Origin of the sequence: Collinsella sp. AF15-51 (assembly GCF_003462845.1) — a bacterium.
In the GTDB taxonomy this organism is placed as follows: domain Bacteria; phylum Actinomycetota; class Coriobacteriia; order Coriobacteriales; family Coriobacteriaceae; genus Collinsella.
This window is the reverse complement of record NZ_QRYG01000006.1, coordinates 1-57,671: the sequence shown is the minus strand read 5'-3', so window position 1 is coordinate 57,671 and position 57,671 is coordinate 1. Positions and strand designations below refer to the sequence as shown.

The following is a 57,671-nucleotide window of genomic DNA, read 5'->3' as shown; positions in this document are numbered from 1 at the left end:
GTTCCCTCGCTCAAACAACAGCTCCGCAGCACCGCCAACGCCGCACGCACGCAGTGCAAACGCCACGCCGGCGGCGCAAGCCTCAACCGCCGCAAACCAATCGTTACGCGCTCGTCATATGCCTGCGGTATCATATTGCGCCGTGTATCGTTTCCAAACACACGTCTCTATAACGTAACAGGAGATCACATGGACGCAACCGCAATTATCCTCGCTGCCGGCGAGGGCACCCGCATGAAGTCGAACCACTGCAAGGTTTCGCACAAGATCCTGGGTAAGCCCATGGTCCAGTGGATCGTCGACGCTACCATCAAGGCCGGCTGCAGCCGCGTCGTGGTCGTCATCGGCAGCCACGCCGACGAGATGCGCGCCCTCATCGACGGCGCCTACGCCAACAGCGCCACCAAGGTCGAGTGCGTCGAGCAGACCGAGCGCCTGGGCACCGGCCACGCCGTAAAGGTCGCGCTCGAGGCCTGCGGCATCACGCAAGGCCCCGTCGTCGTGCTCAACGGCGACCTGCCGCTCATCACCGCCGACACCGTCGCCAAGTTCGCGCAAACCGTCGCCACCGGCGAGCTCGCCTGCACCGTCATGACCATGACCCCGCCCGATCCTTTCGGCTACGGCCGCATCAAGCTGGGCGCCGATGGTCAGATCGAGCGCATCATCGAGCAGAAGGACTGCACGCCCGAGCAGGCCGCCACGCTGCTGGAGTGCAACGCCGGCTGCTACGCCTTTGACGGCGCGCAGCTCGCCGCCCACATTAACGAGATCGGCAACGACAACGCGCAGTCCGAGTACTATCTGCCCGACATGCTCGAGATCCTCAAGGGCCACGGCCAGGCTGTCTCCATCTTCCACTGCGACGACTACCGCGACGGCCTGGGCGTCAACAGCCGCATCCAGCTCGCACAGCTCACCGCCATCGCGCGCGACCGCATCAACGAGCACTGGATGGCCGAGGGCGTTACCTTCATCGACCCCACGCAGGCCTGGATCGGCCCCGATGCCGTTATCGGCCGCGATACCGTCGTGTGGCCGCAGACGCACCTGATCGGCCACGTCACCGTGGGCGAGGAGTGCCAGCTCGGCCCCAACAGCCGCCTCACCGACACCACCGTCGGCAGCGGCTGCGTCATCGACGAGACCATCGCCATCGAGGCCGTCATCGAGAACGGCGTCGACTGCGGCCCGCGCGCCTACCTGCGCCCGGGCACCCACATGCTCGACGGATCCAAGGCCGGCACGCACGTGGAGATCAAGAAGTCCACGATCGGCGAGGGCTCAAAGGTGCCGCACCTGTCCTACATCGGCGACACCACCATGGGCTCCGGCGTCAACGTGGGCGCGGGCTCCATCACCTGCAACTACGATGGCGTGCACAAGCACAAGACCGTCATCGGCAAGGACGCCTTCATTGGCTCCGACACCATGATGGTCGCGCCCGCCCAGATCGGCGACGGCGCGCTCGTGGCCGCTGGCTCCGTCATCACCGAGCCGGTCCCGGCAGACGCGCTCGGTCTGGGCCGCGCCCGTCAGGTAAATATTGAGGGCTGGGCCGCCGATTACCGCCGCCGCCTGCACGAGGACGACGAGGTATAACGTTTTACCAAGCACAAAAGGAGCTGCTCCATGGGGGCGGCTCCTTTTTCTATCGTGACCTGCGCAACCGGATGAGTGGTCGGTTCGTGTCCGTTGGCGGTAAAGACGTTATCAGGACCCGATAAACCCCGCCGCGCGGTTACAATGCAACAAGGCATCTATATGGCATTCGATGTATAAAGGAGAAGGGTAATGCCGATTAATGATCCCGAGAAGTCGGAGAATATGCGCAAGTCCATCCGCGTGTATTCCGGTTCCTCCAACCGTCCCCTCGCTCAGAAGATTGCTGAGTACCTTGGGGTCGAGCTTTCGGGCCTTACGCTAAAGCAGTTCGCCAATGGTGAGATTTACGCCCGCTACGACGAGACCGTCCGCGGCGCCGACGTCTTCCTGATTCAGTCCGTGGCCGGCGGCAACGTCAACGACATGCTCATGGAGCTGCTCATCGCCACCGACGCTGCCAAGCGCGCATCCGCCCGCTCCATCACCGCCGTTATCACCCACTACGGCTATGCCCGCCAGGACCGCAAGGCCGGCCCGCGCGAGCCCATCACCGCCCGCCTCGTCGCCAACCTGCTCGAGCGCGCCGGCGTCAACCGCATTATCACCCTCGACCTGCACCAGGGCCAGATCCAGGGCTTCTTCGATATCCCGGTTAACCACCTGTCCGCACTGCCGCTGTTTGGCCAGTACTACAACGACATGCACTTCGACACCGACAACCTGGTTGTCGTCTCCCCCGACGTGGGTCGCGCCAAGGCCGCCAAGAAGCTGTCCGACATGCTCGGCTGCGACCTGGCCATCGCCCACAAGGGCCGTCCGCGCCACAACGCCGCCGAGGTCATGGGCATCATCGGTGACATCAAGGGCAAGACCTGCATCATCAACGACGACATGATCGACACCGCTGGCACCCTGTGCGCCAACGTCAAGGAGCTCAAGGCTATGGGCGCCGGTGACATCTACGTCTGCGCCACCCACGGCATCTTCTCCGGTCCGGCCATCGAGCGCCTGAACGATGCCCCCATCGTCGAGTGCGTCGTCACCGACGCCATCCCCGTCGAGGTCGGCGGCAAGATCAAGACTATCTCGGTCGCCGAGGAGTTCGCTCAGGCCATCTCCGCCGTTTACCACGAGGAGCCCGTCTCCACGCTCGTCGGCGGCGACTTCGCGCTGTAGCCCGCCACGCATCGCATCATCTTTGATGCTTTTAAAGGGTCGGAAGCTCGCTTCCGACCCTTTTTCTATCCCTCGCCAACCTTCCCTGGACAATTAGTTCAAATTTGTATTTTCTTGGGCGCCCACATGGACCACTTGATGCGCCAAAGGTTCACCTGCCGGCATAATCTCGGCCAATCTCTCCTCTTATGGACGTCTTCACTATGCCATTCACTCTATTTTGCCCACCGAACCCTTCGACAATGGCGGAACGCTTCAGTCGTCTCATACAAATCTGAACTAACTGTCCAACACCTATCTCGATCCATGCCTCCAAGGTCAAACAAGCGCCCTGAGCCCCGCTTTTCAAGGCCCCTCGCACGATCTGCTACCGTCTGCGGCGCACGACGCCCCTTTGAGCGAAAAGAACGCCACGGCTGCATCATTTCGCCGACGGCTTAGCACTTTATAGCTATGACCACTGTGATCTCACATTTCTCCGCCCTCCGCGCAATTCGCCGCGCTCGACGGGCGTACTCTGCGCTTCCGTGGGGCATCATCGATGACAGGCAACAGGCACAAGCCCTTGCAAGTTGTGTTCCCAACAAGGACGCCATAGACTTTGTAGCTCTTGCGATGCTTGACGCCTGGAGCGAAGACGACTCCGAGCGCCTAGATCTCCTTGTTGCCGGCGGCAACAACAGACGGCCCGACGGACGTCTTCTCCAGCACAGCATCACCGCCCCGCTTCCCGCGGAAGCAATCATGCACATCGAAGCCGACATCTACGCAACGTCTCCCGCCATGACAGCCATGTTGTGCTCTAGGAATGAGCCTGTAGCCAAAGTCCTGATGCTTCTCATGGAGCTGTTGGGGTCCTACTCCCTTCCGCCCGAGATAACCTACCCCATCGCCCACGACGACACGTGGCCCAAGGCCGGTAGCTCCGAAGCGATGGACGATCTTGATTGTCATGGCGGCCAGCCGGCACCCGGAAAGCAAGACGAAACCCGCTACGAACAGGCGCACTACAAATGCGAGCCTGCCACAACCATAAATGAGCTCGAGGCAGTCGCACAGTTTGCCAAAAGTAGCTCCTACGCCTCGTTTCGCACGGCCGTCAGACTCGCCCGAGCAGGATCCGCATCCCCAGCGGAGTCCTTAATGTTCGCCGTCCTGGGCGCGCCCATGCGCTTTGGCGGATTCGGATGCTGCAGCCTGCCCATGGGAGGCCTGCTACTCAACCATCGAATCGACTTCGACACTCTTGCGGTCAACATGTCCTCGGGCATCCCCTATGCCATCTGCGACTTATATTGCCCAGCTGCAGGAGTCGACAACGAATACAACGGAATTGGGCATGAGCTTCAAAACGCTCGCATCCACGATGGCAATCGAAATAATGGACTCAAGGCAATGGGCATCCACGTCCTGGTTATCAATCGCGACCAAATGAAAGACCTTGTTGCGCTCGAAGCCTTCGCACAAATGATGCATCGACTCGCTGGGGTTCGGTTCCGCTATCGCATCAAGGGTTATCGCAAACGTCAAGCCGCATGGCTCAACGCCCTGCGGGCCGGGGTCGGTCTCGCGCCCGTCTAAACGGCGAATCACCCGTGCGCCGTCGAGCAGGGCTGGGCAGTTAGTTCAAATACGTATAAATGGACGCATTGAATTAGACTGTTTTGCAGCTATCTCTATACCATTCGCCCTATTTGAAGGCAGGGTAGACTTCAAAACAGCGCCATATGGACTAACTAAAGCTCCAAAACAACGTATCGGCATTGAATTGAGTAATTCGAGTCCTCAGAACTTATACGTATCTGAACTAACTGTCCACCTCGGATTTCGACGGCCGTCCAAACGCCCCCAAACGCCCTCAATTACCCTCCATTTGACAGCGGCAACAGGGTCGCTCACCATAGCAGGCGACAAATCAACGAAAGGATGAACATGGCAGCTGCACAGCCGCTTAAGATTCGCATGGTTGCCGGGCTTGGCAACCCGGGCGAGGAATATGCCGAGACCCGCCACAACGCCGGCTTTAAGGCGATTGACGAGCTGGCCCGTCAGGCCGGCGTCACGTACTGGAAAAACCAGGCCGGCGCCGAGGTCGCACTCATCAACATCAACGATCCCGAGGAAGAGGGTGGCAAGCGCCAGATCGTGCTGGTCAAGCCGCAGTCGTATATGAATACCTCGGGTGGCCCCATCTCCAAGCTCTGCCGCGAGTACAAGATCAAGGCCGAGGAGCTGCTCGTCATCCACGACGAGCTCGACATCCCCGCCGGTGACGTGCGCGTCAAGGTGGGCGGTGGCCACGCCGGCCACAACGGCCTGCGCTCCATCATCGACAAGATGGGCAGCCGCGACTTTAGCCGTATCCGCACCGGCATCGGCAACCCTCCCGGCAAGATGGCCGTGGCAGACTATGTGCTCAAGCAGCTGCGCGCCCGCGAGGCCGAGGCCTTCCAGGACACCTGCGCCCGCGCCGCCGACGCCGCCGGTCTGGCCATCGTGCACGGCGTAATCTACGCCCGCGACCACGTCAACGGCGCCGCCTCCGCCAACGGCAAGCACTAAAACCTACCGTTTAGGGATGTTTATTTTGGCAGGTTTTATCTGCGGAAACGCCCCGGTGGCCGCATCGCAATAAACCCCGCGCCGCCATACACGCATAACACCCCAAAGGGGGCCGGCCTCATCACAACCCGAGGCCGGCCCCCTTTGCCGTTTTGCCTGATAAAACCGACCAAAATAAACCTATCCCTATTTGGTAGGTCGAAGTGGATAAACCCTTTTCCCAACCGCCGAAGACACACGTAAACAGCATGTCCATGAGGGTATAATTTGCACCGTATGTCTGCACATCGCCTGTGCGCGTACGGTTCTAATCGGGCTGCCGTCTATTTCCGTGGAGGCACGGTTCGGTCGCCCTAACAAGAGAGGGGTTCTATGTATAAGATCCTGGAGAAGACGCAGTTCTCTGAGAAGGTGTTCAAGTTCCGCATCGAGGCGCCCGCAATCGCCAAGCATGCGCACGCTGGACAGTTCCTCATGGTTCGCGCCAACGAGACGGGCGAGCGCGTCCCGTTTACCCTGGCCGGCTGGAACGGTGACGAGGGCTGGGTCGAGTTCATCTTCATGGTGATCGGCAAGACTACCGAGATGCTTTCCACCTACGAGGCCGGCGAGTCGCTGCGCGACGTCGTGGGCCCGCTGGGCGTTCCCACCGAGATGGCCGAGGGCCCCTGCGCCGTCATTGGCGGCGGCGTCGGCCTGGCAATTGCCTTCCCGGTCGCCAAGCACCTGGTCGAGACCGGTCACGAGGTGCACGCCATCATGGGCGCCCGCACCAAGGACCTCCTGCTCATGGAGGACCAGTTCCGCGAGCTGCTCGACGAGGACCACATCCACATCACCACTGACGACGGCTCCTACGGCGAGCAGGGCGTTGTCACCGCTCCACTGGAGCGCCTGCTGCAGGACAAGGCCGTGAGCCAGGTCTTCTGCGTCGGCCCCGTTCCGATGATGAAGTTCTCGACCCTCACCGCCCAGAAGTACGACACCCCCATCACCGCGTCGCTTAACCCCATCATGGTTGACGGCACCGGTATGTGCGGCTGCTGCCGCGTCGAGGTGGGCGGCGTGACCAAGTTCGCTTGCGTCGACGGCCCCGACTTCGATGCCACCCTGGTCGACTGGGATGACCTTCGTGCCCGCCAGGCCGCTTACCGTTCCGAAGAGGGCGAGTCCCTCAAGGCCTATGAGGAAAAGAGCTGCGCATGCCACTAGTTAACGGTCGTTTCGTTGCCGATATGAAGTCGCCCCGCACCCCCGATAACGAGGAGCCGGCTGCCGAGCGCGCCTGCGACTTCCGCCCCGTCGACAAGGGCTTCACCGAGGAGATGGCGCTGGCTGAGGCCGAGCGCTGCCTCAACTGCAAGAAGCCGTTCTGTGTTGAGGGCTGCCCCGTCAACATCAACATCCCCCGCTTTATCGAGCAGATCCGCGCGAAGGACTTCGGCGGCGCTCTCGATACCATCCGCGAGGACTCCATGCTTCCCGCCATCTGCGGCCGCGTCTGCCCGCAGGAGAACCAGTGCGAGGGCAAGTGCATCCGTGGCAAGAAGACCGAGCCCGTGGCCATCGGCCAGCTCGAGCGCTTCCTGGGCGACCGCCCCGAGCTCGCCTCCACGCCCAAGATGGCTCCCAAGAACGGCAAGAAGGTCGCCGTCGTCGGCTCTGGCCCGTCCGGCATCACCTGCGCCGGCGAGCTCGCCCGCAACGGCTTTGACGTCACCGTCTTCGAGGCCTTCTTCACCGGCGGCGGCGTGCTGGTCTACGGCATCCCCGAGTTCCGTCTGCCCAAGGCAGTCGTCAAGCGCGAGATTGACGGCCTGGAGGACATGGGCGTCAAGTTTGAGTACAACTCCGTCGTGGGCAACATGGCCACGGCCGAGGAGCTGTTCGAGCAGGGCTTCGACGCCATCTACGTGGCGACCGGCGCCGGCCTGCCCAAGTTCCTCAACGTCCCCGGCGAGAACCTGCCCAACGTCTTCTTCGCTAACGAGTACCTCACCCGCGTGAACCTGATGAAGGCCAACAAGTTCCCCGAGTACGACACCCCCACCAAGCACGGCAAGAACGTCGTCGTCTTTGGTGGCGGCAACGTGGCTATGGACGCCGTCCGTACCGCCAAGCGCCTGGGCGCCGAGCACGCCATCATCGCCTACCGTCGTACCGAGGACGAGATGCCCTGCCGTCGCGCCGAGCTGCACCACGCCAAGGCCGAGGGCGTCGAGGTGCTGCCGCTCGTCTCCCCGCTCGAGTTTGTCGCTGGCGAGGACGGCTCCGTGTGCGCCGTCAAGGTCCAGAAGATGGAGCTCGGCGAGCCTGACGAGTCCGGCCGTCGTCGCCCGGTGCCCATCGAGGGCGCCATCGAGGAGATCCCCTGCGACGTCGCGATCTCGGCTATCGGCACCAACGCCAACCCCTTCGCTGCCAAGATCGGCGGCAAGATGGAGCTCAACAAGTGGGGCTACATCGTCGCCGACGAGGAGACCGGCCAGACCACCGACCCCCGCATCTGGGCCGGCGGCGACATCGTCACCGGTGCCGCTACGGTCATTCTGGCGATGGGCGCCGGCAAGAAGGCCGCCGCTTCCATCACCAAGAGCCTGCTGGGCGAGTAATCACCTACAGCGCTAGCCATCAAACGGCAAAGTCCCCGTCGAGCACACGCCCGGCGGGGACTTTTTTCTATGCCGGCCGCCCCAACCACCACGATGGGGCAGGCACCTTTGTGGTGGTTGGGGACTTGCCCGGTCGTTTTGTCTCAATCTGTAACAGCTGGAGTCCGTTGAGCCCTGCAGTTGTTACAGATCGAGATATTGTGCCGGCCGCCCACGCCGCATCTCAATCTGTAACAGTTAGAGACCAAATATGCCGCCTGGTGTTACAGATCAAGACGTTGGGCTGACGGCCGAACGGTTCATCTAAATCTGTAACAGTTAGAGCCATTTTCGCTGGCTTGGTGTTACAGATCGAGATTTTGCAAAAGCCGAGGATAGGCACTGCCGCCAAGGCCTTTCCCTCGGCCTAAAACAAAACCCCCACAAAGGTGCCTGTCCCCTTTGTGGTGGTTTTGGTCGGTTAGTCTTCGAGCTGGGCGACTTTGTAGCGGTAGGCAGCGGCGATAACGTCTTTGCAGCCCTCGCGGCCCAGCTTGGCGCGGTTGACGACGATGTCCTTACCGCTCGTCATCTTCCACTTGCCGGCGCTGTAGCGCTTGTAAAAAGCCTCACGCGCCTTCTGCTGTTGCTTGACCAGCTTGGCGCCCTTCTTTTTATTAAGGCCACGCTTCTTGCGCACAATCTCGACGCGATCCTCAAAGGGAGCGGTCACCAGCACGGCAATGTGGTTGGGGTTGTTGCGAAGCAGGTAATCGGACAGACGGCCTTCGATAATGCAGCTCTCGGTCTCGCCCAGGTCCAAAATCACCTGGCTCATCTTCTGGAACAACTTGTCCGAGTACGAACGCGCATCGTAGCGGTCGGGCAGAAACGCCATGTTCTCCACGGCCAGACGCTCGTCGTAGGCGGCCATCTTATCGAGCGACTCGCCCGCGCGCAGCGACGCACGCACCAGCAGCTCGTTGTCATACAGCGGAATCCCCAACTCGTCGGCAAGCATGCGACCAATCTCGTGGCCCTCGGCGCCAAAGTCGCGCGCGATGGTAATGACCACAGGATTCTTCTTATTCTCCAGATCGCTCATCGCGATTCCTTTCTCTATGTGACAAAGGGGCTGTCCCTTTGCCACATTCTACGCTGCCACCATTCGCCTCTGATATGCGCGAACCAGCAGCGAGATACCAAAGTTGAGCACAAAGTACATCGCAAACACCAGGCCGTAGAGCATAAGCACCTGCGACAGGTCGATCGCATGGGCCATCACGACGTTTGCCGTGTACATGAGCTCGGCCACGTTAATCCCCGAAAGATACGAGCTGTCCTTGATGACGGTCGTGCACTGGCTAAACAGCGCCGGAATGATCGTCTTAAACGTCTGCGGCAGAATGATGTAGCGCATGGTGGCAAAGAAGCCAAAGCCCTGGCTCTGCGCTGCCTCAAACTGGCCGCGCGGAATCGAGTTGAGACCGCCGCGCACAATCTCGGCCATAACGGCGCTGGTAAACAGCGTAAAGGCAATGGTCGAAATCACAATGTCCAAACCCTGCACCGTAAAGTAGATAAACAGGATCCACAGCAGGTTCGGCGTGCAGCGGAACAGCTCGATATAGGCGCTCACCAGAATACGGAATGGGCGGGGCGCATAGCTTTTAACGAGCGCCAGCACCGTGCCAAAGATGAGCGAGAAAAAGATCGACAGCGCCGAGATCTCTATGGTCTTAACAAAGCCGCCCCAAATGTAGAGCAGGTTGGTCGCGTTGAAGATTTCCATGCGCTAGGCCTCCTCTACGTTGTCGAGCCCCAGCTCGGCCAGGCTCACACCGCGCGGACGCTCCTTGGAGCGGCGCTCGAGCCACTGCACCAGCATGGCGAGCGGAAAGCAGATAATGAAGTACATAAGGCAGCAGACGATGTACCCCTGCAGGTAACCGTACAGACTCACAAAGTTGTCGGAACGGTACATAAGGTCGCCGCCGGCCACAAGCGCCAGCACCGACGTATTTTTGACCAGGTTGAGCGCCTGGTTACACAGCGGCGGCAGAATGATCTTGAATGTCTGGGGCAGCACGATGTACCAGTACGCCTGCGCACGGGTGAAGCCCTGGCTCTGGGCCGCCTCCATCTGACCGCGCGGAACCGCCTCGATACCAGTGCGGATGACCTCCGAAATGTAGGCCGCGTGATACAGGCCCACGCCCAAGAAGCCCAGCACGAACGGCGCGATGCGCACCGGCTGGTCGGCACCGGTTATGGCCTGCAAAAACTGCGGACCAGCCATGTACATAAAGAGCACCTGCACGGGCAACGGGGTGTTCTGGTAAAACTCCACGTACACGCGGCTTATGGCGCGCAGCACGCGCGAACGGGTGGTAGAGAACACACCCAGCAGCGTGCCCAGCACCAGCGACAGCAGCAGACCGGCAACGACCACCTGTAGCGTCACGCCAAAGCCCTCCCAGAAGGGCCCCATGTTTTGAAATGTCGTCGACCAACGGTCGGCGTCAAATAATCCTTCGAGCATTTGATTCCTTCCTTGGACGATGCGCCTATACAAGACCCCAGGTCTTGACCTCTTGGTCGAGCCAGCCGTCGGCCAGACGATCGCAAATCACCTGATCGACCACGGCCGAAAGGTCGCAGCCCTTCTTGGTCGCCACGCCGTAGCCCTGCTCGCCAAACTTGACCTCGGGCTGCAGCAGCTCAACGGTCTCGTTCATGTAACCGGCCAGCGTGGAGCGGTCCATGGCAAAGACGTCGATATTGCCGGCGTCGAGCGAGCTCTTGATGATGGGGTAGCCGCTAAAGGCCCTAAACTCGGGCTTGCAGCTAAAGCCGTTGTCCTTGATCATCTGCTCGATCAGGCCCTGCGTGGTGGCACCCTGGCTCACGCCGATGACCTTGCCGTCCAGGTCCTCAATCGAGGTAAAGCCCGAACGCTTCTTGACCATGAGTCCAACGTAGTCGGTGCGGTACGGCGTCGAGAAATCCCAGCTCTTCTTGCGCTCGTCGGTGATGGTGTAGGTCGCCGCGACCACGTCGAGTTGGCCGTTATCGATCAGCGGGCCGCGCGTCTTGGGCGTTACATCGGTGAACTCGACAAGCTCCTGGGCGCGGGCCTCCTTGTAGCTCACGCCAAAGACGGCAGCGGCGATCTGGTAGCACAAATCGACTTCCATGCCCTCAAAGCGGCCCTTGGCGGTGTCGTAATAGCCGTAACCGGGAACATCCTTCTTAACGCCGGCATTCAGATGGCCGCGCGACTTAATGGCCGCAAGCTTAGACCCCTTGTCGGAGCCCTCGCCGCTGGCGGAGTTACCGCAACCGGTAAGCGCGGTCCCCGTCAGCGCAAGCATGCCGGCGCCAACCAGCTGCAAAAAGTGACGGCGCGACACGGCCGCCCTCGTCATATCCGTCATGTCCATCACCGCGCCTAGTGCAGAATCTTGGACAGGAACTCGCGGCAGCGCGGGTTCTCGGGGTTATCGAAGAAGTGCTCGGGCGTGCCCTCCTCCAGAATGCGGCCGTCCTCCATAAAGATGACGCGGTCGGCCACCTGGCGCGCAAAGCCCATCTCGTGCGTCACGCAGATCATGGTGATATCCTCCTGCGCGAGCTCAATCATAACGTCCAGAACCTCCTGGACCATCTCGGGGTCGAGCGCCGAAGTCGGCTCGTCAAACAGGATGATGGGCTGCTTGGTGCACAGGGCACGGGCGATGGCGATGCGCTGCTGCTGACCACCCGAGAGATTCTGCGGATACTCGCCGGCCTTATGCGCCATGCCGACGCGCTTGAGTGCGGCGATGGCGATCTCGGTCGCCTCCTCCTTGCTCTTCTTTTGCAGCTTGATGGGCGCGAGCGTCAGGTTGCCGAGCACCGTCATGTTGGGATACAGGTTGAACTGCTGAAACACCATGGAACTATACTTGCGAGCCATCTCCAGGTGGTTCTTTTTGGTAAGCGGCGTACCGTCGATGATGACCTCGCCCGACGTGGGCTCCTCCAGATAATCGACGCAACGGATGAGCGTCGACTTACCCGAGCCGGAAGGCCCGATCATTACGAGCTTCTCGCCGCGCTTGACGGTGAGGTTGATATCTTTGAGCACATGCAGGTCGCCAAAGTACTTGTTGAGATGCTTGATCTCGATCATGTCTGCCATGAATGTCCCTTCCCTGCGTTTACACGAGTTGAACTATTGTACGGAAAGAACCACGTTTCCGCAGCCCACACTACATTCCCGTAAAGAACCCGCAATCTTCCACCCACTCATTAGGCACTCATTGGGGACAGACTTAAATGAGCACCCAATGAGCGGGCACTCATTTAAGTCTGTCCCCAATGAGTGGTTGAGCATAAGTCAGCGAAAACCCGTACACGCGAGCAAGGTGACGTGAAATGAAAGGGCGCAGACCTTATGGTCGCGCCCTTGAAATTGAACGTCAGATTGCCGCGTGTACGGGTTTGCAGCGTCGAGCCGTTACGCGGTTTGGTAAAACCGCGTAACAAATTACGCGAGTTTGGCTCCGACGATCTTGGCCGCGGCAGGCTTGTCGAAGTTGCCGCCAGTGGCCTTACCCAGAGCGCCCATGACCTGGCCCATCTGCTTCTTGGACGTGGCGCCCAGCTCGGCGATGACCTGCTCGATCAGGGCCTCGAGCTCCTCGCCCGAAACCTGCGCGGGCAGAAGGCTCTCCAGAATCTTGACCTGCTCGGTCAGGTTGTCGGTACGCTCTTGGTCGGTGCCGGCCTTGATGGACATCTCCAGCGTCTCGCTCGTCTGCTTAATCAGACGCTTGATCATGCTGTTGACGTCTTCCTCGGTCACATCGCGGCGCTCATTGACCTCGATATTCTTCACCTCGGCCTTGACCTGGCGAATGATGGACAGGCGAACCTTGTCCTTAGCCTTCATGGCCGCGATCATTTCCTTCTGCAGCTCTTCGTTGGTCATCTGCAAATCCTCTCTAATAGCGTGGGCGGCACTCGCGCGAGCACCGCCCCATGATTACTCAGTCGTCGACGAATCGTCGGTCGAGCTCTTGGTGACGCCCTTCAGGCTCACGTTGTAGGGCACATCCTTGGGCATGGGGTTGACGGTAATGTCGGCGTCTTTCTTGTACTGCTCCAGCCAATCGCTGTACGCGGCGCTTGCTGCCTGCGTCTTCACCACGTTGGAGACATACTTCTTGATTTCCTTGGGCACCTGTTTAATGTCATCGACCTGGCTATCGACATGGAAGTAGTCGGTGCACTTGATGATGTGGTAACCATACGTCGACTCGACGACGTCGCTCACGTCGCCCTTGTTAAGGCCTTCGAGCGCCGCCTGATAGCTGTCGACGAAGGTGGTGAGCTTGTCCCAGCCCACATCGCCCTTCTTATCCTTGGAGCCGGTATCGTCGGAGTACTGCTTTACGGCGTCCTCAAAGCTCAGCTCGCCGGAGTTAATCTTGTCCAGGCACTCCTGCGCCTTGGCCTTGGCGGCGGCCTTGTCCTCGTCGGAAGCGTCAGAATCGACCTTGATCAGGATATTCGACGAACGACGGGCGTCATTGTAGTTGGACAGGTTCTCATTGATGTAATCGACAATCTCGCTGTCCTTGGGCTTGCTGGTGGGTGCCACGGCATCCTTGAGCTTCTGCTGCGCCAGACTCTCCTTGAGCGAATCCTTGTAGGTGTCCTCGGTGTAGCCGTAGGTCTTAAGCGTCTTCTTAAAGGTCTTGGCGCCGCCCGCGCTCTTGCACGCGTCCTTCCAAGCCTTCTCGACCTCCTTGTCCGACACCGTCACGCCGTTTTCCTTCTGCGCCTGCTGAAGCAGGATCTGCTGCGCGTAGGAATCGATGAGCTGTTTGCGGTACTTCTTGGGCGTCAGGTCGTTGTCGACCAGGTACTGTGCCCAGTCCTTGTCCTTGGTGTAGCCATAGGACGTGCGCATGCTCATGATCTGCTTGGTCACGGTGTCCTCGGTGAGGTTGGTGCCGTTGATAGTGGCAGCCACGCCACCGGTGAGCTTATAGCCCGAGCTGGCGCTTTCGGTCTGCGACATCAGGCCGGAGCACGCCATGGCCGAGACGGAGAGCAGCATCGCCAGCACGCCGATGACCACCAGGACAATCTTGACGGTCTTGGACACATAGGTCTTGCGCTGCTTCTTGCGAGAGCTGGAGGCGGCGCGGGACCGTTGCTCGGGCGTCGGCGCGACCTCGGGGTTCTTTTTCTTATTTGCCATGTTTGGCCTTTCGCATCACGAATCGAACAAACGCCATTGTGTCACAACGCAGCCCCCGCGACACACCTGGTGCATGGGAGACGGGTTAATCTGCACCATTTTGGTGCAAAGGGGACAGGTCTGGCAGTTGACAGTTAGGGACATTCCTTTTCTGCCGGCGGTTAGGGACAGTCCCCCAGTGCCGGCCTTAAAAGTGGCGGCGGATGGCGTCGACCATGCCCTGGGGCGTGGTCTGGCCGAGTACATCGGCTGCAGCGTCGGCATCCATAAAGATATTCATAAGCGCTTGCAGGGCCTCGACCTGGCCGCCCGGCTCGGCGATGCCCAGATTGATGACGATCTGCGCCGGCACCGGGGCGCCCATGCCCGCCATCGCGTTGAACGTCACAGGTGCGGCGGGCTTTACCACCGCGATATAGGGCTTGGCCACAAATCCCGGATCGGTATGCGGAATGGCGATGTTTGCCGCCGGCATAGCGAGGCCCGTAGGATAGGCGTCCTCGCGTGTGCGGACGGCGTTGAGCCAACCCTCGGCAATGTAGCCGCGCGGAGCAAGCTCACCCTCGAGGCGCGCAAACACCTCATCCGGCGTCGCACACTCCCAATCAAAAAACACCAGCTCAGGCGTAAACAGAGCTTCGTTATCCGCCATGCGCTCACCTCTCTCGCCTAGTCACCTGCGGCGTTCTTAAACGACTAGTCATTCAAGAACGTCGCAGGTGACTACCAAAAATAAAAGGTGGTCACACGCGCCTTGGCGCCAATGACCACCCTGACCACTCAACTAAAATTGTACTGTGCACCGCTAGCCGCGGGGCGCGTCAATTGCGACCTTGCCGCTCTCCAGCACGTGGACGCGACCGTCGGCGAGCATTTGTACGACCTCGGGATACAGCACATGCTCGATCGCATGGATGTGCTCCTCGAGCGTGTCGACGTCCCAGCCCTCCTCAACAGCCAGCGCACGCTGGGCGATGATGGGGCCGTTGTCGTAGATCTCGTTGGCAAAGTGCACGGTCACGCCGGTCACCTTGACACCGCGAGCAAACGCATCGTCAATCGCATGGGCACCGGTAAAGCTCGGCAGCAGCGCCGGATGCAGGTTGACCACGCGATTGGGGAACGCCGCCAGCAGCGGCGTGTGCACCATGCGCATATAGCCGGCCATCACCACGTACTCGCAGCCGCGCTCGAGCAGCTCATGCGCGATGATCTCGTCAGCCGCGATGGGGTCGGCATAGATATCCTTGGACAGCGTGAGCGTCTGGATGCCCGCACGCTCGGCGCGCTGCAAGCCTTTGGCCGAAGGACGGCTCGACACTACAAGCTCAATCGAGGCGTTGAGCTTGCCGGCGGCGATTAGGTCGATCAGCGCCTGCAGGTTGGTACCCGAACCGCTGATGAGCACACCGATCTTGAGCGGCTCAGCCGTATCGGTGCCAGTCGGACGGGTATAGGGCACAAAGTCCAGGCCCTCGGCAGCAGCCATCTGCTCGTTAGCGCTCATCGGAGTACACGACCTTACCGGAACCCTCGACGCACTCGCCCACGCGGAACGGCTTCTCGCCCAGCGCGACCAGTGCCTCGGTCACGGCGGCCTCGTCCTCGGGGGCGACGATCAGACACAGGCCGACGCCCATGTTGAAGGTCTTGCATGCCTCGTTGGGCGCAAGCTCGGCCTGGCGCGACACGTAGGTGATGACGGGCGGAACGTCCCAACCCATCTCGGCACCGTTGCGGGTGACCACGGCGTCGACGTCATCGGCGAGCGCACGGTTGAGGTTCTCGGTAATACCGCCGCCAGTGATGTGGGCGATGGCGTGCACGTTGGCGCCGCCGCGCAGCAGCTCCAGGATCGGCTTGACGTAGATGCGCGTGGGGGCCAACAGAGCGTCTGCCAGCGATGCACCGCCGAGCTCCTCGAGCGGACGGCTCAGCTCCTCGGCCTTAGCGACGGCCTCGGGCGTGCCCGGCTTAACGCCGTCGACGCCAATGACCTTACGCACGAGCGAGTAGCCGTTGGAGTGCACGCCGGTGGAAGGCAGGCCCAGGATCACATCGCCCGGGCGGACGTTTGCGGGGTCGAGCATCTTGGGACGGTCGACGACGCCCACGGTAAATCCGGCAAGGTCGTAGTCGGCAGGAGCCATGACGCCCGGGTGCTCGGCCATCTCACCGCCCACGAGCGCGCAGCCCGCGAGCTTGCAGCCGTCGGCCACACCCTTGATAATCTTTGCCATGTGCTCGGCCTCGATGTGACCGATGGCAACGTAGTCCAGGAAGAACAGCGGCTCGGCGCCCGAAGCCAGAATATCGTTGACGCACATAGCGACCAGGTCCTGGCCAACCGTCTCGTGACGGTCCATGATCTGGGCGAGCACGAGCTTGGTGCCCACACCGTCGGTACCGCTAATCAGGATCGGGTCTTCCATATCCTTGAGCGCAGCGGCCGAGAACAGGCCGCCAAAGCCACCGATGCCACCGATAACCTCGGAACGGTTAGTGTCCTTGACCATCTGCTTAATCGCGTCGACGGCGCGGCCGCCCTCGGCGGTGTCGACGCCGGCGTCCTCGTACGTCACATGCTTGCTGTCGCTCATCTGAGCCTTCCTCTCCCACTACCGTGGCGCCGCACGGGCGCCAAACGGTGCTCATAGTTGCGTTCATTTCGGCGCGCGCCATAACAGCACGCGCCGTCATATCAACAAAACAGCAGGTAAAACCTACCAAAATAAACCTGTCCCCATATGGCAGGTTTTATGCCTCGCCGTGCTCCTCTTCCCAGCTGCGGTCGTCGTATTTCTCGATCACGGCGTCGTCGTCAAAGTGCAGCGGCTTGTCCAGGTTGCGGGGCTTAAAGCCCTCCATAAACTTGTCGCGGCCAAAGCTCTCGGGAATCGCCACGGGGTAGCGGCCGGTAAAGCACGCATCGCAGTAACCGCCCTTGGGCATGACCTTAAGCAGGCCCTCGACCGAAAGGAAGGCCAGCGAATCGGCGCCGATATACTCGCAAATCTCGTCGACCGTCTTGTTGGCGCTGATAAGCTGCGACTGCACGTCGGTATCGATACCGTAGAAGCACGGCCAGATGACCTCGGGCGAGTTGATGCGGATATGAATCTCCTTGGCGCCGGCGTTGCGCAGCATCTTGACGAGCTGCACCATGGTGGTGCCGCGCACGATGGAGTCGTCGATGACGACCAGGCGCTTGCCCTCGATGTTGTCGCGCAGCGGGTTGAGTTTCATACGCACGCCCATGGCGCGCAACTCCTGCGTAGGCTCGATAAACGTACGGCCCACGTAGCGGTTCTTGATAAGGCCCTCGCCAAAGGGAATACCGCTCTCGTGCGAATACCCCTCCGCAGGCGGCAGGCCGGAGTCGGGCACGCCGATGACCAGGTCGGCCTCGACAGGCTCCTCATGTGCCAGCTGACGACCCATGTCGTAACGGCAGGCATAGACGCTCTTGCCGTTCATGATGGAGTCGGGGCGGGCAAAGTAGACCTGCTCAAAAATGCAGTTGGCGGGCTCTTCGGCTGCAGGCACGCCCTGCTCGGATACCAGACCCTCGGCGCTGATGCGCAAGATCTCGCCGGGACGGACGTCACGGACGTACTCGGCACCCACGATGTCGAGTGCGCAGGTCTCGGAAGCAACGACCCAGCCGCCGGCGCGCGTGACACGGACGGCGGAGTCGACCGTCGCGGCGCCGTCCTGCGACGGCAGCTGCGAAACGGCTGCGGCATCGGCCTGGTCCAGACCCTCGTCCACCAGCTTGCCCAGCACGAGCGGGCGAATGCCGTGTGGATCGCGGAATGCGTAGAGCGCCTGCTCGTTGATGAGCGTCATGGCGTAGCCGCCGCGCACGAGCTCCATGGTCTTGCGAATACCCTCGCGCAGGTGGCCCGTACGCTGGGTGAAGTAGCCGATAAGCTTGGTCGCGACCTCGGAATCCGAATTGGAGAGGAACGGCACGCCCAGCTCGATCAGCTGACGGCGCAGCTCGTCGGTGTTGACGAGGGTGCCGTTGTGCGCGAGCGCGATAATGACGCTATTGATGGTAGAGAGGTGCGGCTGAGAGGCTTCCCAGCTCTTGGCGCCGGCAGTGCCGTAGCGCACATGACCCACGGCCAGCTGGCCGGAGAGCGTCGACAGGTCGGCGTTGGAGAACACGCGGTCGAGCAGGCCCAGGTCTTTGCGGACCATAACCGTGCCGCCGTCACCCACGGCGATTCCAGCCGATTCCTGGCCACGGTGCTGCAGCGCACGCAGGCCAAAGTACGTCAGTCGAGCCACGTCGCGATCGGGCGCCCATACGCCGAAAATGCCACATTCCTCATGCAGCTGGTCGGAGTCCGGATCATACGTCGACATGGTGTTCACCTGTCCCGCGGCACGCTCGGCCGCGCGGATGGTTTCTTGAGACATGGTATCCCCTCAGAGCCTCGTATTTTTGGCGTTACCTGCCCTATTATACGCACGGCAAGACAAGCACTCCCGCGCATGAACAGCGCTTTTTAAAAGCCCACCGAGCTAATAATCAGTTTTGTTGCCAAACATTTTATCGGTCTGTCCAGTGCAAGCGCCCGCGCCCCCCAGATGGCCGCCGCGTCCACCGTTGGGGATTACAAAGTTGCAATTGGGACGTTCGTCCTGTCTTTTGGCAGGTCGGCGGCGTATCCTTATAACCTACAACAAAGCGAGAAAGGTTCTGTATGGATCGAAACGAACTCGACCCCAGCGTCCCCAGCGCCACAGAGGTCAAGAAGATTCCCCTCATCATTAAGGTGTACGCCGTCCTGTGCATCCTTTCCGGCGTGGGCACGCTCCCGTCGGTCGCTGCCTTTATGTGGCAGGTCATCACGGCACTTGTTAACGGCAACGCCACCGAAAAGCTCGGCGACAACACGCTCGTCGCAGTCGGCCTTATCGTCGCCGGCATCATGCTCTCTGCGGCAAGTGCCGTCATCCTAATCATCTTTGGCCTGGACCTTATCAAAAACCAGCGCCGCAACGCCGCCCGCCTGTCCTACATCCTTATTGCATTCACCGTCGTCGAGCTTTTGGTCGACGTGATGCTCCAGGGCATCGGGCCCTTCCTGCTGCGTCCCGCGATCCAGCTCGGCATCCTTGTTGCACTTTCGGCAACCGTCGACCCCACGCTGCGTCAGGAGCGCGAACTGCAGCGCCGCCTGCAGGAGATGCTCGACCGCGACGCCGCCGCCGAGGGCATGCTCGGCCGCGATGAAACCGGCGAGGGCTACATCAAGCTCAACTACTTCAACCTGTTCTGGGTGTTCTTTGTCTGCTGCATACTCGGCCTGATCGCCGAGGACATCTGGCACATGACGGTCGACGACCCGGGCGTCTATCAGAACCGCGCCGGCATGCTGTTTGGCCCCTTCAGCCCCATCTACGGATTTGGCGCCGTGCTCATGACCATGGTGCTTAACCGCTTCTACAAAAAGAACCCCATCATCATTTTCCTGGTGAGCGCCCTGCTCGGCGCCAGCTTTGAGGTGTTCGTGGGCTGGTTTATGCAGACCGCGTTTGGCGTGGTCTCGTGGAGCTACTCGCACATAACGCTGTTCGGTTTGCCCGATCCGCTCGTGGTCCTCACGGGCGGACGCACCTGCACGGGCTTCGCCTGCCTGTGGGGCCTGGGCGGCCTCATCTGGATCAAGCTGCTGCTGCCGAGGCTGCTTAAGCTTATCAACAAGATCCCCTGGAAGAGCCGCTACTCGGCCACCGTCATCTTTACCGTTATCATGCTGGTCGACGGCGTCATGACGCTGCAGTCGCTCGACTACTGGTACCAGCGCGTTAACGGCACGGAGCCGGACATTCCCGTCGCACAGTTCTACGGAGAGCACTTCGATAACGAGTACATGGAAAACCGCTTCCAGAGCATGACCATGAGCCCCAAGGATGCGACGCGCGTGTAGCGCCCACCGCGCCCAAAACGCAAAATGCCCGCCGGTATCACACGTACCGGTGGGCATTTTTATAAACGATCCTTCTATCGACGCAAGCCTCTACGCCTCGCGCTCGACCTCACTCACGCATTCGTTCTTAATGGTGCCAACGAGCGCCTGCAGCGCATCGACCACGTGCGGGCGAATGTCCCCGCCGATGAGCACGAGCATGATGTCGTCACCTACGGCAAGCTCGCCGCTTGCCAGCCACACACGCACATAGCCGATACCCGGCATCGCACGCGTCGCCTCGATAGCAGCCTGCACCTTCTGAGCATCGAAGCCAAACACCATGCCGCCCACCTTATGCCCAGGCGCCACGCCATCGGTCTCGACTCCGCGCACCTCAGCCTTGGGCGTCGCGCGCACCACACCGTTATGCGTCAGATACATCCCACAGCCTGCCGCCGAAGCATCGGCCTTGGCCTCGCGCAGCCAAGCATCAATCGAAGGCATCAATTTGCCACTCTCGAGCATCATTTCTCCCTTACCGTCGTCGAGTAGCCAATTTGGGACGGGGCCTTTTTAGCTACTCTCAAACAACTTATTCCTCGACCGGCGTGAGTACCATGACGGCGCGTGTGTTGCTCAGCGACAGCGAACGACAGGTCACAAGCGTTACAACCTTAGTTGCCGAAGCGGCACGATCGGTGGCATCACTCGCCACGGCAGAAGCGCCGTCGAGCATCTCGGACAGGTAGTTCTTGAGTCCGTCGTCGCCCTCAAAATTGGTCGTGCGCGCCTTGGCATACGTGTCCTCGACCACCTTGGTCGCCAGCGGACGCAACTTATACGTCGCATCGCGCGTGATGTAGTACACATATTCAACGCTATCGAACGTTGCCTGGTCAGTCGTATCCGAAATCACGTTGAACATCGACCCATCGTTCATATGGTGGCCGTAGATCGTGGTCTGCTGGTCGACCATTCCCGGCGCGGTGTCATCGCTATCCAAGAAGATGGCACCCGAGGCGTTAGACGTGCCATCGAACAGCGTGTTGAGGTATTTGGAGTTGTTGTTGGTCTGCACCACGGGATAGTTGATGTTGGTTCCCGGCACGTAAATCCAACCCACAATCTCGGGGTTCGTCTGAGCAAGTGCATCAAAGTCGATAATCGGCACGCCGCTGGCGTCCTTATCGCTTACATATTGCTTCTCGATTTTCTGATACGAATCGCTCGCCTGCTTATAGCCAATCTGGGCATTGATAAAGATGGCAGCGGCGGCAACAATCAGACCGATGCCCACGATGATGAGCAGAATAGGAATGATGGAGCGGCGCTTTTTACGCGGCGACTCGGTGTAATCCGACGGCGTGGCATGCGATGAAGACCGGGGCGGCTTCTTAGCGGTGCTATAAGATGAAGGTCGATATGCGGCCGGCGCGTCCTGTCGACGATGCGTCGCCGGTGTCACGGGGCGCGGCGCGCGCGGCTGCTGAGGAGAGGATGTCCGACCCTGCTGTGCCGCATGGGCAGCACCCGGCTTCGACGGATCGGGAATCTGAGAAGCCTTGAATCGTTTTCCCTGATAATCGGACATGGCTCTCCTTATACTGCGGTGAAACGGCGGAACGCCTAGGCGTCGGCCATCTCCTGCTTCATCTTCTCGATAACCTTGCGGTACTCGGGGTCGCATGCGCCCAGAATCTGCGTGGCGTAAATGGCGGCGTTCTTGGCGCCGTTGATGGCAACGCAGGCCACGGGCACGCCCGAAGGCATCTGCACCATCGACAGCAGCGAATCCATACCGCCCAGGTCACTCGTCTTCATAGGTACGCCGATAACCGGCAGCGGCGTAAAGGCGGCCACGACACCACCCAGGTGAGCGGCCTTGCCGGCGGCGGCGATAATCACTTTGATACCGCGATCGGCAGCAGTCGAAGCCCACTCGTGGACCTTCGCCGGTGTGCGGTGTGCGCTCGCAATGACGAGCTCATAGGGCACACCGAGCGCCTCGAGCTCGGCGGTGCAGCCTTCCATAACACCCAGATCGGACTTGGAGCCCATGATGATCCCGACAACCGGCTTTTGATCTGCCATAAACAAAGACCTCCTGTTGAGAGCGGTGACGCGGCCAATCCGCGACCCTTAACTGCAAATAATTCAAGTATAGCCGCCGATGCTGATGTGTTCGGCGGGAGACGGAACGCTTTGCGAGATTAAGGCCGAAGGGTCGGAGCTTTCTGCCTACATTCAAAAAGCGTGCCCACCGTCCTTGGGTGGGACGGCGGGCACGCTTGCTTAGCTGTTGCTGGGGCTACTTAGCCTTGCTGCGACGATGGAAGAAAGCGCCGATCGCGGCGATGATGGCGCCAAGACCACCGACGGTCGCGACGGTCGCCGCCGTCTGGTCTCCGGTATTGGGAATCGCCGAACCGTTCTTCTTGCTGCCCTGGGCCTTGTCGCCTGCGGGCTTGCCCGCCTGGTTGCCGCCGTTCGAGCCATTGCCGGAACCCTGGTTGCCCGAGCCGCCCTGATTGCCGGAATCGGCATCCTTGAGGCTCTCAATAGCCAGCTTGAGCTGGTCATAGGCCGCCTGGAGCTGGGTGTCGGAAGCATTCTCATCACCCAAGACGTCCTCGGCGTAGGTAATGGCATCCGTCAGGGCCTTGACAGACTCGGCCGTCTTGCCCCTGGTGTCAGTCTCCTTCGCCTGCTTGACCAGGGCCTTGAGCTGCTTCTTAGTCGGATTCTCGACCGGGGCCACCGGGGTCTTCTCGAGCGCGCCGCGGGCGCTCTCGAGCGCCCTGAGCGCCTGGTCGACCTCGTCCTGCGTGGCGTTCTCGTCGCTCAAGATGGCGCGGGCGCTCGCCAGGGCGTTCTCGAGCGCCGTCCAGGAGGCCTCGGTGTAGTCACCGGCCTTGAGGTCGCCGGCAGCAATCTCGGCATCAACCTTTTCGATCGCGGTAGCGAGATCATCCTTCGCCACCGGATCGGGGACGGCCGTACCGTAGAACTTGAGCTCCGCCATGCTGCAGTAGGCATCAACGTTGCCACCGCCGGCGTGAATCACCTTGACGGTAACGTAGCGACCGCGCGCGGCGCCAAAGCTCATCTGTTTCCAGTCGCCACGGTCGGTGAGCACGCGGCCGTCGTTGTCGAAGGCGAACGTACCCATCGACGCGGCGGTGCCCATCTCATAACCGTCGGCAGTGTCGGAGACCAGTATCTCGGCCTCGAAGATATCGCCGTTAGTGCCGCCGTCCTGGCGCGGCAGGAATGTAACGTCGGTAAGATCGTAGTCGCGGCCCAGGTCGACACTCAGATACTGGGGCATACCGGTCCCATGGGCCCAGTCGCTGTGCCAAAGCGTCCGCTCGTCGCCGTCGAGAGCGTTGACGGCGTTGCTGCCCTCGTAGTCGGCCTCACTCGAGAAGCCGGCCACCTTGACGTTCTTGCGGTTCTCGGGCGTGTTGATAAGAATCTTCTCATCGACAGGGCGCATCTTGAGGCCGTCGATTGCCTTCTCGATCTTGGCTGTGGCGTCTGCGACATCCTTCTTGCTATAGCTGCCTTGGCCGCCGTCGAGGAGCTTCTGAGCCGCCTCGACCGCAGCGGTGAGAGCTGCATAGGAATCCTTGGTGTAGACGGACTCGCTGTAGCCCGCGGCCTTGGAAAGCGCTGCCACGAGCGCAGAGGTATCGACACCGGCCTTGACCTCGACCTCATAGGATGCGGTCTTGGAGGGGTCGAGTACCGACGCCACCGTGATCTTTGCCTTGCCGGCCTTGTTGGCACGCAGGTAGTAGCTCACGCTGTCGCCAGCCTGAACAGCGGAGACGCTTACCACAGAGGGGTCGGAGCTCTCCACCGTCACATAGGGGTAGCCAGCGCTCTCAGGCGTAGCCTTGGCGGCGACGGGCGTAATGTCGCCTTCAAAGAACTCGGTCTGGTTCTTGCCCAGCTCGACACCATCGATGGCCTCGACACCCTGCGTGTAGTTGAAGTTGACCTCACGCAGTGTGAGCATCTGGTCACCCGATGCCTCAAGCGGCGTGACCTCGACCTTGGTCGCCTTCTTGCCCTTGTTCTCGGCAGAGAGGCCAAAGGCGTAGCGAGCCCAGAAGGAATCGTACTCCCCGCCCGCGAACTCTTGGGTCGAGCCATCCTCGAACGTCACGACAGCCTTGATCTTCTGCACGGTTCCGTTGCCACCGTTGCGGTTAACGACCTCGACACTATCGAGTTTCGACGGCGTCTTAAATGCGAATGTCATCGTGGTGGGAAGCTTCACGTAACTCGGAAGCTTACCCTCGCTGTCCCAGTTGCCGTTCCAGTTCCATAGGAACTCAAAGCCGTTGTCGCCCTCGTTATTATCGAACAGCGCGTTATAGCTCTTCTGCTGGATAAGTTTCTCGACGTTGGTCCCGTCGTCGGTCGTGAGCTCATCGTTGGTCATCGTGATGTTGAAGGCATCCTGACCGTACTCGGCGACCGTTGGCTGAGGAACATCCGGCATCGTCACCGTGCCGTCGCTCGCAAACTCAAGTGCGTCGCATGCCGGACCGATGAGCCAAGATGTCGAGGGCAGTTCGACCTTGCCGGCGGTCTTGGCCTTGAGCTTGAAACTCGCCACCGCGCCGGTACCGTTGTAGAGCTTGCCATCGCCGCGGTTGGCAAAGGCGAGATTGATAGTCTGCGTTCTGTCCGCGAACTGGACCTTCTCGCGAGACAGGTTCTCCATGCCGGCAGTCGAGCCGTCCTGCGCGATGCTCTCGGACACAAACTCGAACTGGTCGCTCTTGAAGTTGACGAGAGCGCCCAGGGCGTTGACGTTCTTGGCGTCGGCCGCATAGATATCAACGGTGATCTCATCACCGGCCTCGACCTCGGTCTTGCTCGGAATCACCGCGAGCGAACCTGCGACCTTGCCCTTTTGTTTAGTGCCGCCGTCAAGACCCGCCATGGTGAACGAGTAATCGTAGACGTCGTAAACGCCGTTATCGTTGAGGTCGGCGAAGTGGTCGCGGATCTGCGAACCGAACGTCGGGGTATCGGGCTCGCGATTCTCGAGGCCCAGATAGTTCTTCATGTTGGAGTAGTCTCCGTCGGAGATCATGGCCTTGTTGAGGTTGGAGCCCACGGCGAAGCCATCCGTGCCGTCGGTCTTGTAGATGGCAATCTCGGACGCGGAGAAGAAATTGCCGACCGAGGCGAGCGGTGTCATGCGCACGTAACGGGCGGCCACGGTGCCGTCAAACGCTACCGTCTTACAATCAGCGGAACGTGCCCAATCGACCTCCTGGCTCGTCCAGTGGACGCCATCGAGACTCGTCTCAACACGCATCTTGGTCACAGTGCCGTTGCCGGCGTCATCGCGCGGATAGTACTCGAGCTTATCGAGCTTGTAAGCGCGTCCATAGTCAACGGTAAGCGCCTTGCCCAGATCGTTGCCACCGGAGTGGAAACCGCCGTCGCCCGACTGGAACTCATGGTCGAAGGCGAGCTCGGCCTTATGGCTGCCGTAAAGCGAGCCCTCCCAGGTGATTTGCTCGGCGTCGGGGACGTTCCGCCACGGATCGAGTGCGGAGTTCGCCTCGAGCACATCGCTCCAGGCGGAGTAACCCTCGGCGTTGCGCGAACGAATCTGGTAGGTGTGCTTGCTATTGTAGGCGAGGTCGGTGTGCGTGAACTCGGCCGCATCACCCACGGCAAACACAGTGCCGTCGACCTTAAGGTCGTAGGAGGTAGCACCATCGACCTTTCCCCAGGTGAGCTTGATGCTCGTTGGGGTCGTGACGTCCTCGGGGGCAGCAAGGTTCGTGGGTGCGGAGAGGTTCTCGTTGAGGCGATCGGCTGTGAGCGTGGCGTCGGCGTTCACGAAACCGCCCAGCTCAAGCGTCTGCGCCGCTGCAGCAACATCGGTCTTCGCGAACTTGACGTAGACCTTGGGGTTCGTGGTGATCTTGGTGTTGTTGAAGCTCTCGCCCTGCTCGGCCTCGGTGCCGTCCGCATCGCTGCCGTAGTGGTTGAGGTTGGGGGTCTCGCTGTAGAAGTAGACCGCCTGGCCGGCCTCGGGGGTCGCGGCGTCAAAGGTCTCCTGCGAGTCGACCTCAACCACGTTGAGTGCGGATCCGCCGTTCTTGGCGACAACGCTCGTGGGCTTGGCGGACACATTGGCCACGAAGGTCGTGGTGCGGTTGGAGTCGTAGCCGTTGTAGCCGCCCTGCGAGGCCTCGGCGGTAAAGGTCGCGGTGCCGCCTGCGGCCTTGGAGCTGTAGACGGTGCTCACATGCTCACCGTAGGAGATATTGTCGATCGTGCCGTAGGAATCGTCCTCAGTCGTGTTGTTTTCGATGGAGGAGCCGTCGTCCTCGTACTGCGTAAAGGTGCCGTCGCCCTCGGTGGCGAAGAACTCGACGATACGCTGACTGCGGTCGGTACCCTTGGTGTTGGTGTCGCTCACTGCCTCGGGGTTGTTGTTCTCGGCGTACATCGGCACGATAGCGTTGGCCTTCACAAACAGCGGCAGCTTCCAAAGCGGAGCCTCGTAGTTGTTGAGAACCTGGCCGCCGCGATACTGCTTACCCGAGAAGTAGTCGATCCAGATGGTGGGATTCTCGTCGGTGCCGTAGTTGGGGAGGTAGATCCCATTGCGAATGTCGTTGCCGTTCTCATCTGCCTGGGTATCCTGATACACCGGTGCCACTAGGAAGTTCTCACCGAACATATACTGGTACTGCGTCGAAGTGCTTGCGGCGTACTCGGAGTTGTCAGAAAGCAGCATGGCGCGGATCATGGGCAGGCCGGTATCGCCGTTACCCGTGTCGATGTTGGCCGCCGAGGCCGCGCTCGTGTAGATATAGGGCATGAGCTGCGCCTTGAGCTTGAGGTAGAAGCGCGAGATGCCTGTGTAGGGATCGCCGTGTGTCATGGGCGATTTGCGGTAGGTGCCCCAACCGTCCATGTCGAGCATAGAGGGCGTGAACGTCTTCCACTGGTAGTCACGCGCAGAGATGATGGGGTCGCCGCCAAAGATGCCATCCATGTCGGAGCCGATGTTGGGGTTGCCCGAAAGACTCTGACCGATATACGTGGGGATATGGAAGCGAATGTACTCCCAGTTACCGCCATACTGGTCGCCGGTCCAAATGCCACCAAAGCGCTGCGTGCCGGCCCAACCATCGAGCGTGATGATGTTGGGGCGCTTGTTAGCGCCGGTCGTCACCGTGTCATAAGCTGTCTTGATGCCATTAAGACCAAAGGAGTAGCCAGATCCAACCCAGGCAACGTCGGTCTTAAGGGTAGTGATGCCTCCCGTCTTGACCTCGGCGTCGAAGTCGCGAAGCAGATGCCACGGGGTCTCAGGGTTGCTGTCGGGCTCAAGGTTGGACTGGGTCCACAAGCCCGTGTTCACACCCTTGGAGTTGGCATACTCGGTGAACTTCTTAAGGTTGTCGACATTGGCGCGCACAGCGTTAAGACGGTCGGCCGAGCTCGCTCCGTCGGAGTTGACGCCGCCGGTCTTGTAGTAACCGTTCTGGCCATAGCCGGCGCCGTAGCCGTCGTTCGGCAGGAACCAACCGAGCGGCATGTCGTTGTCCTCGTAGTCATCGATAACCTGCCGAGCAGAGAACTGGCGGTCGAAATCGGTCGCTTTCATGTTCTCGGTATCAACCGTAGGGCCCTCACCGTTGAGCGTCTCGGCCGCAAGTGTGCCGTCGAGCTTGTAGCCCGTCGACATGCCAGACTCGTACTTAACGTCGCCCTTCTCGCTCGAGGACTTGCTGCCCTTGGTCTCCCACTTCTTTTGACCCGAGGTCGTTGACCAGCCATCACGGTTGTAGGCATTAAGATGACCAAGGTAGAACCCGTACTCGGGCAGCAGTACCGGGTTACCGGTCACCTTGTAGTAGTCCTGCAGCATCTCGGTTGCCACATTCGAAGCGCCCTCGTTGGTCGCCACGAAGTAGTAGGCATCAAACTCATTCTCGCTGTGCAAAGTCGTGACCGTCGATGAGTCCGTGGAACCGAAGTCGTAGGAACCCTCTGCAAACGTGTTTCGGAGTACGCCGTAGCCGTCACTCGTCCAATAAAACGGGTTGGGCGAGGCAACGCCGCCATCGGTCCAGTTGTTCGTGTTGGAGATGGCGATGGTCTGGTTGGTGTGCAGGAAGCGTCCGTTCTGGGTGCCGCCGCCAAAGAAGTTCTCGGACTTCTCCTTGGCGAGCGTCTGGACGGTACCCTTCTTATCAAGGTCGAGGGACGCGGACTCGGAAACCACGACACGGTCGCCTGACTTGATACTCATCTTGCCAGTCGCCTTGTCCAGGATCACGGTCGCCTTTCCGCCGGTGATCTCGATAGTGTCGCCCTTGTCGGCAACCGTCGCACTCGGCTTGCTGTAGGTGTCCGAGGTATCGGGCTGAGCCTGGATTTTAGCCGTGTGGGACTTACTGCGCGGCGTGGCGTAATCGGAAAACTCACCCTTGGGGTCGACGTTATAACGGAAAATACCGTCCTCGAGGAACGTAATACGGCCCTTGATGCCGTCAGCGAAATCGATGTCGACGACATTCGAGGCAGACTGGGACACGGTCGCTGAGTCGACGCCCTTGAGTGGCGTGGCAATCGCCTGCTGGGGATTGGCAAACACGAGCGTCGCTGCAGTGGCAACGAGGACCGCGCTTCCTTTCACCCACCGTTTCGTAAAAATGGAATTCCTGCGCACCTGGGCTCCTTTCTTCCGACATGCCGAGGACGCCCCCCCCCGGCAGCATGGGAAAACGTATCAAACGGGGATGTTCGGTACATTCCGCACAATGGGGCCACCCGTTACCAAGGGGCCAACTGGTAGTAACCAGATAGCCACCTACTAGGTCATATCAATATATGGGAGCACTTGCGCAACCAAGTTCGGAAGTCCACCAGCGGCAGTAAAATGAGCGTCAACGGCAAGGTGGGCTTAATAAGCCATACCAATTGGTTCTTCAGTCAAATACCAATCTAGCAAAAAAGTACTGTTTATCTGGTATTACACAGACCATACCTTTCCCTCGGGAACTGGGCTTCGCGAAGTTTCCCGAGGGAAAGGCTTAGCCGCCATCCTGCAACCTACCGGGGATTGCCATGACGTACGTTGGCTGATTTGGTTTGGAATGAGATGTTGACGGTGGCTGATGGGCACAACTGTCCCGGGTGCATTTCAAGATGCACCTAAATGTCTGTCTTTATCCTTATAGATTGTCCAGGTAGTCGTCGGCATCATAGGTAAGGCTGTAAGCTTTATTCAGGATGCGCACGAGCTCCTGGGCATCGTGCTCGCCGAGCGCCGAGAGTTGTTTCGAGAGCGATGCCACACTCTCGGCATTTTTTTTCGCCGCGAAATCACGGCCTTCCTCGGTAATGCTCACCAGCACACGCCGACGATCGTTTGGATCAGTCCTGCGCTGAACGTAACCCTTACTCTCGAGTGAATCCAAGATATGCGACATGCGCGCACGGGAGAATTTCAGCTTCTTGGCAATCTCGGAGGGAATGACATCACCGTCAATACCCGATAGATACTGTAAAACCGGTGCCTCGCCCACACTGGCGCCGCCGGCAGCACTCAAGGATCCCTTGGCAAGGGAACGTGAGTACACAATCAGTTTTCGAGCGACGTCATCGTAATCCACTGGGGATATTGTCCTTTGCAACTCTAGAAGGGCCATAAAACCGTCATTTGCCGTACATTAGTTAACATTCGCAACAATTATTTATGATACCCCAACGCGGAAGTCTATTGCTCGTCCTTCTTGCGTCGCATAAGCTCCTCAACGTCGACACCCGCGGCCTCGAGCATGCGCTCGACATTCCTTTTGGCGTTGGTCGTGCCAACCTTAAGCACAATCGAAAGCGGAGTGCCCACCACCAGGCACACGATGCCCACGGGGACACCCCAGCCGGGGCCTCCCTGCATACCCCACATCCCCATCAAAAAGCCAATCGCCACGAGCGAATAGCCCAGGCGCAGCCAAACGTTGAGCCGCTGAATAGCATCGGTCTGCATCTTTGCCTCGCGGATCAAGTCGTCGCGCGAAAGGTCGTGTCCATGTTTCTCGTGCATATGGTCCTCCTCGTGCAAAGCGTGCATTATGCGCAAGTGCATCGTTTATCGAATACGTCATCTTTCAAGAGCAATATAGCGGGTGTCGTATAGGCGATGGAGGTCGCTGGCCATATTGCCCTTGAAGGGCGGCGCAAAATCAGAAGGCCGTGCGGTTGAGGCCGCACGGCCTTACAGGGGGTCAAAGGATGATGACTAGTAGCTCAGCGCCGGGTCGAAGAAACCAATAACAACGCCCACGAATGCGATCACAACGAGGATCAGCATCATGACTATGGGGTTGACCTTCTTCTTGGTCATCATGTACCAGCAGAAGATGATGAAGATCATCGGCAGCAGGTGCGGATAGATGCCGTCGAGCGTGTCCTGGAACTTACCGCCGCCGGGCAGCACCAGGTTGGGGCTGCAGGTGATGGAGACCCAAGTTGCGCCCACGGCACCGATGACCATGGTACCGACCATCACGATGGAATCGCGAAGAGCCTTTGCCTTGGGTCCGACCAGTGCCTCGACCGCCTTGCCGCCGAGCTCATAGCCTTGGTTGTAGGCAAAGCGCATGCCAAGGAACATGAGCAGGTTCCACACGACAATATAGAAGATGGCACCGAGCGGAGAGCCGCCGGTCGAGAGACCGAGGGCGATACCGAGCAGGATCGGGATCAGGGTACCGACGATCAGCGAGTCGCCAAGGCCGGCGAGCGGGCCCATGAGGCCGGCGCGGATGCCGTTGATGGCGTCGTCGTCGATGGCCTCGCCGTTTGCGCGAGCCTCCTCGAGGCCGGCGGTGACGCCGACAATCATGGTGCCGATCTGCGGCTCGGTGTTGAAGAACGCGGAGTAGGTCTGGAGGGCCTGCTTCTGCTCCTCGGGCGTGTCGTAGAGCTCCTCGACGATCGGAAGCATGGCGCACAGGTAACCGAAGGTCTGCATGTGCTCCTGCGAGAAGCAAGTCAGGTTGCCATAGGACCAGTTGCGGAACGACTTGGCAAGCGTTTTCTTAGAGAGCTTTTTCTTCTCTGCCATTAGATGTCCTCCTCTTCCTCATCATCGGAGCCCGAGGCGATAGCTGCCTTGGGAGCGTTTGCGAGGTCGATCTTGAGCGAAGCGATCTCATAGTTGATCAGGGCGAAGAAGCAGCCGATGCCGGCAGCGGCGATCAGGTTGCAGCCCATAACAGCGGACAGGGTGAAGCCGAAGAAGAACGTCAGGAAGTCCGTGGGCTTAGAGATGACCTGCTTGAGCAGGATGGCGATACCGACGGTAGGCAGCAGCGAGCCGACGGTAAACAGCGTCTTCATCGCGATGCCGTCCATGGGCATGTAGGTCTTCATGAGGTCGACCATGGCGGTGCCGCCCATGGTGATGATGAACGTCGGGAGGAACGAGCAGACGATGTGACCGATCCAAGGCAGAACGTTGTTGACCAGGTAGAGCTTGTGGAGATCGCCCTTCTCGAGCCACTTCCAGCCCATGCCCTGCCACACCAGGTTGATGGTGGCGGTGCCATAGAAGAGCACAGTGCCGAGCGTGCCGACGGCGGCACCGAGGGATGCGGCCATGCCGGCAGCCTCAGCGGAGGCGGGATCGATGCCCGAGTTCTTGATGGCGAGGATCGCCAGCGGGATGCCGATATAGGACACGGCGCGGACGTCGGCGGAGACGGTTCCGCCGGGGGTCACGAGAGCGATGTAGACAACCTGGATGGCAGCGCCGACGAGGATACCCGTCTGCATATCGCCCATGATGATGCCGACGATGAGGCCGGCGACCAGAGGACGACCCAGAGTGTAGTTGCCGATCGTCGTGCCGCCCATGCCAGGCAGTGATGCCAGGCAGGCGAACAGGCCGAACAGCGCGGCTTGGAATGCATTGATTGCCATGCTTTCCCCTTTCTTTATTCCTCAGCCCCTTTCACCAAGGGCTGTAGATACCAAAATGCGGCTGGCACCTAACTAGAAGCCAAACTGACCGCGGAACTTGGGCCACTCACCGATGGACTTCTCCTTGATAAGGGCGAACTCGACCGTGTAACCGGCGTTGGTGAGATCCTCGAGCGCCTGGGCCTCTTCCTGCGTGATCGACTGGTTGTTGCCAAGCTTGGTGGTGCCGGGACGATCGTTGCAGGGACCGACGATGATGCGGTCCATGCCGGGCTTAAAGCCAAAATCGACGAGAAGTTCCTTCATGTCGAGCGGGTTCTTGGTGATCAGGAAGTACTTGGTGTCGGACTTGAGAACCTTCTCGGAGACCTCCTTGAAGTGCTCCTTGGTCCACACGAACGTCTTCTTGCCCGAGGCACTCTTGTAGGCCTCCTTGAGCACGGGGTTGGACGCTGCAGCGTCGTTGACGGCGATAAGACCGTCGCAGGGATACTCGAGGGCCCAACGGGTAACGGTCTGTCCATGGATCATACGGTCATCAATACGGATGAACGAAATCATGCGTTCTCCCTTTCTTTATCACCGGGGGTCTTTCCTCTTAACCCCCGCTCCATCACGAAAATTTGGGCGGATGCGCTGCCTAGATGTCGTCGTCCTCGTCGTCGGCGTCATCGGTCGGGACAACGAGCTCGGACATACCGTTCTTGCCCTCCTGCAGCATCATCTGCTTGAGGGAATCCAGGTCCATGGTGGCAAGCCCCATCATGGCGGTCATAGCCATGGGCAGATTCATACCGCCGAAGGCAATGGTGTGGGCGAGCAAACCCTTCTCGGCCAGCGTGTTCATGGCATTGGTGAGCGGCGATCCGCCCAGGATGTCACCAAGCAGGACAACCTCGTCATCGGCGGTAACGGGAGCGAGCATCGCCTTGACGTTCTCGACATACTCGTCAGCGCCCATGCCGTCCACGAGACTCGTCGACAAGATGTTCGGGGCGTCATTGCCGAGCATCTTGAGGACACTGTGCAGTCCGGGAGCGAGCGTTCCGTGACTGACCATTACCAGATACCGCATGCGGTCTCCTCTCGACCTGCCGTGTGTCGCACGGCTTTGCTTTTTGCTGAGATTATTGTTGCGCCGGGGCATGTTCGGTACAAGAAAATAGCTGCGAACGGCAACTATTCATCGGTTAACGGTAGCAACTATTTTTGTGCCTAAATTATTTTTTCTTCTAATTATTTTTAAAATAGCAGGTAGATTGCCTGATAAATGTTTTATGTTCCTTATGCACCATACATACCAGCAAGAATCGGGCCTGGCATCTCCGGTTTGCCCCGCAGTGTCAGACCATGTCACGTACGCCCACGACATGGAGGTACCCCATGGATATGATCTCGTTTCTCGCCTCCGAACCCTTCGACCGCAGCGGTGATACGCCGCTCTATGTCCAGCTTAAACATCGAATCGCTCTGCTTATCGCCAGCCAGGCGTTCGACACCAAGACGCCGCTGCCACGCGAGCTCGAAATCTGTGAGCGGCTGGAGTTATCGCGCGCGACCGTGCGCCGTTGCTTCCAAGATCTCGTCATCGAGGGGCGCGTGGTGCGCAAGCGCGGCCAGGGCACGTTCATCAAGCCCCAAACTTCAGCACCCGGCATCGACCTGGCCCTGAATTTCAGCGCGCGGATGCGCGAAGCGGGACGGGTTCCGAGCTCGCAGATTCTCGCCTTTTCAAGCATACCGGCCGTCCGCGGCATCGCCTCCGGGCTCAAAGTGCCCGAAGGGACACCCGTCTGGGAGATTCGCCGCCTGCGTCTCGCCAACGACAAACCCATGGAGCTCAACTACGTCTATATCCCCGTGTCACTTTGCCCCGAGCTCACGCGCAAAGACGTGGATGGCTCGCTCTACGCCTACATCGCGGAAAAGACCGGCATCCTGCCCGCAAGCGTCGATGCCGTCTACGAGACAGTCAACCTCGACAAGCATGAGGCGCGTCTTTTGGGACAGAACACCGGTAAGGCGGCGATGCGCATCGTGCGTTCGACCTACGACAAGACGGGAACCCCGTTCGAGGTAGGCGTGCTCATCAGCTGCGACGGTCAGGCAAAGTTGCACGTGCACATCGCCGCCGACAAAACAACCTTCACCGCCACAGCCCAATAAATCCAAAACGTGGGCACCGTCGTTCAAACGAACGACGGCGCCCACACTCACTTTCTTTTTCAGCCCTAGTCATCGCGCAAAGTCCCTTCGGCAGCACACGGTGCAGCCAAGTCACCGCAGGCCGGGGCGGGAGGCGGTCCTTTCTCTCGGAAAACTTCGCGAAGCCCAGTTTCCGAGAGAAAGTGTCCGGCTGCCGCCCCGGCCGACCAGGTCACATTACACCGTGTGCTGCGGCAGGTCCTGCAGGGCGATGACGTCCATGCCCATGTCGTTGGCGCTGCCGTGACCCTGCTGGTCCTCGCGCACCGCCTCGATGGCACTCACGTACGTGTTGGCAGCGGACATCGCGGTCACGCAGGTTACGCCGCGGCGCACCGCCTCGGTACGCAACAGATAGCCGTCGCCGCGCGAACCCGGGCCGTACGGCGTGTTGATAATCACCGCGATCTTGCCATCGGCGATGAGGTCGCCGATGTTGGGGCGCTCGCCATCATGTGGGCCGCTGATCTTTTCCACGATCTCGCAGGTCACGTTGCCGCCGCGCAGCACGCGCGCCGTACCTTCGGTGGAGCAGATATCAAAGCCCAGGTAGCGCAGGATGCGGGCGACCGAAAGGATATGGCGCTTGTCGCGGTCGCACACACTGATGAACACCTTGCCGGCGCTCGGATCGGGCAGCTTGTAGTCAATCGCCAGCTGCGTCTTGGCGTATGCCTCGGGATAGCTCTTGGCGATACCCATGACCTCGCCCGTCGACTTCATCTCGGGCCCTAGGATAACGTCGGCACCGGGGAAACGGCCCCAGGGCATAACGGCTTCCTTCATGCAGAACCAGTCCAGCTGACGCTCGTCGCTCGGCAGGCCCAGGCTCGCGATGGAATCACCCGCCATGGTGCGCGCCGCGCACTTGGCCAGCGGCACGCCGGTGGCCTTGGAGATAAACGGCACGGTACGGCTGGCACGCGGGTTGGCCTCAATCACGTAGACGGTCTCGCCCTTGATAGCGTACTGCACGTTGACCAGGCCGCGTACGCCCAGCGCCATCGCGATGCGGCGCGTGGTCTCGCGAAGCTTCGCCTGCAGGCTCTCGCTAAAGCTGAACGGCGGAATGCAGGTCGCAGAGTCGCCGGAATGGATACCGGCCTCCTCGATATGCTCCAGGATACCGCCGATGTAGACCTCTTCGCCGTCGCACAGAGCGTCGACGTCGGACTCGATCGCACCCTCCAGGAAGCGGTCCAGGTACACCGGGTAGTCGGGGCTAATGCGCGCAGCCTCGGCCATGTAATCGCGCAGGTGCTCGGCGTCGTAGGCGATCATCATGCCGCGGCCGCCCAGCACGTAGCTCGGACGCACCAGCAGCGGGTAGCCAATGTGCGCGGCCACGGCCTCGGCCTCCTCAAACGAGGTGGCCTGGCCCGCCGGCGGGTACATGATGCCCAGCTTGTCGAGCAGAGCGGCGAAGCGCTCGCGGTCCTCGGCAAAGTCGATGGCATCGGGCTTGGTGCCCATGATGTTCACGCCGCTCTCCTCGAGCATGCGCGCCAGCTTAAGCGGGGTCTGGCCACCGAGCGTCACCACGACGCCGTCGGGACGCTCAACATCGATGACATCCATGACGTCCTCGTAGGTAAGCGGCTCAAAGTACAAGCGGTCCGAGGTGTCGTAGTCAGTCGAGACGGTCTCGGGGTTGCAGTTGACCATGATGGTCTCGAAGCCGCGGGCCGCCAGCGCGTAGCTCGCGTGCACGCAGCAGTAATCGAACTCGATACCCTGGCCGATACGGTTGGGGCCGGCGCCCAGGATCATCGCCTTGGGCTTGTCCGCCGGCGTGGTCTCGTCGGGAGCCACGCACTTTTTGGCGTCCGAGCTCGTGCGGAAGATATTCTCGTAGGTCTTGTAATGGTACTCCGTGGCGCTCGAGAACTCCGCAGCGCAGGTATCGACCGTCTTCATGCTGGGGACCACGCCCAGACCCTTACGGTAAGCGCGCACAAAGCGCTCGTCCGAGCCGGTCAGCGTGGCAATCTCGGCATCGCTCGTGCCATACTGCTTAAGCAGGCGCATCGCGTCGGCGTCGATGTCCTCCACGCGCAGGCCGCGGATGCTCTCCTGAACCTGCACCATATCGTTGATACGGTTGAGGTACCACGGATCGATACCGCAGACGGCATGGATGTGCGCAACATCCCAGCCACGACGCAGGGCCTCGACCACAAAGAAGATGCGGTGCTCGGTCGGCGTTGCCACGGCCTGAGCGAGCTCGTCGTCGCTCAGCTTGTCGGCACCCTCCTTGCCGCCGACGCAAATGCCCTGATGCCCGTCCTCCAGCGAACGCATGGCCTTACCGAAGGCCTCCTCAAAGGTGCGGCCGATCGCCATAATCTCGCCCACGGCCTTCATGCGCGTAGTGAGCGTGGGGTCGGTACCCTTGAACTTCTCGAAGGCAAAGCGCGGCACCTTAACGACGCAGTAGTCAATCGTGGGCTCAAAGCAGGCAGGCGTTGCCTTGGTAATGTCGTTGACGATCTCGTCGAGCGTGTAGCCCACGGCAAGGCGCGCGGCGGCCTTAGCGATGGGGAAACCCGTTGCCTTGGAGGCCAGCGCGGACGAACGGCTCACGCGCGGGTTCATCTCGATGACAATCAGGCGGCCGGTCTGGGGGTTCACGGCAAACTGCACGTTGGATCCGCCGGTCTCGACGCCAATCTTCTCCAGAATGGCGAGCGAGGCGACACGCATGCGCTGATACTCAAGGTCGGAGAGCGTCTGCGCCGGCGCCACGGTGATGGAGTCGCCGGTGTGCACACCCATGGGGTCGAGATTCTCGATGGAGCACACGATGATGCCGTTGCCGGCGTGGTCACGCATGACCTCCATCTCATACTCTTTCCAACCCTCGATGGACTCCTCGACCAGCACCTCATGGGCAGGCGAGAGCTCAAGGCCCTGGCTCACGATGGAGACAAGCTCCTCGTGGGTGTGAGCGATGCCGCCGCCGGCGCCACCGAGGGTAAAGCTCGGGCGCAGTACACAGGGATAGCCTACGCGCTCGGCGATAGCCTCGGCGTCGGCCACGCTGTAGGCATAGCCCGAGCGCGCGACCTCCAGGCCGATCTCGGCCATGGCCTCGTTAAAGAGTTTGCGGTCCTCGCCACGCTCGATGGCGGCCAGGTCGCAACCGATCATCTCGACGCCGTACGTGTCGAGCGTACCGTCTTTCGCCAGCTCGACGGCGGCGTTCAGACCGGTCTGGCCGCCCAGCGTGGGCAGCAGCGCGTCCGGGCGCTCTTTCTTGATCACGCGCTCGATAAACTCGGCGGTGATGGGCTCGACATAGGTGCGGTCGGCAAGACCCGGGTCGGTCATGATGGTCGCCGGGTTGGAGTTGACCAGGATGACCTCAAAGCCATCCTCCTTGAGCACCTTGCAGGCCTGGGCGCCGGAGTAGTCGAACTCACAGGCCTGGCCAATAACGATAGGGCCCGAACCAATAACGAGGATGCGCTTGATGTCAGTACGTTTAGGCATGTTAGTTCTCCTCGTTCTTGGTCGCGGCGGAACCACCATCGGCAAAATTCCAGCCGGCGAGGCGGTCCTTCGCGGTGTCGATGTCCAGGTAGTTCTCCTCGCCGTCCATGAGTCGCGTAAAGGCGGTAAAGAGATAGTGGGCATCGGTGGGACCGGGCGAGGCCTCGGGGTGGTACTGGACCGAGAAGCACGGGGCGTCGAGCAGCTGGATGCCCTCGGCGGTGCCGTCGTTGAGGTTCACGTGCGTCAGGCGAATGCGGCCGAAGCGCTCGTTCATCACGACCGGCGCGATGCCGCGACGCACCCAGACGCGCAGGTCGCCATCGGCCGCATGCTCGGTCTCGCCGCCGGAAAGCTCCGGGATCAGTTTGCCCAGACTGGGGAACAGCAGGCCAAAGCCGTGGTTTTGCGCCGTGATCTCCACGCGACGGCTCACCAGGTTCATAACCGGCTGGTTACCGCCACGGTGACCGAATTTAAGCTTTTCCATTTGGGCGCCGCACGCCAAGCTGATCATCTGGTGGCCAAGGCAAATGCCAAAGACCGGCACCTTGCCGATCAGCTGCTGCACCTGCTCGTAGGTCTCCACCACGGCATCGGGGTCGCCGGGGCCGTTGGATAAAAAGACGCCGTCGGGATTCATGTCGAGCACCTCACTCGCGGGCGTATCCCACGGCACGACGGTAAGGTCGCAGCCAGCGCGGACGAGGCCCTCCAGGATGCCGCGCTTCACGCCGCAGTCGTAGGCGACCACGTTGTGGCGGGCAGGAGCGGCAGGGGCAAGCGCAAAGCCATGCGTAGCGGGCAGATCGATCGCGGCAAAAGCGTGGGGCTCAGAGCAACTCACGGTCTTGACCAGGTTCTCGCCCACCAGCGTCGGCGCTGCGGCCAGACGCTCGGCAAGCTCGGCGACTTCAAAGATTTCCGTCGAGATAATACCCATCTTGGAGCCGTTGTCGCGCAGGTGGCGCACAAGAGCGCGGGTGTCGACGCCCTCGATGGCGACGATGCCGTGGGCACGCAGGTATTCCGACACGCTGACGGCCGAGCGCCAGTTGGAAGGCGTGACGCACATGTCGCGCACGATCATGCCGCGCATGGCGGGAGCGTTCGCGGGGCGATCGGTATCGCCGGGGAAGGCCGACTGGACGTCGGTCTCGTCGATGCCGTAGTTACCGATCTGCGGATAGGTCATGGTTACAATTTGGCCGGCATAGCTCGGGTCGGTCATAACCTCAAAATAGCCCTCGAGTGAGGTGTTGAAGCAGACTTCGCCGGTTGCGGTACCCTCGGCACCACATGCACGGCCATAAAAAATGGTCCCATCCTCAAGATACAGGATGCAGGGACCGCAGGTGCCCTTGCTGGTTTTTGCCAGCATACGCTGGCAAAGCTCGCTGGGCGCGAAGGTGCGGGCAGCAATGCCCGCAGTATGGTTGTTCGCCATAATTCTCCTTCCCGGTCTCTCCGGACCGGCTTAAAGGTTGGTAGTTAGGCCTTGCGGTATTGTAACCGCAAGCATGCACCATGGCGTTAATTTCATCAAAATGTTTACGAAATGACAATTATGACTTTCTATGCATAATGATTTTTCTGGGACGGGGATTAAAAAATCATTCTGTCATGCATGCAGTTGGCGAGTAGTCAATTTGGGACGGGGCTATTTTAGCTACCCACGCCGTCGACCAACCTAACCGGTGCACCACCGGCCGTGGTAGCTAAAATAGCCCCGTCCCAAATTGACTACTCAGCGACAAAGTCCCGCTCTCAGAATGATTTTTTAATCCCCGTCCCAGAAAAATCATCCCGCGCGGGCACTTGGCCCCCGCGGGATGATGGCGTCTTATTTATCCTGCTCCAGCAGATCGGACGGCGTGCGGTCGGGCTTGCCGCCGCGGAAGATCTCGCGACCGTGCAGGCGATGCTCCAAGTCGCGCTCGGCCTTTTCTTCCGTGATCTTGGTCTGGCTTACCGCCGGGTCCTCAATCAGTGACGATACCGAGTTCACCTGCTTTTGGATGCGCTCGGCAATCGTGTCGTCCATGCTCACGATACGCATCTTCCAGTCGATGCTCGTAGCATTTGACGAGCTCTTGGTCCACACGAACGTCAGAATGGCGCTCTGATGGCCCCGCGCGGGAAACATGCCAAAGAAGGAATCATGCTGGATATTGCTGTCCTCATCGATATAGGCGTGTACGTTGTACACCACGCGGTCGATCTTATCGTTGAGCAACGCGTTGGTCGCAAGTGCCGCGGCCTGAATCTGCCCGTTGGACAGCAGCTCGAGCTCGTTGGCAGACGACGTGTCCAACACCGTTACCTCGACCGTGCCTGTGCGCTCGTCTGCCTCGTCGACGCTAAAGTCGAGCGGAAACTGCGTAAAGCCGTTACCCCACTCAAGGCCACCCTTCAGTGCCGTGGAAACGGTATCCACCGAAACGCTCTCGGACAGGTTAGCAGTGTTCAGGCGGCGCATCACGCCGTAGCCAATCTGCATGCCCACGATTAACACCAGAATGCCGATGACTACGGCCACGGCGGTCTTCGTAATGGTATGGCTCACCTGCGAGCCCGAAGGGTCGTCCTCGGACAGCGGGTCGATCTGCCTTGTCTGGCTTGCGCGATCTTCGCTGCGAAGCTGCGCCAGCGTCGCCTTGTCGCCGCGCTTGGCCGCAGCCTCTTTTTCGCGCATGCGCTCGGTGCGCTTTTTGGCAAGCGTCGGATCCAAAACGCCGGATGCATCGATCTCGGAGAATAACTCCGTCACTTCTTCCGGAGTCAAAGGGTTCTTCTCAGCCATATACTTCCTGTCATATCAATCAGTCGAGCTCGTGCGCACGCGCACCTTCGAACTGCATTCGATAGTAACGGGCATAGGTGCCGCCACGGGCGAGAAGCCGCTCGTGCGTACCACGTTCCACAACGCGACCATGCTCGACGGTCGCAATCTCGTCGGCATGCTTAATGGTCGAGAGACGGTGGGCGATGATGATCGTGGTGCGACCGCGCGCCAGGCGCTCGAGCGACTCTTGCACCGCTTCCTCGCTCTCGTTATCCAGAGCACTCGTTGCCTCGTCCAAGATAAGAATCTTGGGATTCTTGAGGAACACGCGCGCAATGGCTACGCGCTGCTTCTGGCCGCCCGAAAGACGGCTGCCGCGCTCGCCCACGACTGTGTCGTAGCCCTGCGGCAGCGACTCAATGAAGGCATCGATATTGGCGCGGCGGGCGGCCTCGGCGACCTCTTCTGCCGTGGCGCCCGGCTTGCCGTAGGCGATGTTCTCACCAATCGTACCGTCAAACAGATAGACATCCTGTTGCACCAGGCCAATGGCGCGGCGCAGACTCTGTTGCGTCACGTCGCGCACGTCCTGACCGTCGATGCTAATGGATCCGGAAGCCACGTCGTAAAAGCGCGGCAGCAGCGAACACGTTGTGGACTTGCCACCGCCCGAGGGGCCAACCAGGGCAATGGTCTGTCCGGGCTTGATGGACAGATCCATATGGTCGATCACGGGACGAGCCTCTTCGCCGCTGCTCAGCTCAACATCCTCGTAGCTAAAGCACACGTCGCGATATTCAACCGCACCAGCCGTCACCTGCAGGTCCTCGGCATCCGGCTTGTCCTGGATATCCGGGGCGGTCGAAAGTACCTCGTCCATGCGCTTAAAGCCGGCAATGGCCTTCTGATACGTCTCAGCCGAGTTCACAAGCGTCTCGAGCGGGGTGCAGAACAGCGAAATGTAGAGCGCGAAGGTCGCCATATCGACCGCCTGCAGTTGGCCTTGCGCCACCAGCCAACCGCCCAGCAGCACCACGATCACGTACAACACGCCCGAGAGCAGGCCATACGTCGCAGTGTAGACGCCCATGGCGTGATACATATTCTCCTTGGACGAAAGATAGCGGTCGTTAGAGGCGCGGAACTTGGAGCGCTCAGCTTCCTCGTTCGCAAAACTCTTGACCACGCGCATGCCTGCCAGCGAATCCTGCAGCTGAGCATTAATACCGCTGATCTTTGTGCGGTTGTCGCTAAAGACCTCGCGCATGCGCATGTTCTGCCAAAACATGATGATCGCAAACGCCGCCGTCACCACGGCCATGGCAAGCGCCAGCACCGGGGCAATAGCAAAGAGGATCACAAACGAGCCGACGATCTCGATGCCGCAGATGATAATCCACTCGGGCACGTGGTGTGCCGCCTCGCAGATATCGAACAGGTCGTTGACCACGCGGCTCATCATGTCACCCGAGCTGTTGCGATCGAAGTACGCAAAGCTAAAGCGCTCATACTGATCGAACAGGTCCTCGCGCATCTTGGACTCCATGCGCGCGCCCATCACGTGGCCCCAGTAACTCACAAAGTAGCGACAGGCGCAACGGATGGCATACATCAGTACCAAGCCAACCGCGATCATACCGAGCGCCTGCATAATAGCAGCCTGACCCTGGGTAAAGAGCCCGCCGGTCAGATTGCGCAGAATAATGGGAAACGCCAGGTCGATGGCGGCAAGCACCAGAGCACAAACAGTATCGGCAATAAAAAGCCCCATCTGGGGCTTGTAATAAGACAGAAACCTCTTAAGCATAATCACCTTACGCGGTTTTACCAAACCGCGTTTCGTCTCGACGCTGCAAGTGCCCCATGTGGACAATCTGGCCTTCAATCGTCGGTCGCGTATATCCATACGCTTCCCTCCTCTTTTAAGCCACCTTGTCTCAAATGGAGCACTTTCGCTGACTTATACAAACCTGCGGGATCATCCCCGCTCGTTACAGCTCAGAACCACCCAGGCGATGCGCGATGCTATCGCAGGCCAAGGCGCCCACGACGGTCTTGGCATCTTCGATCTTGCCGTCGAGCACGGCGTCAATCAGCTCGTGCAGCGGCACGAGGTCCACGTTGACGAACTCGTCATCATCGGGGTTGGGTGCATCGAACTCGAGCTTGGTGGCCAGGTAGATGTGAATGATCTCGTCACAGAAGCCGCAGGTCGTGACGATCGATGTCAAAAAGCGAATGCGACCGGCCCTAAAGCCCGTCTCCTCGTGCAGCTCACGCTTGGCGCAATCGAGCGGATCCTCGCCCGGATCGAGCTTACCGGCGGGAATCTCGACCGTCACGCGGTCGATGGCGGTGCGATACTGACGCACCAGCACGATCTTGCCGCTCTCGGTAAGCGCCACGACGGCCGCCGCGCCCGGATGTCGAATCACATCGCGGGCGCTGCGGTGACCGTTGGGCAGCTCAACCTCAAGACGGTGGACGTCGAGAATCTTGCCCTTCCAGGCGCACTCCTCCGAAAGAATCTTCTCGTGCAACTCGGCATCGTGCGGGTCGTCGTCGCCCAGCACCAGCACCGGCTCGTCAGCGACCTCACCACCCGGCTCGTCCTCGGCATGTCCGTACGAGCGGCCATCTTCCTCGACGATCTGCGCGTCCACGAGCTCTTCGTTCTTCTCGTCCATCCGTCTCATCCGTCTCATCCCTCTCGGACTTTAGGCATCCCAGGCGTCGCGGCCACGCAGCGCGCGCAGACCGATGTCATGGCGCAGGGTCTTGCCCTCAAAATCAATCTTCTCACAGGCCTCGTAGGCAAGGTTGCGAGCGTTCTCGAACGTGTCGCCCAGCGCGGTCACGGCAAGCACGCGGCCACCGTTGGTCACGAGCTGACCGTCCACCACGGCGGTGCCGGCATGGTACACGGTCACGTTCTCCATGGCCTCGGCGTCGGCGATGCCGGTAATGACTTTGCCCTTCTCGTAGCTGCCGGGGTAGCCCGCGCTCGTCAGGACAACAGCCACGGCCCACTCGTCACGCCAATCGAGCTCAATCTGATCAAGCTCGCAGTTGGCGCAGGCGAGCATAACCTCGACCAGGTCGTTCTTGAGGCGCGGCAGCACGACCTGCGTCTCGGGGTCGCCAAAGCGGGCGTTGAACTCCAGCACCTTGGGGCCGGCGGGGGTGAGCATAAAGCCGCCGTACAGGCAGCCGCGGTAGTCGATGTCCTCGGCAGCGAGCTCGGCCACGGTCTGCTCCATGACCGCCACCATGGTGGCGTGCTCCTCGTCGGTCACGATAGGCACCGGGCTGTAGACGCCCATGCCGCCGGTGTTGGGGCCACGGTCGCCCTCGAGCGCGCGCTTGTGGTCCTGCGAGGTGGCCATGGGGCGCACGGTCTTGCCGTCGGTAAAGGCCAGCAGCGAGCACTCGGGGCCAACCAGCATCTCCTCAATGACAACGGTGTTGCCGGCATCGCCAAAGGTGCCACCGAAGCACTCGCGCACGGCCTCCTCGGCCTGCTCGAGCTCAGTCGCCACGATAACGCCCTTGCCGGCGGCCAGGCCGTCAGCCTTCACGACCAGCGGAGCGCCCTGCTCGCGCACATAGGCAAGAGCCGAAGCCTCGTCAGTAAACGAGCCGTAGGCGGCCGTCGGAATGCCGGCGCGCTCCATGAGCTGCTTGGAGAACAGCTTGGAGCCCTCCATCCGGGCACCCTCGGCACCCGGGCCAAAGCACGGGATACCCGCTGCGCGGACGGCATCGGCCACGCCCGCCACGAGCGGAGCCTCGGGGCCAATCACCACGAGTCCGCATCCGTGGCTCTGGGCAAACGCCGCCACGGCCGCAGGATCGCAGTCGTCGAGAACCACGTTCTCGCCACAGCTCGCGGTGCCGCCGTTACCCGGCGCGATGTAGAGCTTGCCGGCGCGCGGTGATGCTGCGAGCTTGGCTGCCAGAGCATGCTCGCGGCCGCCGCTGCCCAACAACAGGATGTCGATGGTTTGAGTGTCCGCCTTCAAGGGTGCCTCCTCCATGGATGAACGGCCCGCCAACCAAGCGGGCCCATTACAAGCAAATATACCCCTCAGCCGCCCATCCGGGCTGCGAAGGGGTATATCGCAATCACCAAATAATGCCGATTACTTCCAGAATCGGTTGATGATCTGCTCGCGACCGGCGCCGACGCCGATAAACGTCACGCGGGTGTGTGCCAGATCCTCAATAAACGCCACGAAGTCCTGAGCCTCCTGCGGCAGCTCATCAAAGCTGCGGCAGCCGGCGATGTCGCACTTCCAGCCCGGGAGCTCCTCGTAGATGGGCTTGGCATGCTCAAAGCGCACTTGGTGCTCGGGCACGCTCGTGTAGCGCTCGCCATCGACGTCATAGGCAACGCACACCTTGATGGTGTCGAAGGCCGAAAGCACGTCGAGCTTGGTCAGGGCGATGTCGGTGAGACCGTTGACACGCGAGGCGTAGTTGGCGATGGGACCATCGAACCAACCGCAGCGACGGCGACGGCCGGTGGTCACGCCATACTCATAGCCTTCCTCGGTCAGCGTGTGGCCGGCCTCGGACTCATAGGAAAGTTCGGTGGGCATAGGACCCGAACCGACGCGGGTGATATAGGCCTTCATGACGCCCAGCACGCGGTCGACATTCTTCATACCGACGCCGGAGCCGGTGATGGCGCCGCCGGCGGTGCAGTTAGAAGACGTCACGTACGGATAGGTGCCGTGGTCGATGTCGAGCAGCGTTGCCTGGGCGCCCTCGAACAGCAGGTCCTTGCCCTCATCGATCATGTTGTTGAGCAGCAGGCTCGTCTCGGTGATGTAGGGGCGCAGGCGCTCGGCCATGGGCAGGTACTCATCGCAGATCTGGTCCACGGTGTAGGTGGGCAGGTGGTAGATGAGCTCGAGCTCGGGATTCACGCGGGCAAGAGCGGTCTCCAGCTTGTCGCGGAACAGCGCCTCGTCCAGCATGTCCTGCATGCGCAGGCCGATGCGGGCCATCTTGTCCTGGTAGCACGGACCGATGCCGCGCTTGGTGGTACCGATGTTCTTCTTGCCGAGCTTCCGCTCAAAAGCACCATCCAGATCGATGTGGTACGGCATGATGACGTGCGTGTTGCCGCTGATCTTGAGGTTCTTGGTGGTGATGCCGTCGGCCTCGAACATATCAATCTCCTCAAGGACAACCTTGGGGTTGACGACGCAGCCGTTACCGATCACCGACACATGGTCGGAATACATGATGCCGGAGGGCACCTGGTGCAGGCCGTACTTCTTGCCGTTGACGACGATGGTGTGGCCGGCGTTGTTGCCTCCCGAGTAGCGCACGACGGCATCGAAGTCGCCGGCGACCAGGTCGCAGATCTTACCCTTGCCCTCATCGCCCCACTGGGCACCGACCAAAACGGTTGACGGCATGTTTACTCCTTACATTCATGGACTGTCTACGCGCCACGCTGGCACGTAGAAGCACAAAACATTCCCAGTATACCCGTGCAACGGGCGCCTGTCCTACTCCTCGGTATGCGCCCCATCAAGCTCATAGAACTTGGTGGATGCCGGCAGGAACATCAGGTCGACGTCACCGATCGGGCCCGAACGGTTCTTGGCCACGACGATACGCGTGACGCCCTCGTCGGGTCGATCGTCACGCGAGGCCTCGGCCTCATCGGCGGAGCGGTCCAAGAACATAACGATGTCGGCGTCCTGCTCGATGGAGCCCGATTCACGCAGGTCGGACAGCTGCGGGCGCTTGCCGGTACGGGACTCGACCTGACGCGAAAGCTGCGACAGCGCGATCAACGGAATCTTGAGCTCCTTGGCCATGATCTTCAGACCACGCGACATCTCGGAGACCTCGACGGTACGGCTCTCGGAGCGACGTCCCGGCGGAGGGCTCACCAGCTGCAGGTAGTCCAGGATGATGATGGCCTTCTCCTTGTTGTGGAGCATGCGGCGGCTCTTGGCGCGGATCTCGGTCACCGTGGTGCCGGGCGTATCATCAATCAGAATATCGAGCTTGGACAAGGTCTGCGTGGCCTCGTTGATATTGGCCCACTGCTCGGGGCTAATGCGGCCCGTACGGAAGTCGCTGATCGAGATCATGGCGTAGGCGCAAATCAGGCGCTGGGCAATTTCCTTGCCCGACATCTCCAGCGAAAAGAAGCCGACGGTATAGCCCGCAGCGGCGGCATTCAGCGCCAGGTTCAGAGCGAACGACGTCTTACCCACAGCAGGGCGGGCGCCGATGATGATGAGCTGGCCCTCGCGGAAACCCATAAGCATGCGGTCGAGCGACGGGAAGCCGGTGGGCACGCCCGCGGCCTGTCCACCGGCCTGGCACACTTCCTCGGCCTCGTTATAGGCCTCGACCATAAACTCGGTCAGCGTCTTGTAGCTCGACTTGACCTCGCGTGCCGTGACCTTGAGCAGCTTGCTCTCGGCCAGCTCCACGACCTCTTTAGTGTCGGTAGGGGCGTTATAGGCCAGCGCGTTGATCTCGTTGGTGGCGCCGATCAGCTCGCGCAGCATCGAATCGCGGCGAACGATGGCGGCATGGTGCTGCCAGTTCACGAGCGACAGGGTCTGACCCATCAGCTCCAAAATGTAGGCCTCGCCGCCCACGGCATCAAGCTTGTTGATGCTGCGCAGATAATCGATCAGCGAGATAGAGTCGATGGGAATGCGGCTGTTGTACATATCGACCATCGCGGTGTAGATGGTCTTATGAATGGGCCGGTAGAAGTCATAGGGCTGCAGCTCGACCTGGGCTTCCTCGACCACCTCGGGCGATAGCAGCATGGCGGCCAGTACGTTGGCCTCTGCATCTTGGTTTTGGGGAAGACCCAACTTGGAGCCACGGTCCTCGACCGTCAACCCCGTCTCCCTATCGTCGTATGCCATGAGCATCCTCATTCATATCGCGTGCGAGCATCCATAGTATCAGCCACGGTCCCAAAACGGGCCGCGCTCCGGCAATCATCACCGAACGAGACGGATGAACGGTCCCGCATTTGGGACTTCACCGCAACGCCTGCCATGGCGCTCGCTGAGCGTAGAAAACAAAAGGGCGCCCTGGTCTCCCAGAGCGCCCTTCTTAGAACAAGATTGTTGCGTTGCAGCAAATGCTACTCGGCAGCAGCCTCAGTCTCGACCTCGGCGGTCTCGGCCTCGGCGACCTCAGTGGCCTCCTCAGCCTCAGCCTCGGCAGCGAGCTCCTCGGCGGTAACGCCAACGAGAACGACAACCTCGGCCTTGATCTCGCGGTACAGCGAGATGGCAACGGTGTGGGCACCGGCAACCTTGATGGGCTTACCGAGCTCGACGCGCTTGCGGTCGATGTCCATACCGAGCTGAGCCTTGATGGCGTCAGCGATCATAGCGGCGGTAACGGAGCCAAAGAGGATGCCCTCGTCGCCGACCTTGACGTCAACGGTGACCGTCTTGCCCTCGAAGGCAGCCTTGGTCTCGTTGGCGGTAGCCAGACGGACGGCCTCACGCTTGGCGATGTTGTTGCGACGCTCGTCAAGCTGCTTGAGGTTGCCCTTGGTGGCGGCAACAGCGAGCTTCTTGGGGAACAGGAAGTTCTCAGCGTAACCCTGAGCGACCTCTACGACGTCACCCTCGCCGCCCTTGCCCTTGATCTCATCGAGAAGAATAACCTTCATGATGCGTCTCCCTTCTTAGCCGCGGTCGCGGTTGCCACGAGAGGAAACCACGGGGACGGTGTACGGCAGGAGAGCCATCTCGCGGGCGCGCTTGATGGCGTTGGCGATGTCATGCTGATGCTGCGTGCAAGCGCCAGTGACGCGACGGGGCTTGATCTTGCCACGGTCGGTCATGTACTTACGGAGAAGCTGAGTGTCCTTATAGTCGATGAACTCAGTGTTCTCCTTGCAGAACTGGCAGTACTTACGACGCGGCTGACGTGCAGAAAAATCATTAGCCATGTCAAAATACCTTTCATTTGGCAACTTCGGAGAACCGAAGCCGCCTCTCACTCAAAAATAGGTGAACAGCCCTTAAAACGGGATGTCCTCATCGTAGACGTCGACCGCGGGCGGCGTAGCCACCGGTGCGGCAGGACGAGGTGCGGGCGCTGCAGGGGCTGCGGGGGCGTAGCCGCCCTGATCGTAGCCACCCTGGCCACCGCGAGAGCTCATAAACTCGATCTCATCGACGATGACCTCAAGCTTGCTCCGGCGCTGGCCGTCGCGCTCCCAAGAGCTGTAGCGCAGCTTGCCCTCGATCGCGACCTTATTTCCCTTTGCCAGGAAACGGCTCACGGCCTCGGCGCGCGTGCCGAACATAGTGCAGTCGACAAAGTTGGGATAGTCCTCCCACTCGCCAGTCTGCGGGTTGCGGCGACGATCGTTCACGGCGACGCCAAAGGACAGAACCTGGGTTCCGCCGGCGGTGGCGCGCAGCTCGGGATCACGCGTGAGATTACCGGTGATGTTCACTCGATTGATGCTCATAACTCACTACTTCCTCTTGGGGCACAAGCCCAGTCCAAAACGACAGTCTTACTCCTGGTCGTCGCGACGGACGATCATGTGGCGGACCACAGCGTCGGTGATGCGCAGGACGCGATCAAGCTCGGCGATCTGGGTAGGATCTGCGTGGAAGTTGATGAGGGTGTAGTCACCATCGGTGAGGTCGTTGATCTCGTAGGCGAGCTTGCGCTTGCCCCACTCGTCAACGGAGTCGACCTTGCCAGCGCCCTCAGCGATCGTGGTATCGATACGCTTCATAACAGCGAGACGAGTCTCGGGGTCGAGCGACGGGTCAACAAAGAACAGCAGTTCATAAGCCTTCATATTGTCACCTCCTCTGGGCAAATGTGGCTTCAGGTCGTGAAGGTGCGCCTGAAGCAGGAAAAGACTTGGTAATAATATCTTTCAACCTCCCAGGCTGCAAGAATATGCAGCTACAACCTCATGACCTCCACATATGTCCATACTCACACGGCACTTCATGCGTCTTCCAACCAAATGCCGACCAAATGCTTGACGAATCTGTGGACAAGATACGGCGCTGCGGGGACAAACCAAATCAAACCGCAGGTCAACAATTGCAAAGCTGTGGTCGCGAAATGCATACCAGTGGTTCGCAACACCGTTCACAGCTTTTTAAAATTGCTGCCACGTCGCATATAAATACCCATTTTGAACATTTTGCCGCATGCAGCCATGCTGGTCAGAGGCCGTTTTTGGCCTCCTGGATCCCGTCACGAAGCCAAGCGTTTCAAAAAATGCCAACTTTTCTGTTTGCACTTTGCAATTCCTCGTGTATACTGACTTTCGCATTTAACGGAGAGTTGTCCGAGTGGCCGAAGGAGCACGATTGGAAATCGTGTAGGCGTCAAAAGCGTCTCCAGGGTTCAAATCCCTGACTCTCCGCCAGTTAATTCCAAAGCAGGCCTTCGAGCCTGCTTTGTTTTTACCCCACGCGGAGGGGTGGCAGAGTGGTTGAATGCGGCGGTCTCGAAAACCGTTTGGCCTGTATAAGGTCACGAGGGTTCGAATCCCTCCTCCTCCGCCATTTTGATTGAGAAAGCTCCCAGCAACGGGGGCTTTTTTGTTATCGAGTCATGTTCAAGTAAATACGGTGGAGGAGGAGGGATTCGAACCCGCCCCTCCCTCAAAAACGTGTACGTCACCCTCCAAAACCGACATTTTTCGACATCTTTGAAGGCTGACGTACACATTTGGATTGAGCTCACGAGAGTGGCACTATTCGGAAGGTGTCTCCTCGTCTCGCACGCCTTTCCAGTTGCGGATAAGCGCCTTGCGTAGTTCGTTCTGTTTTCTCTGGTACCCGGTGTCGGTACAGCGAGGCATGCCGAGTGCTTCGCGGATGTTGTTCATGGCGCGGTGAAAGGCGAGCTGACTGCTGAACTGAGCCGAAGTGAGCGTAACGATTCGATATCCCATTTGGGAGAGAACCGCCTCTCGTTCCGCATCCGCTCCCTTGCGCTCGACCTCGTCGTGAAAACCGCCCTTATATTCGATACCGAGCTCCCTGCGCTTGTAGGTAACGAGCGCATCGATTTTGAGCGTTCGAGCTTTGGCGCAATGCCAGAGACGTTGAGGGATCTCGAGCGGTTTGTTGAGTTCGATGCCTCGAATGCCAACGCCGCCTTCGTTTGTTGGGAGCGAGAGGGCGATTGCCGAAGCGGTCTCCATAGGCGAGGCTGAGTGATCGTAGATGTGCCTGAGCGCGAGCCGTGCACGTGTGGCACCGGGTTTGCCGGGATGCCGATCGAGCAGTTCGGTTATTTCATTCTTGGAGGTGGCGGCTGGTTGCTCGGTATAAGAGTCGGTGGGATTGAGCCTCATGCGATAATCGCCGCAAACTTCATAGCCATATTCGAGATATTCGATCCTATCCATCCACTCGGCAGCGAGCACGAAGGTGAAGGCTTCGTCGATGATGAAGATTCCGGGCGTCAACTCGTCAATATGCTCGTAGGGAAGATTTTGTCCAAGAATGTGGCAAATGACACCTTTGGTGCGAATTCGCTCGAATTCGAATACAACCGAAATATCGATAGTCTTGAGCATATCGGACGGAATGCCGCAGTCGGTAAGGGCCTGTCGTATGCGCACAACGCGTTGCTGGGTGGAGATGCCTCGTGCGCCTATCTGGTAGTCGTGCCGTGCAAGAGACTGAACCAAATTCTGGGGTGCATGATGGACAAGCCATGCGGTTTTATGCGAAATGAGAACAGGGTATCCACTGAGGGCCTCTCGCTCTGAGCCGGTATCCTACTCTTATGTCCGTTGAAGTGGGGAAATATACCGGATGCGAGTAAATCAATCCACTCATGCTGCGAGCTCAATCCAAACATGTACGTCAGCCTCCAAAGATGTCGAAAAATGTCGTTTTTGGAGGGTGACGTACATGTTTTGGACCCCTGGCATTCCAACAACGCCACGCCCGCATCCAGTCCCAACCGTTTACCGAGCAATAGGGGCGCCAGACCCGTCAAACATGTACTATGTACGGGCATTGTCCAAACCCGCAATCAGAAGGATTCCATCTTGCCCGTCGCCGCCGCTATGACCGTTACCTCACATGCCTCGGATGCCATGGTCGCTATCCCCTTTTGGCTCGAGATGTTCGCCGTTGTCGCGGCATCGATCTCGGGCGTGCTGGTCGCGCGCGCCCACAAGCTCGACCTGGTGGGCGCGGTCGCGCTCGCGGTGGTCTGCGGTCTGGGCGGCGGTCTTTTACGCGACATGACACTGCAGGTGGGCAACGTCTACATCCTCAACCAGCCGATGGCACTGCCGCTTTCCATTGCCACGGCAGCCATCATCTACATCTTCCCGGCAATCGTCGATAAACCCGAGAAACTCATTCCCCTGCTCGACATCATCTCGGTCGGCATCTATGCGGCAACCGGCGCGGACAAGGCACTGGTCTACGGATTTGCACCCGTCGTTTGCATTATGATGGGCTTCTTCACCGCGGTGGGTGGCGGCATGCTGCGCGACGGCTTTATGGGCGTGGTTCCGGGTATTTTCCAACGCACTAACTTTTATGCCATCGCGGCCATCGCCGGATCGGCAAGCTATGTATGCCTCGTCATGAGCGGACTCGTCAGCAACATCACCGCCCTCATCGTGTGCGTCGCGGTGACCATGGGTCTGCGTTGGCTGTCGCTGCGTTTTGACATCAAAAGCCCCACCGAAGAAGACATCGCGCGGTTCTTACATCGCAAAATGTAGACAGCACGGCACGACCCTTCGAAATGCAACCGAGAGGTTCTTTTAGAGCGCCCGCACGTTGGGTACCCTGTTAGATACATGTCGAGTATCTAACGAAGGATTCACTATGCCTTGCAACCTAGAACCGTCGTCCCGGTGCCGTAAAGCACAGGGCCGCATCGCCCTCCTATTCGCACTGATCGCGCTTGCGCTGACCGCACTTCCCACGGCGTCATTCGCCGGCACAGACACCGCCGGCAACGTACTCGCAACCGAAGTTGACTCGAATCCGTCTGACGTCGAAGGCGACCTGTACTGGGCCGGCCAAAACCTTAACCTGGACGATACCTCTATCGACCGCGATATTATCGCGGCAGGCGACAGCCTATCGATTCGCGACTGCACCGTAGGCGGCGCCATTCGCCTGGCGGCGCGTACCATCGATATCTCCAAAACCGCAATCGATGGCAGCGTGACGGTAGCCGGTCAGCATGTCGTGCTCAACACCGGCAGCACCGCCAACTGTTTTTACGCGGCAGGCGAAACGGTCGCCCTGCGCGGCTCTGCCAAGTCGGCAGCGCTCGCAGGCAGTACGGTAACCATCGACGGCACCGTCGATGGCGATGTCGAGGTCTGGGCCGACAAGCTCATCTTGGGTAAAAACGCCCGCATCACCGGCACCGTGAGCGCGCATGTTTCCGAGGACCCCGAGCGCGCCGCAGGAGCCGAGGTCGGCGCGCTCAAGATCGACCGCACCGAGAACGAGAACACCTCTACGGTTAACGACACCATCGGCGGCATCGTGGCCGCAGCCCTGTCGACTTGCTTTATCGCCCTGTTGCTCGAGCTCGTCTTTCCGCGTGCGACCGCCAGCGCCGCCGGAATGCTCCACCAGCGCCCCACGCCCCTGTGGATGAGCGGTCTTTTGGGTACGATTGCTGTCGTCCCCGCCGTCCTGCTGCTGATTATCTCGATTGCCGGCCTGTCGCTTGCCGGAGCCCTCTTGTGCGGCGTTATCGGCATCGCGTTGGTGTCGAGCGCCTTTGCGGGGTGCGCGATCGCCCGCATGGTCGGACACAACCAAAACCGCTACGCCATGGCCGCCGTGGGCGGTATCGTCGCGGGCGCACTCACGGCACTTCCTCTTATGGGCAACTTTGTCAGCGGTGTAGCCTTCGTCTTCACGCTCGGCTACGCCATCCAGATCATCTGGCGCAACGCCAACCTCAAGCCCCAACAAGCCTCCAACACGCCGGGACTCCCCACCGCCTAGCCGCCAACCACCACAAAAGGGCCAGGCACCTTTGTGGTGGCGCAAAGCAACCTGACCCCTTTGCACCAAAAAGGGCGCCGACCATCGTGGTCGGCGCCCTTTCTTATTGGCGGTTGTGAGCCCCAGCGCTTATTTGTTGACCTGACCGGCGCGAACGGCAGCCTTCTTGCGGTCGGTGGCGTTGAGCAGACGCTTGCGCAGGCGGATGTTCTTGGGAGTGATCTCCACCAGCTCGTCGTCGGCGATGTACTCCAGCGCCTCTTCCAGAGAGAAGGTGCGAGGCGGCACTAACTGCACGGAGATGTCGGAGGTCGAGGAGCGCTGGTTGCCCAAGTTCTTAGTACGGGCGATATTGACGACCATGTCGCCGGCCTTGCTGCGCTCGCCCACGATCATGCCCTCGTAACACTCAGTGCCCGGCTCAACGAACAGCTGCCCGCGCTCCTGCAGCGTACCCAGGGCGTAGGCAACGGCCTTCTCGGTGGTCATGGAGATCATAGCGCCGTTCTGACGGTTGCCGATCTCGCCGGCGTAGGGACCGTACTCCAGGAAGGTGTGGTAGAACACGCCCTCGCCGTGGGTGACGTTCATAATGCGGTTCTTAAGGCCCATGATGCCGCGCGTCGGGATCTTGAACTCAAGGTGCGTCACGATGCCCGAGGTATCCATGCTCGTCATGATGCCACCGGAGGTACCGAAGACCTCAACGACCTTGCCCGAGTACTCGTCCGGGCACTCGACAACAGCCTGCTCGACAGGCTCCAGCTTGTTACCGTTCTCGTCCTTCTTAAACAGAACGCGGGGACGGCCGACCTGGAACTCAAAGCCCTCGCGGCGCATGGACTCCATCAGAACGGACAGGTGCAGAATGCCGCGGCCAGAGACCTCGACGCCGCTCTTGTCCTCGAGCTCCTCGATCTTCATGGTCACGTTGTTCTCGGCCTCGTTGAACAGGCGCTCCTTGAGCTGACGGGCGCCCACGATGTCACCGTCACGGCCGACGAGCGGGGAGGTCGAAGCCTCAAAGACGATGGACAGGGTCGGCGGGTCGATCTCGATGGGCTCGAGCTCGACGGGGTTCTCGGGATCGGTGTAAACATCGCCGATATCGGTGCGCTCAATACCCACGACGGCGGCGATATCGCCGGCGCCGACTTCCTGGCACTCGGTGCGGCCCAGGTAGTCGAAGGTAAAGAGCTGCTTGACGGTAGCGGTGGCGCTGGAGCCGTCGTTCTTGACGACCAGAATCTGATCGCCCTGGTGAATGGTGCCGGAGTACACGCGACCGATACCGATGCGGCCAACGAAGTTGGAGTGGTCGATGGTCACGCACTGCATGGCCAGCGGGGCGTTCTCGTCAACCTCGGGCGCGGGCATGTCGTCGATGATCATATCGAGCAGCGGATACATGTCCATGTTGCCGTCGTTGGGGTCAAGGCGGGCAAAGCCATTCATGGCGCTGGCGTAGACCACGTGCTCCATGGCGAACTCAAGCTGATCGTCGGTGGCGCCCAGGTCGGCCATGAGGTCCAGGCAGTCGTTGTAGGCCTTCTCGGGGTTGGCGCCCGGACGATCGATCTTGTTGATGACGATCATGATCTTAAGGCCGGTGTCGATAGCGTGACGCAGCACGAAGCGGGTCTGGGGCATGGGACCCTCAAAGGCGTCGACCAGCAGCAGGGCGCCGTCGGCCATACGCAGCACGCGCTCGACCTCGCCGCCAAAGTCGGCGTGGCCCGGGGTGTCGATGACGTTGATCTTGACGTCCTTGTACTCGATAGAGATGTTCTTGGCGAGAATCGTAATGCCGCGCTCACGCTCCTGGTCGTTGGAATCCAGGACGCGGTCCTCGACCTGCTGGTTGGCACGGAAGGCGTCCGTGGCACGCAGGAGCTTATCGACCATCGTCGTCTTGCCGTGGTCGACGTGGGCGATGATGGCGATGTTCCTCAGATTGTCTACGCGCATGTAGTTCCCCTATCTTCTATCCATATACAAACGGCACGCGTATGCGACCCGCCCAGCAATACAACGCTCAGCGGGAATATTGAGCCTTTTACCGAAAACTCGTTTATTTTAGCGATTTTAGATGAGAGGGGTTTCCTCGCCTGCAGGTTCAGGGTCGCTCCACATAAAACCATCGCCGGCACCCATGCCCTCATACAGCACATATGCCGAAAAGCCACTCTCGAGCGTGGTCTCAAAGAAGCTCACGAGCAGAGCGTCGTGATAGCCGCCGTCAATCTCAACACAGCCGGTATAGCCGATGGCATAGCGGGCGATACGGCCCAGTCCCTCGTCCTTAAGGCCCATCTTGTGCTCGGAGATAAAGTTGGTGGCAGCCTCCAGGCATGCCTCTTCGCCATCCTCGTCGAGCGCCGCCAGATATCGGTTGGAAGCAGCGTCTTCGATCGCCACAACTACGCCCGGATTCTCGCCGGCGGCAAGGTCGTCCAAGAACGCACCAATCAGGTCACACACCATGGCGTCGAGCTCGGCGGAGACGTTGCCGGCGCTCTGCATATCCTGTGCCATCTTTAGACCTTCCCATCGAATCCGGCGTCGTTACAGTTCTTGTGCCTCGGCAGCGATCTTGGCGGCAGCGTCGCGGGCGCGCATCATATCCATCACGCGCTTGTCGAGCACCTTGATCCGGTTGGTCAGCATTACCGCATCGACCACACCCCAGATTACCAAGCCTGTTGAAATCGAAAACCCAAGCGCACCAACTGTACCACGAAGACGAGAACAGATTACCGCGACAAGGGCGGAGATGATAACCATCTTGATATAGGAGCCGCGGCGCTCGCGAAGCGTGCGGGCCTGCATCACATAGGCGATGCGAGCCGCCTCGGATGCCTCCGAGCGCATCTGAGCCTCGCGCGCGATGGCGGCCGCTTCAGCCGATACGCGGGTACCCATCAGCGACCCCTCCGCTCGCGGGCCAGACATTTAGAAATCATCGGGGGAGAGCGTATGGACGAACTCGTCAAACTGCTCGAACTCCCGCTCGTCGTCAACTTCCTCGGCATGGGCAGAAACGGTACCCAGACGATTCATGATGTCGTCCTCCACAAACATGGGGGCATTGCTGCGCACGGCAAGGGCAATGGCGTCACTGGGGCGGGCGTCAACCTTGCGCTCGTCACCATCGACCAGCACGACAATCGTCGCATAGAACACCGGCGGCTCGGCACGAACGATCTCGATGCGCTCGAGCTTGGCGCCCAGGGCATCGACGGTGTCGAGCAGCAGGTCATGCGTTATCGGGCGCTCGGCGCGGCCGCTATCGATGCCACGGCTAATGGCCGCGGCCTCAAACGAGCCGGTCTGAATGGAAAGCGAACGCAGCGGTGCCGTCGAATCCGACTTGCCGCAGCGCTCGCGCAGCACGATAAGCGATGGCACGGGACCGGCGGCCATGACGATGGTCTCTATGTCGACACGAACCATGGAACACCTCCGGTACGTAGCGGTTAACACACGGCAGGGTCGCCGCATTGAATAGCTATACTACCCAATCTTTCGCCCAGCACACAAAATCAAAGTAGTTAATTTGGGACGGGGCTATTTTGACTACTTTGTTGGATAAGAAAAAAGCCCCGAGGCAATGCCCCGGGGCTCTTCATGTTTTGATGGTGGACCTGACAAGATTCGAACTTGTGACCTCCCGGTTATCAGCCGGACGCTCTAACCAACTGAGCTACAGGTCCATCATGGTGGAGGTTAGGGGGATCGAACCCCTGACCTCAGGCTTGCAAAGCCCGCGCTCTCCCAGCTGAGCTAAACCCCCACGGAGAAAGTAATAAACACCCCAGCGGCGACTCGGCTCTCGCTGGGGTGTTTATTGCGAAAGAAAGTGGTGGACCTGACAAGATTCGAACTTGTGACCTCCCGGTTATCAGCCGGACGCTCTAACCAACTGAGCTACAGGTCCATCGCGCAAGGGATATATTAGACGAGTCGTTACGCGCGCGTCAACAACTTTTTTGAAAAACTTTGGGTGGGGTGTCTGCCCCGGCTGCCCGGCGGCATGCGAAGTCGTCTGCTCGGACAGTCCTGCTCGCACGGAGAGCACATTAAGTGCTCTCCGGCTCG

At 60.1% G+C, this 57,671-nt stretch carries 48 protein-coding genes and 5 tRNA genes; 12 read left to right on the top strand and 41 right to left on the bottom strand.

What is annotated here, in order from left to right; genetic code table 11:
• Positions 1-189: 189 nt before the first annotated feature.
• The 6 genes from glmU to gltA all read left to right on the top strand — a co-directional run bounded on the left by glmU (position 190) and on the right by gltA (position 7,955).
• Positions 190-1,602: a bifunctional UDP-N-acetylglucosamine diphosphorylase/glucosamine-1-phosphate N-acetyltransferase GlmU gene (gene glmU / locus DWW51_RS04560; RefSeq protein ID WP_117637148.1), complete on the top strand. Its 1,413-nt coding sequence runs from the start codon at positions 190-192 to the stop codon at positions 1,600-1,602.
• 192 nt (positions 1,603-1,794) lie between these two features.
• Positions 1,795-2,781, top strand: coding sequence for a ribose-phosphate pyrophosphokinase (locus DWW51_RS04555; protein WP_089573682.1), 987 nt, complete (start codon positions 1,795-1,797; stop codon positions 2,779-2,781).
• Between the two features lie 453 nt (positions 2,782-3,234).
• On the top strand, positions 3,235-4,362 hold the full coding sequence (locus tag DWW51_RS04550; protein WP_117773664.1) for a hypothetical protein: 1,128 nt from the start codon (positions 3,235-3,237) through the stop codon (positions 4,360-4,362).
• A 351-nt stretch (positions 4,363-4,713) separates the two neighbouring features.
• A complete protein-coding gene (pth, locus tag DWW51_RS04545; RefSeq protein ID WP_197032170.1) occupies positions 4,714-5,343 on the top strand; it encodes an aminoacyl-tRNA hydrolase in 630 nt (209 codons plus the stop codon).
• Between the two features lie 372 nt (positions 5,344-5,715).
• The gene (locus DWW51_RS04540; protein WP_006235793.1) at positions 5,716-6,555 is read left to right on the top strand and encodes a sulfide/dihydroorotate dehydrogenase-like FAD/NAD-binding protein; all 840 of its coding nucleotides are present in this window, start codon (positions 5,716-5,718) and stop codon (positions 6,553-6,555) included.
• Entirely contained in the window at positions 6,546-7,955 is a 1,410-nt protein-coding gene (gene gltA, locus DWW51_RS04535; RefSeq protein ID WP_117773663.1) for an NADPH-dependent glutamate synthase, read from the top strand. Before DWW51_RS04540 ends, gltA begins: the two co-directional genes overlap by 10 nt.
• Before the next feature lie 460 nt (positions 7,956-8,415).
• Here gltA and DWW51_RS04530 read toward each other — a convergent pair whose 3' ends face one another.
• The 11 genes from DWW51_RS04530 to purF form a co-directional block, all read right to left on the bottom strand.
• A complete protein-coding gene (locus DWW51_RS04530) occupies positions 8,416-9,039 on the bottom strand; it encodes an AAA family ATPase (protein WP_055285378.1) in 624 nt (207 codons plus the stop codon).
• Between the two features lie 48 nt (positions 9,040-9,087).
• Positions 9,088-9,726: an amino acid ABC transporter permease gene (locus tag DWW51_RS04525; protein ID WP_006235796.1), complete on the bottom strand. Its 639-nt coding sequence runs from the start codon at positions 9,724-9,726 to the stop codon at positions 9,088-9,090.
• Between the two features lie 3 nt (positions 9,727-9,729).
• Positions 9,730-10,476, bottom strand: coding sequence for an amino acid ABC transporter permease (locus DWW51_RS04520; RefSeq protein ID WP_035136546.1), 747 nt, complete (start codon positions 10,474-10,476; stop codon positions 9,730-9,732).
• A 25-nt stretch (positions 10,477-10,501) separates the two neighbouring features.
• Positions 10,502-11,377 (bottom strand): transporter substrate-binding domain-containing protein, encoded by an 876-nt coding sequence (locus tag DWW51_RS04515; protein WP_117773662.1) that lies wholly within the window; start codon positions 11,375-11,377, stop codon positions 10,502-10,504.
• An 8-nt stretch (positions 11,378-11,385) separates the two neighbouring features.
• Entirely contained in the window at positions 11,386-12,117 is a 732-nt protein-coding gene (locus tag DWW51_RS04510) for an amino acid ABC transporter ATP-binding protein (RefSeq protein WP_055251548.1), read from the bottom strand.
• 348 nt (positions 12,118-12,465) lie between these two features.
• On the bottom strand, positions 12,466-12,909 hold the full coding sequence (locus DWW51_RS04505; RefSeq protein WP_006235801.1) for a GatB/YqeY domain-containing protein: 444 nt from the start codon (positions 12,907-12,909) through the stop codon (positions 12,466-12,468).
• A 54-nt stretch (positions 12,910-12,963) separates the two neighbouring features.
• On the bottom strand, positions 12,964-14,187 hold the full coding sequence (locus tag DWW51_RS04500; RefSeq protein ID WP_117773661.1) for a peptidylprolyl isomerase: 1,224 nt from the start codon (positions 14,185-14,187) through the stop codon (positions 12,964-12,966).
• Positions 14,188-14,374: 187 nt separating this feature from the next.
• A complete protein-coding gene (locus tag DWW51_RS04495; RefSeq protein ID WP_117773660.1) occupies positions 14,375-14,839 on the bottom strand; it encodes a PTS sugar transporter subunit IIA in 465 nt (154 codons plus the stop codon).
• A gap of 153 nt (positions 14,840-14,992) precedes the next feature.
• Positions 14,993-15,694: a phosphoribosylglycinamide formyltransferase gene (gene purN / locus DWW51_RS04490; RefSeq protein ID WP_117773659.1), complete on the bottom strand. Its 702-nt coding sequence runs from the start codon at positions 15,692-15,694 to the stop codon at positions 14,993-14,995.
• Positions 15,684-16,787 (bottom strand): phosphoribosylformylglycinamidine cyclo-ligase, encoded by a 1,104-nt coding sequence (gene purM / locus DWW51_RS04485; protein WP_117646159.1) that lies wholly within the window; start codon positions 16,785-16,787, stop codon positions 15,684-15,686. Before purM ends, purN begins: the two co-directional genes overlap by 11 nt.
• Positions 16,788-16,944: 157 nt before the next feature.
• Positions 16,945-18,615 (bottom strand): amidophosphoribosyltransferase, encoded by a 1,671-nt coding sequence (purF, locus tag DWW51_RS04480; protein WP_117564038.1) that lies wholly within the window; start codon positions 18,613-18,615, stop codon positions 16,945-16,947.
• A 287-nt stretch (positions 18,616-18,902) separates the two neighbouring features.
• Between purF and DWW51_RS04475 the strand changes: the two genes are divergently transcribed.
• Entirely contained in the window at positions 18,903-20,132 is a 1,230-nt protein-coding gene (locus tag DWW51_RS04475) for a putative ABC transporter permease (protein WP_117564037.1), read from the top strand.
• Positions 20,133-20,222: 90 nt separating this feature from the next.
• Here the strand turns inward: DWW51_RS04475 and DWW51_RS04470 are convergent, their stop codons facing one another.
• From DWW51_RS04470 to DWW51_RS04425, 10 genes are all read right to left on the bottom strand, one after another.
• Positions 20,223-20,639, bottom strand: coding sequence for a molybdenum cofactor biosynthesis protein MoaE (locus tag DWW51_RS04470; RefSeq protein WP_117564036.1), 417 nt, complete (start codon positions 20,637-20,639; stop codon positions 20,223-20,225).
• Positions 20,640-20,706: 67 nt separating this feature from the next.
• Positions 20,707-21,705 carry a class B sortase gene (locus tag DWW51_RS04465; protein ID WP_117766329.1) on the bottom strand — a complete coding sequence of 333 codons (999 nt, stop codon included), beginning with the start codon at positions 21,703-21,705 and terminating at the stop codon, positions 20,707-20,709.
• 35 nt (positions 21,706-21,740) lie between these two features.
• Positions 21,741-22,205 carry a 5-(carboxyamino)imidazole ribonucleotide mutase gene (gene purE, locus DWW51_RS04460; RefSeq protein WP_006235810.1) on the bottom strand — a complete coding sequence of 155 codons (465 nt, stop codon included), beginning with the start codon at positions 22,203-22,205 and terminating at the stop codon, positions 21,741-21,743.
• A 217-nt stretch (positions 22,206-22,422) separates the two neighbouring features.
• Complete coding sequence (locus tag DWW51_RS04455) at positions 22,423-28,803, bottom strand: discoidin domain-containing protein (RefSeq protein WP_197032169.1); 6,381 nt, start codon at positions 28,801-28,803, stop codon at positions 22,423-22,425.
• Positions 28,804-29,341: 538 nt separating this feature from the next.
• Complete coding sequence (locus DWW51_RS04450) at positions 29,342-29,782, bottom strand: MarR family winged helix-turn-helix transcriptional regulator (RefSeq protein WP_158550938.1); 441 nt, start codon at positions 29,780-29,782, stop codon at positions 29,342-29,344.
• 104 nt (positions 29,783-29,886) lie between these two features.
• A complete protein-coding gene (locus tag DWW51_RS04445; protein ID WP_117773657.1) occupies positions 29,887-30,213 on the bottom strand; it encodes a hypothetical protein in 327 nt (108 codons plus the stop codon).
• A gap of 195 nt (positions 30,214-30,408) precedes the next feature.
• Positions 30,409-31,236, bottom strand: coding sequence for a PTS system mannose/fructose/sorbose family transporter subunit IID (locus DWW51_RS04440; RefSeq protein WP_117655818.1), 828 nt, complete (start codon positions 31,234-31,236; stop codon positions 30,409-30,411).
• Entirely contained in the window at positions 31,236-32,093 is an 858-nt protein-coding gene (locus DWW51_RS04435; protein WP_089572605.1) for a PTS sugar transporter subunit IIC, read from the bottom strand. The genes DWW51_RS04440 and DWW51_RS04435 overlap by 1 nt, the downstream gene beginning before the upstream one ends.
• A gap of 72 nt (positions 32,094-32,165) precedes the next feature.
• On the bottom strand, positions 32,166-32,654 hold the full coding sequence (locus DWW51_RS04430) for a PTS sugar transporter subunit IIB (protein WP_089572604.1): 489 nt from the start codon (positions 32,652-32,654) through the stop codon (positions 32,166-32,168).
• Positions 32,655-32,733: 79 nt separating this feature from the next.
• A complete protein-coding gene (locus DWW51_RS04425) occupies positions 32,734-33,168 on the bottom strand; it encodes a PTS sugar transporter subunit IIA (RefSeq protein ID WP_089572603.1) in 435 nt (144 codons plus the stop codon).
• A 308-nt stretch (positions 33,169-33,476) separates the two neighbouring features.
• On the opposite strand from DWW51_RS04425, the gene DWW51_RS04420 reads away from it, so the two are divergent.
• A complete protein-coding gene (locus DWW51_RS04420) occupies positions 33,477-34,259 on the top strand; it encodes a GntR family transcriptional regulator (RefSeq protein WP_158551165.1) in 783 nt (260 codons plus the stop codon).
• A gap of 216 nt (positions 34,260-34,475) precedes the next feature.
• Here the strand turns inward: DWW51_RS04420 and carB are convergent, their stop codons facing one another.
• The 12 genes from carB to rpsF all read right to left on the bottom strand — a co-directional run bounded on the left by carB (position 34,476) and on the right by rpsF (position 49,405).
• Positions 34,476-37,790 carry a carbamoyl-phosphate synthase large subunit gene (gene carB, locus DWW51_RS04415; protein WP_117773656.1) on the bottom strand — a complete coding sequence of 1,105 codons (3,315 nt, stop codon included), beginning with the start codon at positions 37,788-37,790 and terminating at the stop codon, positions 34,476-34,478.
• 1 nt (position 37,791) lies between these two features.
• The gene (carA, locus tag DWW51_RS04410; RefSeq protein WP_117773655.1) at positions 37,792-39,237 is read right to left on the bottom strand and encodes a glutamine-hydrolyzing carbamoyl-phosphate synthase small subunit; all 1,446 of its coding nucleotides are present in this window, start codon (positions 39,235-39,237) and stop codon (positions 37,792-37,794) included.
• A 396-nt stretch (positions 39,238-39,633) separates the two neighbouring features.
• Complete coding sequence (locus DWW51_RS04405; RefSeq protein ID WP_117773654.1) at positions 39,634-40,593, bottom strand: hypothetical protein; 960 nt, start codon at positions 40,591-40,593, stop codon at positions 39,634-39,636.
• A 19-nt stretch (positions 40,594-40,612) separates the two neighbouring features.
• A complete protein-coding gene (locus DWW51_RS04400) occupies positions 40,613-42,382 on the bottom strand; it encodes an ABC transporter ATP-binding protein (RefSeq protein ID WP_117773653.1) in 1,770 nt (589 codons plus the stop codon).
• A 184-nt stretch (positions 42,383-42,566) separates the two neighbouring features.
• Complete coding sequence (locus tag DWW51_RS04395) at positions 42,567-43,262, bottom strand: NUDIX domain-containing protein (protein WP_197032168.1); 696 nt, start codon at positions 43,260-43,262, stop codon at positions 42,567-42,569.
• Between the two features lie 30 nt (positions 43,263-43,292).
• Positions 43,293-44,597, bottom strand: coding sequence for a phosphoribosylamine--glycine ligase (gene purD, locus DWW51_RS04390; protein WP_117773652.1), 1,305 nt, complete (start codon positions 44,595-44,597; stop codon positions 43,293-43,295).
• A 120-nt stretch (positions 44,598-44,717) separates the two neighbouring features.
• Positions 44,718-46,004 carry an adenylosuccinate synthase gene (locus DWW51_RS04385; RefSeq protein ID WP_117773651.1) on the bottom strand — a complete coding sequence of 429 codons (1,287 nt, stop codon included), beginning with the start codon at positions 46,002-46,004 and terminating at the stop codon, positions 44,718-44,720.
• Between the two features lie 93 nt (positions 46,005-46,097).
• Positions 46,098-47,495, bottom strand: a complete 1,398-nt coding sequence (gene dnaB, locus DWW51_RS04380; protein ID WP_117773650.1) for a replicative DNA helicase — start codon at positions 47,493-47,495, stop codon at positions 46,098-46,100.
• Positions 47,496-47,713: 218 nt separating this feature from the next.
• The gene (gene rplI / locus DWW51_RS04375) at positions 47,714-48,253 is read right to left on the bottom strand and encodes a 50S ribosomal protein L9 (RefSeq protein ID WP_117773649.1); all 540 of its coding nucleotides are present in this window, start codon (positions 48,251-48,253) and stop codon (positions 47,714-47,716) included.
• Between the two features lie 15 nt (positions 48,254-48,268).
• Positions 48,269-48,535: a 30S ribosomal protein S18 gene (gene rpsR / locus DWW51_RS04370; protein WP_006235829.1), complete on the bottom strand. Its 267-nt coding sequence runs from the start codon at positions 48,533-48,535 to the stop codon at positions 48,269-48,271.
• A gap of 72 nt (positions 48,536-48,607) precedes the next feature.
• Positions 48,608-49,063: a single-stranded DNA-binding protein gene (locus DWW51_RS04365; protein WP_117773648.1), complete on the bottom strand. Its 456-nt coding sequence runs from the start codon at positions 49,061-49,063 to the stop codon at positions 48,608-48,610.
• 48 nt (positions 49,064-49,111) lie between these two features.
• Positions 49,112-49,405 (bottom strand): 30S ribosomal protein S6, encoded by a 294-nt coding sequence (rpsF, locus tag DWW51_RS04360; RefSeq protein WP_006235831.1) that lies wholly within the window; start codon positions 49,403-49,405, stop codon positions 49,112-49,114.
• A 494-nt stretch (positions 49,406-49,899) separates the two neighbouring features.
• Here rpsF and DWW51_RS04355 point away from each other — a divergent pair.
• A tRNA-Ser gene (locus tag DWW51_RS04355) sits at positions 49,900-49,990 on the top strand.
• 48 nt (positions 49,991-50,038) lie between these two features.
• Positions 50,039-50,129, top strand: a tRNA-Ser gene (locus DWW51_RS04350).
• Between the two features lie 191 nt (positions 50,130-50,320).
• On the opposite strand, the gene DWW51_RS04345 is transcribed toward DWW51_RS04350, so the two are convergent.
• Positions 50,321-51,151 carry a hypothetical protein gene (locus DWW51_RS04345; protein WP_147344023.1) on the bottom strand — a complete coding sequence of 277 codons (831 nt, stop codon included), beginning with the start codon at positions 51,149-51,151 and terminating at the stop codon, positions 50,321-50,323.
• 480 nt (positions 51,152-51,631) lie between these two features.
• Here DWW51_RS04345 and DWW51_RS04340 point away from each other — a divergent pair, with 480 nt between their 5' ends.
• The gene (locus DWW51_RS04340; protein ID WP_231501571.1) at positions 51,632-52,321 is read left to right on the top strand and encodes a trimeric intracellular cation channel family protein; all 690 of its coding nucleotides are present in this window, start codon (positions 51,632-51,634) and stop codon (positions 52,319-52,321) included.
• A 106-nt stretch (positions 52,322-52,427) separates the two neighbouring features.
• Positions 52,428-53,573, top strand: a complete 1,146-nt coding sequence (locus tag DWW51_RS04335; protein WP_117773645.1) for a polymer-forming cytoskeletal protein — start codon at positions 52,428-52,430, stop codon at positions 53,571-53,573.
• Between the two features lie 129 nt (positions 53,574-53,702).
• Here DWW51_RS04335 and typA read toward each other — a convergent pair whose 3' ends face one another.
• The 7 genes from typA to DWW51_RS04300 form a co-directional block, all read right to left on the bottom strand.
• Positions 53,703-55,541: a translational GTPase TypA gene (typA, locus tag DWW51_RS04330; protein ID WP_117773644.1), complete on the bottom strand. Its 1,839-nt coding sequence runs from the start codon at positions 55,539-55,541 to the stop codon at positions 53,703-53,705.
• 117 nt (positions 55,542-55,658) lie between these two features.
• The gene (locus DWW51_RS04325; protein WP_117773643.1) at positions 55,659-56,108 is read right to left on the bottom strand and encodes a hypothetical protein; all 450 of its coding nucleotides are present in this window, start codon (positions 56,106-56,108) and stop codon (positions 55,659-55,661) included.
• Between the two features lie 30 nt (positions 56,109-56,138).
• Positions 56,139-56,495 (bottom strand): hypothetical protein, encoded by a 357-nt coding sequence (locus tag DWW51_RS04320; protein WP_117773642.1) that lies wholly within the window; start codon positions 56,493-56,495, stop codon positions 56,139-56,141.
• A 30-nt stretch (positions 56,496-56,525) separates the two neighbouring features.
• Positions 56,526-57,026, bottom strand: coding sequence for a bifunctional nuclease family protein (locus DWW51_RS04315; RefSeq protein ID WP_117773641.1), 501 nt, complete (start codon positions 57,024-57,026; stop codon positions 56,526-56,528).
• A gap of 183 nt (positions 57,027-57,209) precedes the next feature.
• A tRNA-Ile gene (locus DWW51_RS04310) sits at positions 57,210-57,286 on the bottom strand.
• A gap of 4 nt (positions 57,287-57,290) precedes the next feature.
• Positions 57,291-57,366 (bottom strand) — tRNA-Ala (locus tag DWW51_RS04305).
• 67 nt (positions 57,367-57,433) lie between these two features.
• A tRNA-Ile gene (locus tag DWW51_RS04300) sits at positions 57,434-57,510 on the bottom strand.
• Between the last annotated feature and the right edge of the window lie 161 nt (positions 57,511-57,671).

Bases quoted from the DNA above. Each gene is read 5' to 3' on its own strand.
- glmU (WP_117637148.1), top strand. From the start codon at position 190: ATGGACGCAACCGCAATTATCCTCGCTGCCGGCGAGGGCACCCGCATG.
- DWW51_RS04555 (WP_089573682.1), top strand. From the start codon at position 1,795: ATGCCGATTAATGATCCCGAGAAGTCGGAGAATATGCGCAAGTCCATC.
- DWW51_RS04550 (WP_117773664.1), top strand. From the start codon at position 3,235: ATGACCACTGTGATCTCACATTTCTCCGCCCTCCGCGCAATTCGCCGC.
- pth (WP_197032170.1), top strand. From the start codon at position 4,714: ATGGCAGCTGCACAGCCGCTTAAGATTCGCATGGTTGCCGGGCTTGGC.
- DWW51_RS04540 (WP_006235793.1), top strand. From the start codon at position 5,716: ATGTATAAGATCCTGGAGAAGACGCAGTTCTCTGAGAAGGTGTTCAAG.
- gltA (WP_117773663.1), top strand. From the start codon at position 6,546: ATGCCACTAGTTAACGGTCGTTTCGTTGCCGATATGAAGTCGCCCCGC.
- DWW51_RS04530 (WP_055285378.1), bottom strand. From the start codon at position 9,039: ATGAGCGATCTGGAGAATAAGAAGAATCCTGTGGTCATTACCATCGCG.
- DWW51_RS04525 (WP_006235796.1), bottom strand. From the start codon at position 9,726: ATGGAAATCTTCAACGCGACCAACCTGCTCTACATTTGGGGCGGCTTT.
- DWW51_RS04520 (WP_035136546.1), bottom strand. From the start codon at position 10,476: ATGCTCGAAGGATTATTTGACGCCGACCGTTGGTCGACGACATTTCAA.
- DWW51_RS04515 (WP_117773662.1), bottom strand. From the start codon at position 11,377: ATGGACATGACGGATATGACGAGGGCGGCCGTGTCGCGCCGTCACTTT.
- DWW51_RS04510 (WP_055251548.1), bottom strand. From the start codon at position 12,117: ATGGCAGACATGATCGAGATCAAGCATCTCAACAAGTACTTTGGCGAC.
- DWW51_RS04505 (WP_006235801.1), bottom strand. From the start codon at position 12,909: ATGACCAACGAAGAGCTGCAGAAGGAAATGATCGCGGCCATGAAGGCT.
- DWW51_RS04500 (WP_117773661.1), bottom strand. From the start codon at position 14,187: ATGGCAAATAAGAAAAAGAACCCCGAGGTCGCGCCGACGCCCGAGCAA.
- DWW51_RS04495 (WP_117773660.1), bottom strand. From the start codon at position 14,839: ATGGCGGATAACGAAGCTCTGTTTACGCCTGAGCTGGTGTTTTTTGAT.
- purN (WP_117773659.1), bottom strand. From the start codon at position 15,694: ATGAGCGCTAACGAGCAGATGGCTGCTGCCGAGGGCCTGGACTTTGTG.
- purM (WP_117646159.1), bottom strand. From the start codon at position 16,787: ATGAGCGACAGCAAGCATGTGACGTACGAGGACGCCGGCGTCGACACC.
- purF (WP_117564038.1), bottom strand. From the start codon at position 18,615: ATGTCTCAAGAAACCATCCGCGCGGCCGAGCGTGCCGCGGGACAGGTG.
- DWW51_RS04475 (WP_117564037.1), top strand. From the start codon at position 18,903: ATGGATCGAAACGAACTCGACCCCAGCGTCCCCAGCGCCACAGAGGTC.
- DWW51_RS04470 (WP_117564036.1), bottom strand. From the start codon at position 20,639: ATGCTCGAGAGTGGCAAATTGATGCCTTCGATTGATGCTTGGCTGCGC.
- DWW51_RS04465 (WP_117766329.1), bottom strand. From the start codon at position 21,705: ATGTCCGATTATCAGGGAAAACGATTCAAGGCTTCTCAGATTCCCGAT.
- purE (WP_006235810.1), bottom strand. From the start codon at position 22,205: ATGGCAGATCAAAAGCCGGTTGTCGGGATCATCATGGGCTCCAAGTCC.
- DWW51_RS04445 (WP_117773657.1), bottom strand. From the start codon at position 30,213: ATGCACGAGAAACATGGACACGACCTTTCGCGCGACGACTTGATCCGC.
- DWW51_RS04440 (WP_117655818.1), bottom strand. From the start codon at position 31,236: ATGGCAGAGAAGAAAAAGCTCTCTAAGAAAACGCTTGCCAAGTCGTTC.
- DWW51_RS04435 (WP_089572605.1), bottom strand. From the start codon at position 32,093: ATGGCAATCAATGCATTCCAAGCCGCGCTGTTCGGCCTGTTCGCCTGC.
- DWW51_RS04430 (WP_089572604.1), bottom strand. From the start codon at position 32,654: ATGATTTCGTTCATCCGTATTGATGACCGTATGATCCATGGACAGACC.
- DWW51_RS04425 (WP_089572603.1), bottom strand. From the start codon at position 33,168: ATGCGGTATCTGGTAATGGTCAGTCACGGAACGCTCGCTCCCGGACTG.
- DWW51_RS04420 (WP_158551165.1), top strand. From the start codon at position 33,477: ATGGATATGATCTCGTTTCTCGCCTCCGAACCCTTCGACCGCAGCGGT.
- carB (WP_117773656.1), bottom strand. From the start codon at position 37,790: ATGCCTAAACGTACTGACATCAAGCGCATCCTCGTTATTGGTTCGGGC.
- carA (WP_117773655.1), bottom strand. From the start codon at position 39,237: ATGGCGAACAACCATACTGCGGGCATTGCTGCCCGCACCTTCGCGCCC.
- DWW51_RS04405 (WP_117773654.1), bottom strand. From the start codon at position 40,593: ATGGCTGAGAAGAACCCTTTGACTCCGGAAGAAGTGACGGAGTTATTC.
- DWW51_RS04400 (WP_117773653.1), bottom strand. From the start codon at position 42,382: ATGCTTAAGAGGTTTCTGTCTTATTACAAGCCCCAGATGGGGCTTTTT.
- DWW51_RS04395 (WP_197032168.1), bottom strand. From the start codon at position 43,262: ATGGACGAGAAGAACGAAGAGCTCGTGGACGCGCAGATCGTCGAGGAA.
- DWW51_RS04385 (WP_117773651.1), bottom strand. From the start codon at position 46,004: ATGCCGTCAACCGTTTTGGTCGGTGCCCAGTGGGGCGATGAGGGCAAG.
- dnaB (WP_117773650.1), bottom strand. From the start codon at position 47,495: ATGCTCATGGCATACGACGATAGGGAGACGGGGTTGACGGTCGAGGAC.
- rplI (WP_117773649.1), bottom strand. From the start codon at position 48,253: ATGAAGGTTATTCTTCTCGATGAGATCAAGGGCAAGGGCGGCGAGGGT.
- rpsR (WP_006235829.1), bottom strand. From the start codon at position 48,535: ATGGCTAATGATTTTTCTGCACGTCAGCCGCGTCGTAAGTACTGCCAG.
- DWW51_RS04365 (WP_117773648.1), bottom strand. From the start codon at position 49,063: ATGAGCATCAATCGAGTGAACATCACCGGTAATCTCACGCGTGATCCC.
- rpsF (WP_006235831.1), bottom strand. From the start codon at position 49,405: ATGAAGGCTTATGAACTGCTGTTCTTTGTTGACCCGTCGCTCGACCCC.
- DWW51_RS04345 (WP_147344023.1), bottom strand. From the start codon at position 51,151: ATGCTCAAGACTATCGATATTTCGGTTGTATTCGAATTCGAGCGAATT.
- DWW51_RS04335 (WP_117773645.1), top strand. From the start codon at position 52,428: ATGCCTTGCAACCTAGAACCGTCGTCCCGGTGCCGTAAAGCACAGGGC.
- typA (WP_117773644.1), bottom strand. From the start codon at position 55,541: ATGCGCGTAGACAATCTGAGGAACATCGCCATCATCGCCCACGTCGAC.
- DWW51_RS04325 (WP_117773643.1), bottom strand. From the start codon at position 56,108: ATGGCACAGGATATGCAGAGCGCCGGCAACGTCTCCGCCGAGCTCGAC.
- DWW51_RS04320 (WP_117773642.1), bottom strand. From the start codon at position 56,495: ATGGGTACCCGCGTATCGGCTGAAGCGGCCGCCATCGCGCGCGAGGCT.
- DWW51_RS04315 (WP_117773641.1), bottom strand. From the start codon at position 57,026: ATGGTTCGTGTCGACATAGAGACCATCGTCATGGCCGCCGGTCCCGTG.